This is a genomic window from Streptomyces sp. NPDC001380 (genome assembly GCF_042895785.1).
In the GTDB taxonomy this organism is placed as follows: domain Bacteria; phylum Actinomycetota; class Actinomycetes; order Streptomycetales; family Streptomycetaceae; genus Peterkaempfera.
Genome location: NZ_JBIAWP010000013.1, coordinates 1 through 56,919 on the forward strand (window position 1 = coordinate 1; position 56,919 = coordinate 56,919).

The window sequence follows — 56,919 nt, forward strand, 5'->3', positions numbered from 1 at the left end:
GGGGTGCCCCACACGTCGTTGGACATCCGGAACCGCCAGGGCCGCCACGGGCCGGCGGGCACCGGCTGCTGGGGGGCGGCGGACCCGGCGGCCCGCGGCCCGGGCGCGAAGGGGCCCGGGGCGGACGGACCCTGTGCGGCCGGGTCCGGGGCGGCCGGCGCGGCCGGGAGCCGGCCCGGGGGGCGCACCCACCCGGTGGCCGGGGAGGCGGGGGGAACCGCCACGAGGCCGGTCTCGGCCCTGGGACCGGGCCCTATCGGGACCGAGGCGCCGGCGAGGCGCACCTCGCCGCCGCCCTCGGGGGCGGGGCCGCCGCGGTGCCGCGCGCCGCCGTGCGGTCCGGCCGACCGCGGGTCGGGCAGGTCCGGCGGGGCCGCGCCGTGGCGTGCCGGGGAGGCCGGGGCCGGGAAGGCGCGGTCGGGGTGCGCGGGCGCGGGGGACGGGGGCTCGGTCGGCGCGGGGGGAACGGGGGGCACGGCGGGCGGCTGCGGCCGCGGTGCGTGCGGCTGCGGCAGGGCCCGGGGCGGGGCGGTGGCGCGCCGGGACCGCTTGCGCTCGATCAGCTCGATGGCCGGCTGCGGCAGCCACTCCCCCGCGTCCCCGTCGCCGCCGCCGTCGCCCCGGGCGAAGAGGTGCGGGGCCAGTTCGGCCTGGATCTCCGCCGGGGTGAGCCGCCGCTCCGGCGCCGGGCGCATGCAGGACCGCACCAGCGGCACCAGGTCCTCCGGCAGGCCGGAGAGGTCCGGCTCCTCCCGGAGCAGCATGAAGACGGTCTCCACCGGGTTGGCCCCCCGGTAGGGCGGGTGGCCGGTGGCTGCGTACACCAGCAGCGAGCCGAGGGAGAAGACGTCGCTGGCGCCGGTGACGCTGCGGCTGTCCCGGGCCTGCTCGGGCGACATGTAGGCGGGCGTGCCGACGGCGACGTTGGTCATGGTGAGCCGGGTGTGCGAGACGCCGGCGGCGATGCCGAAGTCGATGACCCGGGGGCCGTCCTCGACGACCAGGACGTTCGACGGCTTGAGGTCGCGGTGGACCAGTCCGGCGGCGTGGATCGACTGCAGCGCCTCCGCGATCCCGGCCGCCAGCCAGCGGACCGCCTCGACCGGCAGCGGGCCGCACTCGCCCACCAGGTCCTCCAGCGACGGCGCCGGGACGTAGGCCGTGGCCAGCCACGGCACGGGGGCGTCGGCGTCGGCGTCGACCACGGCGGCGGTGTAGAACCCGCTGACCGTCTTGGCCGCCGAGATCTCGCGGCTGAAGCGGACCCGGAAGAGCTCGTCCTCGGCGAGTTCGGCGCGCACGGTCTTGATGGCCACCCGCCGCCCCGACGCGGACCGCGCCAGGTACACGAGCCCCATCCCGCCCGCGCCGAGGCGTCCCAGCACCTCGAAGGGCCCGATCCGCCTCGGATCGTGCGCCGTCAGCTGGTCCACTCCTCCGCCACCTCCCCGCTCTGCCGCCCCGCGGCGCGTCGCCGCGAGGGGGGTCGTCCGATTCTCCATGGCCGACCCGCCGAACGGCCAACCAGGTACGGCGGGCCGGTCCGCCGCCACGGGCGGACCGGGCTCCCGCGGTCCCTGCTCAGAGGACTGACGTGCAGGACGCCGCCGCGGTTCGCCCGGTCCGGCGGCGGGGCCGCGCGGCGGGGCCGCCGGACCCGGAAAGCCCGATTGCCCCTAACGGAGCAGTCACAACTCCATTACGGCCGGGAGACCGGATTCGAAGCCGCGGGCGAATGCATACCGGACCGCGGTATCCGACTGCCGCCGAATTGTCCGTCAGCGCCCGGCTGCGAAGTCCTGACCTGGCCGAGAAACGGTCCGTAACGAAACTCCCGGGCCACTCCGGCAGGGCATCCGGTCATTCTCCGCGCCTCCCCGGCGACACTGCGCCACCCCCGGTCGGAGTATTCGTCACATTGCCGAATCGCGCTCTGATCTTGCGCGGGTAAGCTGACGGCATGACAGGACAAGTTCGCACCGTCGACGGCCGCGTCGCCGGGCGACGCGGACAGGCCACTCGGCAGAAGCTGCTCGACTGCCTCCGCGAGATGCTCAGCACGTCGCCGTACCGGGACGTCAAGGTCATCGACGTCGCCCGGATGGCGGGTACCTCCCCCGCAACGTTCTACCAGTACTTCCCCGACGTCGAGGGCGCCGTCCTCGAGATCGCGGAGGAAATGGCCAAGGACAGCCTCGGGCTCAAGGAGCTCGTGGCCGACAAATCCTGGGCGGGAAAAACCGGTCTGACCACCGCCGAGGGGCTGGTTGACGGCTTCCTCGGGTTCTGGCGCAAGAACGACGCCATCCTCCGTGTGGTCACCCTCGGGGCGGCGGAAGGGGACAAGCGGTTCTTCAAGATCCGCATGAAGGTCCTCAACGCCGTGGCCGGCCCGCTCACCGACACCCTCAAGGACATGCAGGCGAAGAACCGGTTCGACAAGTCGGCGAATGCCGGGGCGGTCGCCGGTTCGCTCATCACCCTGCTGGCCGCCGCGGCCGAGCACCAGAAGGCATTCGACTCCTGGGGCGCCAAGGCCAAGGACCTCAAGCCCAACCTGGTGTCGCTGGTCTACCTCGGGGTGACCGGCAAGAAGCCGCCGAAGTAGGGCTGCACCCGCACCACCGCACCGCAGCAGCACCCGCATGACCGCACCGCAGCAGTACCCGCACCGCATCCACCGTGCGCGCACCCTCCCGGTCTCCTGTCCGGACCGGGGGCGGACGGAGGACGCCGGCCGTGCCTCGGGGGAGGTGGGCCGGACGTCCGAAGCGCGCCCGCACCGGGGCGGTCCCGGCACACCGCCGGGACCGCCCCGTGGCGCGGCGGGGCCGCGCACCGGCCCGCACCCGACGCCCCGCCGGGGCCGGCCGAATCGCCGGGGCGGACCGGCAACCCGTCAGGGGCACCGCACGACCTGGCCCGCGTACGCCAGTCCGCCGCCGAAGCCGAAGAGCAGCACCGGCGCGCCGGAGGGCAGCTCGCCCCGCTCGACCAGCTTGCTGAGCGCCAGCGGGATGGAGGCGGCCGAGGTGTTGCCCGAGTCGACCACGTCCCGGGCCACCACGGCGTCGCGCACGCCCAGCCGGGCCGCGATCGCGTCGATGATCCGCAGGTTGGCCTGGTGCGGGACGAAGCCCGCCAGCTCCGAGGGGTCCACCCCGGCCCGCTCGCAGGCCTCGCGGGCGATCGGCGCCAGCTGCGTGGTCGCCCAGCGGAAGACCGTCTGGCCCTGCTGGCTGATGCGGGGCTCCCAGCCGGTGATGGCCACCGCGTCGCCCTTGTCCGGCGCCGAGCCCCACACCACCGGCCCGACGCCGGGCTCCACGCCCTCGGGCACGGCCTCCAGCACGGCGGCGCCCGCCCCGTCCCCGAAGATCACGCAGGTGGTCCGGTCGGTCCAGTCCACCGTGTCGGACATCCGCTCGGCCCCGATCACCAGGGCGCGGCGCGCCGCGCCGGCCCGCAGCGCGTGGTCGGCGGTGGCCAGGGCGTAGGAGAAGCCGGAGCACGCCGTGTTGATGTCGTACGCCGCCGGGGCGGGGATGCCCAGCCGGGCCGCGACCGCGGCGGCGGTGCTGGGACTGCGCTCGACGGCGGTGCAGGTGGCCACGGCGACCAGGTCGATCTCGGCGGGCTGCAGGCCGCTGCCGGCGACGGCCTTCCAGGCGGCCTGCTCGGCGAGGTCGACCAGGGTCTCGTCCTCGGCGACGTGCCGGGTGCGGATGCCCACCCGGCTGCGGATCCACTCGTCGTCGGTGTCGACCATGCGCGCCAGGTCGTCGTTGGTGAGGACCCTGGGCGGCTGGTGGTGGCCGAGTGCCACGATGCGCGATCCGGTCATGCCACCACTCAACCCGTTACCGGCGGGTCACTCTGTGGCGCCCCGGGACAGGATCGGACGGCGGATGCTGTAGCTCCCTGACAAGGGTCGGCCGGGCCTCCGGGGCGTACACCGGGTCAGGCGGCGAGGGAGCCGCGGTCGCCCATCACGATCACCGGGTGGGCCGCCGGGTCCAGGGCCCGCAGCAGCGCCACCATGTCGCCCTCCGCCAGGGAGACGCAGGCGTGGGTCGGACCGCCGTGGTCGACGTGCACCCAGATGCCGCCGCCCCGGGCGGCCCCGAGCGGCTTGGTGCCGTCCAGGGGCGAGGTGCCGGCCTTCCGGTTGTAGTCGATGGCCACGACGTAGTCGAAGGAGCCCTCGAGGTTCTCGCCCTCGAAGCCCTTGCCGCTGATGGTGAAGCTGGGGTCCCGGTGGTACGGGAGCCTGGACCCCGGATCGGCCTTCAGCCCGCCGGCGTCGCTGAGCGGGTAGACGCCGATCGGGCTGCGCAGGTCGTCCAGGTGGTGGTCGTCCGTCCAGCCCTTGAGCGCGTTGTGGGCCCGCCAGGAGGCGCCGGCCTTCCAGCGTCCGTCGGCGGTGCGGGTCCAGAGGGTGGCGGTGGAGTCGGAGGAGTCGCGGCCCTCGCCGGAGACCAGCAGCACCTGCGCGGTGCGGGCGGGGATCCGCGCCCGGAAGCGCGGTCCGACGCCGGGCAGTTCGTCGGCCGTGCCGTCGGAGCGGTCGGAGCGGTCGGCGGCGGGCGAGGAGGTGTGGCCCTCGTCCAGCGGGCCGCTCTGGGCGCGGGCCGCGGTGGTGGCGTCGCCGGCGTGCTCGGGGGAGAGCGAGGCCGCCACGCTCGTGAGCGCGCCCTGCGGGCCGAAGGCCATCCAGCCGCCGGCCGCCGCGAGCAGCAGCGCCGTGGTGCCCGCCGCGGCCGCGGCCGCGCGGCCGCGCGCGGGCCTGCGGCGCTCCCCGCGGTGGCGGGGACGCCGGCCGGGCTCGGGCCGGGACTCGGGCAGATCGGCGGTGCGCTCGGTGCGGGACATGGGTGCGATCCTCCCAAAAGCCCGGGTCGCTCCCGGTACCGGGGTGCGTGTTGCAGTGTGTGAGCCTACGCACAGCAGGCCCCCCTGGTTCAGCGCGCACGTACCCCCGGAACTCCGGTGCAAGCGGGCGGGTGCGGCGTCTCCGGCCCCGGTCGGCCCCTCCCACCAGCACCGACGGGCGGGGCGCGGTAAACCCGGCCGTGGGGCGCGTTCACCCCGTCGGCGGGCGTGCACGCAGGGCTCCACGCCGGTCGGCGGCTCCCGGATCCCCGTCCCGGGCCGACGGGGAGACGGTCCGTCGGATCCGTCACGGGTGCGGCGGCCCGCCCGGACCGGCCGGGGACGGCCGGGGCGGCAGGCGCGCCGCGGTCGCGGGCGGCGGGCACGGGACGGGTTCCGGCCGGGCCGGCGGCGGTCGTCCGGCCGACCGTGACAAGGCCGGCGGGCAGCCGGCACAGGCGGCGGAGGCGGGTCGCGGCGCAGGCAGATCGCGGCGGGCGACGACCGGGTGGCGGGGGCGGGTCGCGGCGCAGGCAGATCGCGGCGGGCGACGACCGGGTGGCGGGGGCGGGTCGCGGCGGAGGCGGGTCGCGGCGCAGGCAGATCGCGGCGGGCGACGACCGGGTGGCGGGGCGCCCTGCGCGCCCGCAGGGGCACGGCGCTCCGCCACCCGACCGCGACGCCCGGGCCCTGTCCGGCGCCGCGTGATCCGCACTCGCCGAGGAGGCTCCTCCCGGTGGCCACCGGGGGCTTCCGCCTCGACGTCCCCTCGCAACGGACCGCTGCACCCAAGGGTGATCAGACAGACACGCGCCGTCAATGCCTTGTCCGAAACTCGGAAGGGTTGCCGTGCATTTCAGCCGTCCTCGGCCCCCGGACCGTCCGGAAACCGACGGTCACCCGGCCGTCGGGCGCTCCGCCCAGCGCTCGCCCATCAACCGTTGACCTGCGGCGTCGGGGTGCAGCCCGTCGGGCATGCGTCCCGCGGCGGCGTCCTCGGCGCCGAACAGTTCCCGCCCGTCCAGATATGCCAGCCGCCCGTCCCCGCGGCGGCGGCGCACCGCGACCACGTCCTCGAGCGCCCCCCTGATGTGACGGAGCGTCATGTCGCCGCTGATGCGCCGTCGCACGCCGTCGGGCGTCTCGTACCAGCTGTCGGGCGTGTCCTCGCGCAGCTCCCCGCCGTACACGGGCGAGACCACCGTGACCGGCACGTCCGGCCGCCGGTCGCGGACGGCGGCGAGGAAGCCGTGCAGGGCCGGGCCCAGCGTGCGGTCGCGCAGCGCCGCCGAGTTGTGGACGTTGATGCCCACCTCGAGGGTGATGCGGTCGGCGGGCAGCGCGGCGACGACGCGGGCCACCAGCGGGTCCAGGAGGCAGGAGCCCCCGTAGCCGAGGTTGGTGAGCCGCAGGCCGAGGCGCCGGGCGGCGACCGCGGGCCAGCTGCCGGTCGCGGCGACGCCGTGGCCCTGGGTGATGCTGCTGCCGTACACGGTCCAGCGGGGACGGCGGTCCGGAGCCGGAGAGCGCAGCGGGCGGCCGTCGACGGCCCGCAGGGCGCGGATCCGCACGCCCGGGAGCACGGGGAGCCAGACCTCGACCTGCTTCTCCCCCGGCGGCAGGCCGGGCAGGTCGACGACGGCGTCGGCGAGGGGCTCGGCGGGGGCGGGCACCTCCCGCAGCGGCTCGCCGTCGACCACCAGCGCGTAGGGCGCGGGCACGGCGGGCGGCGGGGCGCCGGGCAGTGCCACCGGCTGGACGTGGAGCGCCAGGTGGCGCGCGTCGGTGGTGCAGCGCAGCCGCACGCCGCTGGGGCCCATGGCGGCGACGGCGAGCAGCGGGTGGTGGAGCTCCAGGTCCGCGTACGGCAGGCGCCAGGGCTGCACCCAGCCGTCCCCGCGCTCCAGGTCGACGGCGCCGTCGACGGCGGTCGCACCGTCGGCCAGGACGAACCCGCCGGTCGGGGCGTCGGGGCCGGGCGGGGCGGACGCCACGGAGGGCAGGGGGGCGCCGGTCACACCGCCAGGGCCCGCGGCCCGACGGCGGGCGCGGACTGCAGGGGCGGCTGCCGCCGGTCGATCTCGCACCAGACACGCTTCCCCGATCCGTCGGGGGCCCAACCCCACCGGTCGCAGAGGCAGTCGACCAGCTCCAGGCCGCGTCCGCCCACCGCGTCGTCCTCCGCGCGGCGGGGCTGCGGCGGCGCACCGCTGGCGTCGGCGACCTCGACGCGCACGGCGGGGGCCCCGGTCTCGTCGCCGAGCGGGAAGAGCAGCCGCAGCACCGCGGGCGAACCGGTGTGCACGACCGCGTTGGTGACGAGTTCGGAGACGACGAGCACGAGGGTCTCGGCGAGCGCGGCGTCGGGGTCGAGGCCGCTGCCGCGCAGCCGTCCGCGGGCCCAGGCGCGCGCCCGGCCGACCTCCGCCGGATCCGGCTGCACCGCCGTCTGCAACTGAAGCACCTGCACCGCTCACACCACCCGTAGTCGCGGGCCGTCACGCCGTCCTCGGCACGGTTCGCCCAAGAATGATCCGCCGGGACAGGGGCAGCAAGCGCTTCGGGCATATTCCGGCGGCCCGGGTGCAGGACGGTGCATACTGTCCCCCGCCGCTTCCCCGGGGACGGCCCCGGCCGCACGTGGGACGAGCGTAACGAAGCGGGGTGCGCCGCCCGGGCCGCGGCGGCGCGGCGGCGGCGGGAACCACCCTTCCTACATATGTCCAGCCGCGGTCGAACGGCGGCGCGGCGCCGCGGGCGGGGCGGCCGGCGGCCGCCGCGGGCCGCCGCGCGGGACCGGACGCCGGCGGACGCCCCGTCAGGCGGAGAGCGGCACCGCGCCCTGCCCGGCCCGGCCGCCGCCGCTGCCGGGCGGCGCGGCCACCGCGGAGTCCGCGTCCGGGTGGATGTCGAAGAGCCGCCGCACGCCGAGGGCGTTGAAGACCCGCTGGACCCGGCTCTCGCGGCCGTCCTCGTGCCGGCCGGGGATGGCCAGCCGCAGCTCGCCCGCGCAGGAGCGCATCAGGCGGCGGGCGGCGATCAGCACCCCCACCCCGCTGGAGTCGCAGAACTGCACCTCGGAGAGGTCCAGGACGAGCCGGCGGCGCCCCTCGGCGACCGCCTCGTGGACCCGCGTCCGCACGGTGGCCGCGGAGACGAGGTCGATCTCCCCCGCGACCCGCAGCACGGTCCAGCCGTCACGCTCCTCCGAGGTCACTGCCAGCACCACGGGCCCCTGTCCCTTCCGTGCCGGGCGAGAGCGGTCCGGGCGGCTCCCGGGCGGCGCACCGGCCGCCGACGACCCTATGCCGTCTTTGCGCCGGTTGGACAGGGCAGGGGCGCCGCAGCCGCGGTCCTGCGGGGGAACCGCCGCTTTCGTCCCGTCCCGGGGCGCCCGGTCCCCGGCGGCCGGCGCGTCCGGGCCGGGGCCGGACCGGGCCCGGGCGTGCGGGGGCGCGGACGGGGGCGTGCGTCGCCGCGGGCACGCCCGCACCACGGGACCGGACCGTCCTCCCGGGGGCGGGGCCGCCGACCCGCCGCTCTTCGGACAATCCTGCGCACCGCGCCCCCGCCGCCGGATACCTTGGGATCTATCCGAGCGCAGCGGCCGCCCTCCCCCCGGGGCGGACGGGGCGTCAGGACGGTGCGTCGGACCCGCCAGGGGGAGCTCGGCCCGGGTCCGGCGGTGTGCAGGAAGGGTGGTGCGCATGGCGACCCCCACCCCGGGCCGATGGGACCGGCAGATCCAGCAGCGCCTCGCCCGCGGCGAGGAGGCGGCCCTGGGCGAGCTGTACGACCAGTTCTCGCCGCTGGTCCACGGCCTCGCCAACCGGGTGCTCGACAGCCAGGAGGCGGCCGAGCACATCACCCGTGAGGTCTTCGCCCACGTCTGGGAGCACCCCGGCGAGTTCGACCCCGACCGGGGCTCCATGCGCTCCTGGATCGGCACCCTCACCCACCGCCGCGCCGTGGAGCGCCTGCGCCGCCGCACCCGCCCGGCCGCCGGCGGTCCGGCCGGGGCGGGGTCCGCGGGGCTGGAGGAGGAGCTGCTGGCCGCGGCCACGGCCGCCCGGGTCCAGTACGTCGTCACCTCGCTGCCGCCCGCGCTGCGCGAGGCGCTCACCCTCACCTACTTCAACGGGCGGACCTACCAGGAGGCCGCCCGCGAGCTGGGGATAGCGGAGGCCACCGCCAAGCACCGGATGCGGCTCGGCCTCCAGCTGCTCGCGTCCGCCCTCGCCGCGGAGGACGGCCGGTGACCGGCGCGGACGCGGCCGCTCTGCCGCCCGCCGAGCACGAGTCGGTGCGCCTGCTGCTCGGCGCCTGGGCCCTGGACGCCTGCCCGGACGACGAGACGGCCCTGCTGGAGGAGCACCTGCACGGCTGCGGGCCCTGCGCGGCCGAGGCCGCCCGGCTGCGCGACGCCGCGGGCTGGCTCTCCGCCGACGAGCCCCTGGACCCCGCGCCCGACCTGCGCGGCCAGGTGCTGGAGAGCTGCCTGGGGCGGCGGGCGCCCGAGATCCGCGTGCCCGACTGGGCCGTGCCGTACTCGGCCGAGACGGCCAGGCTGGACGCCCTGCTGCGCGACCTCGGCGCCGGGGAGTGGCTGGAGTACGCCGAGCTGCCCTGGCACGGCGGCGTCGAGCGCCTGCGCCCCGCCGGGGTGCTCTGCCACCTCGCGGCGGTGGACGGCTTCGTGGCCCTGGCCCACGGGCTGGCCGACCCCGTGCCGGGCCGCACCGGCGGGCGCGCGCCGGACGGCCCCTGGGCCGCCGTGGCGGACCGCACCGCCCGGATGGCCGGCGCCCACGCGGGCAGCGGGCACGACGAGGTGCGCTCCCTGTGGCGCGAGCAGACCCGCGCCCTGGTCCGGGCGGCCTCGCTGGCCGGCCCCGCGGGCGGGGACCTGGAGGTCGACTACGGGGACGCCCGCCTCCCGGCGCGGGACGCCTTCGTGGACCGCGCCTTCGAGTGCTGGATCCACGCCGACGACGTGGCGCGCGCCGTGGACTACCCCTACGAGCCGCCGTCCGGGCCGCACCTGCGGCGGATGGTCGACCTGGCCGCCCGGATGCTGCCCGCCGCCCTCGGCGGGCTGCGCGGCACCGCCCCGGCGCCGGACGGGCCGACCCGCGTCCTGCGGCTGGTGATCGAGGGGGCGGCCGCCGGGGAGTGGCTGGTCCCGCTCGACACGGCCGGACCGCCGGGGGCGGAGGCGGAGCCGGTGGCCTCGCTCGTGGTGGACGGCCTGGAGTTCTGCTACCTCGCCGCGGCCCACCGCGACCCGGCCCGGATGCCCGTCGGCCAGCACGGCGACGGGGAGGCCGTCCGGGAGGTCCTGCGGGCCGTCCCGCTGCTGTCCCGGCCCTGAGCGCGCCCCGCACCCGGGCCCCCGCGCCGCGGGGCGGGCCCGCGGTCGGGCTCAGGCGAAGACGACGGTCCGGGTGCCGTTCAGCAGGACGCGGTGCTCGCTGTGCCACTTCACGGCGCGCGCCAGGGCCTGGCACTCCACGTCGCGCCCGATCGCGACGAGCTGGTCGGGGGTGACGTCGTGGGTCACCCGCTCGACCTCCTGCTCGATGATCGGGCCCTCGTCGAGGTCGGCGGTGACGTAGTGGGCCGTGGCGCCGATGAGCTTGACGCCGCGGGCGTGCGCCTGGTGGTAGGGCTTGGCGCCCTTGAAGCTCGGCAGGAAGGAGTGGTGGATGTTGATGATCCGTCCGGACAGCGCCTTGCACAGGTCGTCGGAGAGGACCTGCATGTACCGGGCGAGCACCACCAGGTCCACCCGCTCCTCCTCCACCAGCGCCAGCAGCCGGGACTCGGCCTCGGCCTTGGTGTCGCGGGTGACGGGGATGTGGTGGAAGGGGACGCCGTAGGAGTCCGCGAGGCGCTCGAAGTCGGTGTGGTTGGAGACCACGCCCGCGACCTCGACCGGCACCGCGCCGATGCTCGTGCGGAAGAGGAGGTCGTTGAGGCAGTGGCCGAACCTGCTGACCATCAGCAGCACGCGCATCCGCTCGTCGGACGGGTGGATCCCCCAGTCCATGCGGAACGAGGCGCCGACGGCGGCGAAGCTGGCCCGCAGCTTCTCGGCGGTGACCGGCGTCTCGGCGGAGAAGTGCACCCGCATGAAGAAGAGGCCGGTGTCCTGGTCGCCGAACTGCTGGCTGTCGAGGATGTTGCAGCCGGTCATGAAGAGGTAGCTGGAGACGGCGTGCACGATCCCCTGCCGGTCGGGGCAGGACAGGGTGAGGACGTACTGGCGGGGGCGGCCGGCCGCGTCCGCTGCCGCCGCGTCGTTCTGCTCTGCCACGGTCGTCGCCGTCCTCTCCTCGCCGGTGCGGGCCGCGCGGGGCCCTCGCAGACCAAGCGTGGCACAGACCGCGGGCCCGCCCCGGCGCTGCCCGCACTGCGGGACGGGCGGGTCGCGGCGGAGCGGGCGGTCCGGACGCGCGGGCGGGGACGGGCGGGTCAGGCGGCGCGGGTGAGGATGGCCAGCACGCACAGCGAGCGCGGCGGGACGTCCGGGTCGTCGCCGTCGTTGGCGGCGAGGCGGACGTGGGCCTCGCGGGCGGCGCGGACCGCCTCCGGCCACCCGTGGTGGCCCAGGTAGGCGGTGGCGGGGGCGTCGGCGCCCACCTGGTGCAGGATGCGCAGCACCCGGAGCACGGCCACGTCCACCAGGGCGGCCTCGCCGGAGTCGCGGAAGATGGTGCCGACGTACTTCTCCGCGGACCAGCGGTCCAGCCAGGTGTCCTCGACCAGCCGGTACACGGCGTCGGTGACGTCTCCGAAGCCTTCGCGGCCGGCCACCCAGCACTCCTGCTGGAAGGCGGGGTCGGAGAGCATGTGCAGCGCGGAGCGGACGCGGGCCCTCCAGCGCCACCAGGGCATGTCGTTGAGCGGCATGCCGCCCATGGTGGTGGAGCGGGGGCGCGTGCGGAAAGAGTTCGAGGAGACCGGCATAAGAATCCGATCGTACGTTCTTCGCGAGGGGGACATTACGGCGCCCCCGCACGGGCCGCGCCCCCGGAAAGGTCGTACACCCTCACATGCGCCCCACCCGGTGTTCACATCCGGTTGACCGCCCGTTCCCTTGCCGTCCCTCCGGCTGTGTGCTGCTGCGGACACGCTGGGTCGCCGGAACGACGCGTACCGCGGGTCCCCCGCGACCCGCGGTTCTCGCAGGGAGGGACGCGACCCATGAGGCGGCTCGGAAGCACCGGCAGCAGCACCACCACCGGCACCGCCGGCAGGCAGCGGGGCTCCGGGGTCCCGGGGAGAGGGCGCCGGCTGGCCGGGGCGCTCGCCACCGGCGCGCTCGCCCTGCCCGCGGCCCTCGGCGCCGCCGGCTGCGGCGGCCCGGCCGACGCCGCCACCTCCTCCGACATCACCGTCATGACCTGGGCACCGTCCGGCACCAGCGGTGCGGACCGGCCCGGGATGACCGCGCTCGCCGAGGCGATAGGACGCCAGGTGAACGCCTCCGGCGGCGTCGCCGGCCGCAGGCTGCGGGTCCTCACCTGCAACGAGCACGACACCTCCGCCGGCGCGGACGCCTGCACCCAGCAGGCGGTGCGGGAGGGGGCCGTCGCGGTCGTGGGCTCCTACAGCCAGTACGGCGCCGCCATCCTCCCCACGCTGGAGAGCCACGGCATCCCCTACATCGGCGGCTACGGCCTGTCCTCGGCCGAGTTCCAGAGCCCCGACTCCTACCCGGTGAACGGCGGCACCCCCGCCCTGCTCGCCGGCAGCGGGCGGCAGCTGCTCACCGAGGGGTGCCGCAGCGTCTCCGTCGTGCGTCCGGACACCCAGGCCGGCGACGTGATGTTCACCTACCTCTCCCGGGCGCTCACCCCCGCCGGCATCACCCCCGTCGACATCCCTGCGCCCGAGCAGTCCACCGACTACGGCACCGTCGCCGAGCGCGCCGTCGGCGACGACCGGTCGGGGCACTGCGTCACCGTCGCCCTGGCCGCCGTCCCCACGCAGAACTTCCTGGACGCCTACCGGCAGCAGCGGCACCGCCGCACCCGGCTCTCCTCGGTCATCGGCAGCTTCCAGCAGTCGGTGGTCGACGCGACGGGCGGCGCCGGGGGCCCGCTGGGCTCCGCGTACGCGGCCAGCTGGTACCCCGCGGAGTCCTCCCGCGTCTGGGACCCGCTGCGGAGGACGGCCACCGCGTACGGCTCCGGCGACAGCGGGATCGACGCGTCCGACCCGGGCGTGCAGACGACCTGGGTGGCCTACCAGGTGTTCCTGGAGACGGTGCGCCGCCTGGGGCCGCAGGTCGGCGCCCGCGCACTGGGCACGGCCCTGAGCACCCAGGCCCCCGTCGCGACCGGCGGCGCCACCCCGCCGCTGGCCTGGCGGCTGACGGACATGCTGGCGAGCATGGACACCCCGCGGCTGGTCAACACCGCGGTGACCTTCCAGGCGGTGCGCGACGGGCAGTTCACCGACCAGCGGCACGGCTTCGTCGACGTGGGGTGGGTGCTGACCGGCAGCGGGCGGGCGGGCGGGAGCTGACCGCCGCACCGGCCGCCCGGGGACCGGGAGGCCGCCCGCGGCGGTCCCCCGGTCACCCCCGGCGGGCCCCGAGCTCCTGCTCCAGGGTGCGCACCAGGGAGGACAGCCGGCCGCGCTCCGGGTGCACCGACGGCACCCCGGCGGCCTCCAGCGGCCGCGCGCAGACCTCCCCGACGGCCGCGGCCAGCACCCGGCCGTCCCGCAGCGCCGCCACCACCTCGTCGTAGCGGCCCAGCTCCCGGGCCTGCGCGAAGAGCCCCTCCACGGCGGGCTGGCTGGTGAACGCCACCGCGTCCACCCTGCCCGCCGCCACGGCCGCCACCAGCTCCCGCGCCGGCCCCGGGTCGGCGGGCGGCCCCCACCGGTACACCGGCACCGGCAGCACCTCGGCCCCGGCGGCCCGCAGCGCCGCGGAGAACTCCGGCATGGGCGCCCCGTGCTCCTGGAGCGCGACTCTGCGGCCCGCCGGACCGCGGGCCAGCAGCCAGGCGAGCAGGTCGTCGTTGGACTCCTCCGGCGCCGCGTACGCCTCCCGCAGCCCGCAGCCGCGCACCGCGCCGGTGGCCTTCGGGCCCCGGCACGCCACCGCGGAGCGGCCCAGGGCGTCCTTCAGGGCGTCGCCGAGGCCCCAGGAGGCCGCCGCCTCCAGCCAGCCCCGGAAGCCCACGCCGGTGGTGACGGCCGTGTAGTCGGGCGGCGCCGCGACGCACGCCTCGACGGCGGCCCGCAGCTCCCGGTCGTCCTCCAGCGGCAGGGTGGACATGGTCGGCGCCTCCACCACCCGGGCGCCGCGGCGGCGCAGCAGGGCGGCCAGGTCCCCGCGCCGCCGGTCGGCGGTGACGGCGACGGTGCGGCCCGCGAGCGGTCCCGGGCCCGGCTCGGGCGGGGGACCGGACGGCGCCTCGGAGGGCGGCCCGGGCGGAGGCGCGGACGGTGGCCCCGGCGGGGGCGCGGCGTCGGCGGCGGTGCGGGGGGTGCGGGGGTCCGGCATGCGCCCAGGATGCCAAAACCGGCCCGGCACGCCACCGCGCCGCCCGCTCCTCGGGACGCGGCCCGGACCACGGCGGACGCGGCGCACGGCGCAGCGGACGCGGTGCACGGCGGACGGCGGACAGTGGGGGACGGCGGGCAGTGGGGGACGGCGGGCAGTGGGGGACGGCGGGCAGCGGGGAACGGGGGACGGGGAGGACGCGGCGGACGCCGTGCCGCCGTCCGAGGCCCGGCCCGGGCCTTCGGCGGCCCTACCGGCGGCGGCCCCTCGGCACACGGCCGCGGACGGCGGCCCCGGCACCAGCCCTCGGGCGGCGGGGCGGGCGGCCCGCACCGCGGACCGCCCGCACCGCCCGGCGGCCTCAGAGGTCGGTGTAGGCGCGGGTGGGCTGGCCGGTGCGGCGGGCGATCGGGTTCCACAGGGCGGCCGCCTGCTTCTTGGCCGCGGTCGCCACCCCGCTGGCGGTGTTGCCCTCGGCCCGGTGGCCGCCCGCGGCCGGGGTGTGGCGCTTGCGGCAGGACTTGGCCGAGTCCGCCGCCCAGGCGGCGTACTCCCGGTCGGCGCGGGCCGAGGCCTCCCAGGCGGTGCGCAGCCGCTCGACGAGGCGGGGGCCCTGCGGGAGCTTGTCGACCTGGAGCCCCGCCAGGCCGGCGACGAGCTGCTGCCGCTGCCCGGAGGCCTGGATCAGCCGCTGCCGGGCGCCCGCCAGGTCCTCGCAGCGGCCGACGGACTGCACGGCCGCGACGACCGCGCCGCGGCTGCCGCTCGCCGTGCCCAGCAGCCCGGCCAGGGCCTGGGCCTGGGCCTGCATCGCGGGGTCCGCGCCGGCCGGGGGGGCGTTCGTGGAGGTGGGGGCGGCGGCGGGGGCCGACGCCGCCGTGCCGCCGGTGGCCGGGGCCGAGGAGGCAGCGGTGGCCTTCCCGTCGCTGCCGTCGCCGCCGCCGAAGAGCGCGCCGGCGAGGATGCCGACCAGCGCGCAGGCGCCGACCACCACGCCGGCGATCACCTTGGCGGAGGGCCTGCGGCCCCCGCCCCCGGGCCCGCCGTCCGGCTCGTCCTCCAGGTGCTGCTGGAGGTAGCCGCCGGGCGCGCCGCCGTAGGGGGCGGCGGGCTGCTGCGGCGGCAGGGCGAAGCCCGGCTGCGTCGGTGCGGAGTGCTGCGCGAACGCCGGGCCGCCGGCGCCGCCCGGGCCGCCCGGGCCGGCCGCCGGGTAGGGCGGCAGGTACTGCGTGGCCGCCGCCCCCTCGTCCGGTCCGCCGGGGGCGGGGGATCCCGGGTAGGGCGGCAGGTACTGGGTGGCCGCCGCCTGGTCGGGCGCCCCGCCGGGCCCGCCGGGGGCGGGCGACGCCGGGTACGGCGGGAGGTACTGCGTGGCCGCGGCCGGCTCGTCCGGGGCACCGGTCTGCGGGGGCGCGCCCCAGGCGGCCCCCTGCGCGGGCTGCGGCCCGCCGGCCGGCCCGGGGTAGCCGTACCCGTCCCCGCCCTGCGGGTGCGTCGGCTGGTCCGGGTCGGGCCGGAACAGGTCCTCGGGATTGAGTTCTCGGGAGTGCGGGCGGCGCTGGTTCAACGCGATTCCTCAACTGTGCGCGGGGTGCCGGGCTGCAGCAGGCGGCCTGGCCCCCACGGTCCACCTCTTCAGAACGTCGACCCACGCTACCCGTTCACCGCAACGGGTGACTACGCGCACGGGGTTTCGTCCGGTATGACGGAACCCCGTGCGACGGGAGGGCGGCAGGGGGGCGACGGGAGGACGGCCGGCCGGTGGCCGGGCGGCCGCCCCCGGTCACGCGGCCGCAGCCTCCGTCCGCGCGCGCTCCTGGAACTCCCGCACCGCCCGCTGCTCCCGGAACGGCTCCAGCCGCCGCCGGAAGTCCTCCAGGTACTCCTCGCCCCGGCCGGAGCGCAGGCCGGAGAGCAGCTCCACGGCGCGGGCGCCGGTGTCGCAGGCCTCCTCCAGCTCCCGCTGCTGGAGCTGGGCCGTCGCCAGCAGCACCAGGTCGACGGCGCGGCGCCGCACCCGGGCCTCGGGGTGCAGCTCCAGGGCGGTCCGCGCCTGGCGCTCGGCCTGCCGGCCCTGGCCCAGGTCCCGGTGGCAGTGGGCCAGTTCGTCGGCGAGGTAGGCCTCGTCGAAGTGCGCGATCCAGTCCGGGTCCTCCTCCGGGCGGCGGCGCTCCATCGCGTCCACCGCCCGGGCGGCGAGCAGCCGGCAGGCGCGCTCGTCGCCCAGCAGGGCGTGGCCGCGCGCCTCGGCGGCGTGGAAGAGGGCCGTCACGGTGGCGGTGGCCGCGCCCCGCGCGCCCTCCTGGGCCGCCCGCGCCAGCTGGGCGATCTCCCGGGGGTTGCCGAGGCCGGCCGCCAGGTGGCTCATGGAGGAGGCGAGGACGTACCCGCCGTAGGCGCGGTCGCCCGCCGCCTGCGCGAGGCGCAGCGCCTGGATGTAGTAGCGCTGGGCGAGGCCCGGCTGCCCGGTGTCCACGGCCATGTAGCCGGCCAGCTCGGTGAGGCGCGCCACCGCGGAGAACAGCCGCCGCCCGGTCTCCTCCCGGTACGAGCCGCCCAGCAGGCCGGAGACCACGCTGTTGAGGTAGTGCACCACCAGGGGCCGCACGTGGCCGCTGCCGAAGCGGTGGTCGAGGTCGACCAGCATCCCGGTGGCGGCCCGCACGGCGGCCACGTCGGAGTCGCCCACGCGCGGGCCGCCGGCGCGGGCGACCGCGTGGTCGGGCGGGGTGATCAGCCAGTCGCGGCTGGGCTCCACCAGCGCCGCGGAGGCCACCGGGGCACCGGTGAGGAAGTCGCGGCGGCCCACGTCGCTGCGCCACAGCTCGCAGGCCTGGTCGACCGCCCCGGCGAGCACCGGGGCGAACTGCAGCCCGACCCCGCTGGAGAGGTTCTTCCCGTCGGCCATGCCGATCTCGTCGACGCTCACCGGGCGGCCGAGCTTGCGGCCCAGGGCCTCGGCGATCACCGCCGGGGCCTGCCCGCGCGGCTGCTGGCCGCGCAGCCACCGCGCGACGGACGTCTTGTCGTACCTCAGGTCGAGCCCGTGCTCCGCGCCGCAGAGGTTGACCCTGCGGGCGAGGCCGGCGTTGGAGCAGCCGGCCTCCTGGATCAGGGACTGCAGCCGTTCGTTGGGCTGCCGTGCGACGAGCGGTCTGGCGGCCATGGCCTTATCGCCTCCCCAACGCCCCCGGCACACCCGGTGGGCGACCTGTCCTCTCCGGCCCGGCCGGCCCCTGCACCGGCACCGGTCCCGCGCGCCGGCCCCTCCCTTCGCGGAGGGGGCCCGCGCGCCCGGCCGCGGCCCCTCCACCCGCCGTGCCGCCGCCGGACCGGCCGGCGCAGCGCCGACCGTCGACGCGGGCGCGCGGCGTCCTGACCGCGACCTGCGTCACCCCCGGTGTACCCACCGCGGACCGGTCGACTCCCCGCGCGCCCCGGGGGCTGCACCCGTGCGCCCCGCCGCGCGCCGCCCCTGACCTGCGGCGCTCCGCTGCGGGACGGGCCGCGCGGCGCGGGCGGGGCTCACCGGGACGGGTGATGCCGCGTCGGACCCCCTGCCGACAGCGCCTCCTGACACCGTCACAGCCCGGCCCCTCCTCCCGCGCCCCCGGACCGCAGGGCCGCCGGGCCGCCGGATCACCGGCCGCCCGGCCCTCCGGGCGGGGAGGGCCGCCCCCGCAGCGCGGACCGGGCTCCGCACCGTCCGCGGACACCGGCCCGCGCAGGCCGTAACCCCGCGGGCCGCGGGGAGTTGAGCAGCACGTGGAAGAGACCCTGGGAGCGGCCGCGCCGGGGCGCGCCGCCGCCTCCTCCGTACGCGGCCCGGCCGCGGAAGCCGTGGGATACGTCGAGGACCGCCACTGGGACGTCTGTCCGGGCACCTGGCTGGTCGAGGGGGACGGCCGCACCCGCTGCTCGTGCGGCGACCGGACCTGTTCGGCGCCGGGGGCGCACCCCGACGGACCGGACTGGCGGTCCCTGGCCGGATCCTCGCCGGCCGCGGTGCGGCGCTGGTGGGCCGAGCGGCCCCAGGCGTCGGTGATCCTGCCCACCGGGCGGAGCTTCGACGTCCTCGACGTGCCGGAGACCGCCGGGTGCCTCGCGCTGGCGCGGATGGAGCGGACCGGGGTCCGGCTGGGCCCGGTGGTGGCGATGCCGGCCAGCGGGGGCCGCGGCCGGCGGCTGCTCTTCCTGGTGCTGCCCGGGGTGCCGCCGAAGCTGCCCGACCTGCTGCGGCGGCTCGGCTGGGCGCCCGGCCGCCTCGACCTGACGGCCCACGGCGAGGACGGGTGGATCGTCGCCCCGCCGTCGCGGGTGGGGGCGCACGGGTTCGCCCAGTGGGCCCGGCAGCCGTCCGAGGCCAACCGGTGGCTGCCGGAGGCCTCCGAGCTGATCGACCCGCTGGCGTACGCGTGCGGCCGGGAGGCGCCGCCCCCGGCGTACGCGCTCACCGCGCCGTAGCCGCCGGGCGCGCCGTCACGCCGGCCGCACCGCCGTTCCGCCCGCAGCCCCGCCTCCGCCGGAGGCGGGGCTGCGGCCGCTGCCGCCCGGCGCGCCCGCGGCCGGTCCGGCCCCGGAGGGGGCGGGACGCGGGGCGGCGTCAGCCGCGGGGGGCGTCCGCCGGACCGGACCGGCGCCGGGCGCGGCGCTCGGTGTACAGGCGCCCGGCGGCCGAGCCGAGGTGGACGACCACGCCCACCGCGATGAGCCAGGACAGGACGACCATGACGACGCCGATCGGGCCGTACTGCTGCTCGTTGGAGACGATCGCGTCGGAGAAGAACCGCGCGGAGAAGAGCCCCAGGCCCGCCCAGCAGACGGCGGTGGCCAGCGCCGGAGGGATCAGCTCGCGCCACCCGGCGGTGCCCGCGAGGAGCACGTGCATGCTCCACCACCAGAAGAGCGCCGCCAGGACGAGGCCGGCCAGGACCTGCGCCACGGGCCCGCCGCCCGCGCCGAGCGCCCTGCCGCCGGCGGCCTGCGCGGCGCCGTACGCCAGCAGGCCCGCGAGCCAGCAGAGCTGGGCGGCGGCGTTGCGCCGCCACCCCCGGTCCCGGGCGTCGAACACCCTGCGGTACCAGCCCTGGAGGGTGCCGGCGACGGCCATGGCCCCGAGGAGGAGCAGGCCGGCGCTGACCGCGGTGGGCACGACCGGGACCGGGCCCGGCTTGAAGAGGGTCGCCACGGCCTCGGCCGCCCGCCGGTCCAGGCCCAGCCAGCCGGCGAGGACCTCGGCCGCGTCCTGCCCCACCGCGGCGGTGACGACGATGAGGAACGGGAAGAAGCACAGGATCGCGAGCGCGGCCAGTTGGAAGGAGTTGCCGAAGAAGTCGACCGCCGACAGGCGGTCCCAGAGCCTGCCCGGTCCCGCCGCCCGCAGCCGCCGGGCGGCCGCCCTGCCCCTCGCGGTCGGCGGCTCGTGCGGTGTGCCCCCGCGCCCGCGCCCGGGGCGCGGCCCGTCCGGCTTCCTGCGGCCTCTCATGCCCGCCAGTCAACCGCCGGGCGCGCCCCGGGGACGGCCGACCGGGCCCGGCGAATCGCCCTGACGTTCTCTCATACCCGTTCGGCAGCGGGGAAAGCCCCTCGCACGGGGGACAGGGCTCAAGGATTGCCGGGCGCTGCCGAGGGGAGGAATCCTGTCAGGAGGGAGCAGCACCGGACGGAACGGAAGGAGTGGGAGAAGTCGGTCGGAGGTTCGGCGCCGGACGGGGAAGCCGGTGCGGTACCTCGGGGAGGGGCCCCAGGAAGGACGTCCCGGGGAGGACGTCACGAAAGGGGCCTCCGGGGAGGGAGCCGGGGGAGGGTGCCTCGGGGAGAGGTGCAGGAAAGGGAAGAGGAAGGGTCGGGGAGGGACCGCCACCCGGTGCGCTCGGGGTTCCGGGAGGCGGCTGTGGGCGGAGGGACTCGGCGCGCGGGGAGCGCCGGGGCCCTCCGCCCCCGGCGTCGCGCCGGGGGCGGGGAGCCCGCACCGGGCCCGGGCCGCGCGGTGCGCGGTGCCGCCCGTCAGGGACCCGCGACGAAGACGTGGGAGGCGATCTCCCGGTCCAGCTCGGCGGCCTCACCGCCGCTGCCGACCATCACCCCGCCCGCCGCCTGGGTGACGTGCACCACCGCGCCCGGCTGCACCCCGGCCCGGCGGAGCGTCTGCATCAGCTGGGCGTCGGTCTGGATGGGCTCGCCGATCCGGCGTACCACCACGTTCTTGCCGTCCGCCCCCGGCGCCAGCGCGTCCAGGGTGATCAGGCCCGCGTCGAAGCCCTCGTCGGCCGCCGGGGCGTCGCCCAGCTCCTCCAGGCCCGGGATCGGGTTGCCGTACGGCGACTCGGTGGGGTGGCCCAGCATCTCCAGCACCCGCCGCTCCACCGCCTCGCTCATCACGTGCTCCCAGCGGCAGGCCTCGGCGTGCACCTGCTCCCACTCCAGGCCGATGACGTCGACCAGCAGGCACTCGGCCAGCCGGTGCTTGCGCATCACGCGGACCGCGAGCCTGCGGCCCTCCTCCGTGAGCTCGAGGTGGCGGTCGCCCGCCACCCGCAGCAGCCCGTCGCGCTCCATCCGGGCGACGGTCTGGCTGACCGTGGGGCCGCTCTGCTCCAGGCGCTCGGCGATGCGGGCGCGCATCGGGACGACGCCCTCCTCCTCCAGTTCCAGGATGGTCCGGAGGTACATCTCCGTCGTGTCGATCAGTCCACTCACGGCCGCCGGCTCCGTTCCTCGAATTCCTCCCCCAATTCTGGCCCATCGGCGCGGCATGGGTACGCCGCTGTTGACAGCGGGCCCCGCCAGGCCGCACCGTGCTCGCCGGGACGGGCGCGGTCCAGACCACTGCGGTGCCGCCGCGGCGACTGCGGCCGCCCCGGCGCCGGCCGCCGACAGCGGCACCGACGGACCCAGAGCACAGGAGAGCGGACAGCCCATGACCGACCTGGCCGGACAGTACTTCGACGCCGCCCTCACGCTGCTGCGGCGGGTCCGCGACGAGGAGGCCGCCAACGTGGAGCGGGCCGCCGAGGCGCTGGCCGACGCGGTGGCCGGGGGCCGCCGGGTCTTCGCGTTCGGGGCCGGCCACTCCTCGCTGCCGGCGCAGGACGTGGTCTACCGGGCCGGCGGCCTGGTGCCGATGAACCTCCTGTGCGTCCCGGGCGTCACCGGCGTCGACGTGGTGCCCGCCCCGCTGGGCAGCGCCCTGGAGCGGGTGTCGGGACTGGCGACCGCCACCCTGGACGCCGGACCGGCCCGCAGCGGCGACCTGCTCTTCGTCGTCTCCCTCTCCGGCCGGAACACGATGCCGGTGGAGCTGGCCGCCCACGCCCGGGCGCGCGGGCTCACCGTCGTCGGGCTGACCTCGCTGGCGTACCCCGGGGCGGTGTCCTCCCGGCACGCCTCGGGGACGTACCTGAAGGACCACTGCGACATCGTGCTGGACACCAAGGTCGCGGTGGGTGACGGCGAACTGGCCCTGGAGGGCGTGCCGACCGCGTTCGGCCCGGCGTCCACCGTGGTCACCGCGGCCCTGATGCAGGCCGTGGTCGCCTCGGCGGTCGGGCGGCTCGCCGACCGGGGGGCGGAGCCGCCGCTCTTCCGCTCCGGCAACGTCGACGGCGGGACGGCGTGGAACGCGCGCCTGCTGGAGCAGGAGGCCCACCGGGTCTTCTACGCCTTCCCGGCCGGCCTGGACCGCTGAGACCCCGGAGGTCCGGTGCGGCCCGGACGGCACCCGGGCCGACGGCACCCGGGCCGGGCCGGCGGCGCCGACAGGCCCGGCGGGCGGTACCGGCGGGCTCAGCGGGCGGCGCCGCCCGCGCGGCCCGACAGGTCGACCGCCGCGGCCACCCGGGAGCCGATGTCCTCGGCGTAGGCGAGGTCGGCCCGGTCGAAGCGGTGGCGCCCCGGGCCGCGCAGGAAGGTCAGCACGCCGACCGTGCGGCCCCGGCTGCGCAGCGCCGTGCACAGGCCGTGGACGGTGGTGGACGGCCAGCGCCGCTCCACCGCCCAGGCAGCGTCGCCGCCGCCGGTGACGCAGACCGTGCCGCCGCGCTCCAGCGCCCGCAGCGCCGGGTGCAGCTCGCCGTAGCGGACGGGGATGCCCGACGGCTCCGGCCCCGGCTCCTGCGCCGCCGTGCCGACCGGGGAGGCGGCGGCCCGCACCAGGCCGCCGGTGTCGCCGTCGGCCGCCAGGTCGAGGTAGGCGTGGTCGGCGAAGCCCGCGAGGACGAAGTCCAGGTAGCCGACCGCCCCCTCCATCGGGTCCTCGCACTCGGCGGCGGCGATCCCGGCGCGGCGCAGCTGGGTGGCGCGGAAGCGCAGCACCGCCCCGCCCTGCTCGGTCTGCTCCCGCTCGGTGACGTCCTCGAAGAGCCACGCCACGCCGAGCGGCACCGGCTCCTCGCCGAGGGGCGAGCCCAGCCGGACGAACTGGCTGCGCCAGCAGCGGCGGCGGCGCTCCTCGTCGCCGCGCAGGGCGCCCCACAGCTTGACGCCGCCGAGCGGCTCCCCGGTGGCCAGCACGTGCTGGAGCGCCGACTCCAGCTCCTCCACGCCGTCGCGCAGCACCTCGCCCAGGGGGTGGCCGAGCAGGTCGGCGCGCCGGACGCCGAGGGTGCGGGCGGCGGAGGCGCCGACCGCGGCGGGCCGCAGGTCGGCGTCGACCAGGACCACGGAGAGCGGGGCCTCCTCGAAGAGGGCCTCGGACAGCCCGAGCGAGCGCTCCAGGTCGACCTGGGAGCGGGCCTCGGAGAAGGCGAAGTAGAGGCCGTCCGGCGTGCCTCCGCCGTCCTCGGCGGCGACGGGGCTGACCTGGGCGCGGACCAGGACGCGGCGGCCGTCACGGGTGAGCAGGGCGAACTCCTGCACCCGGCGGCGGCCCTCGGCGGCTGCGTCCCGCAGCAGCGCCCCGACCGTGTCGGCATCGGCCTCGCGGACCGCCCACCCGGCCAGGCCCGGCCTGCCGACCGCCTCCGCGGCGGGCCAGCCGAGGAGGCGCTCGGCCTCGCGGTTCCAGTGGGTGACGGTGCCGTCGCCGGCCAGGGCGCAGAGCCCGACCTCCATGGCCTGCATGAGGGCGGAGAGCAGGTCGCGGTCGGCCGGACGGGCGGGGGCGGCCCCGTCGGGGCCTGCCTCCTCCGGGCCGGGCGGCGGCGCGGTTCCGGCCTTGCGGAGCCGCGAGCCGGGGCCCGTCGGTCCGGGTGCCGTCGGTCGCTGTGCGGTCATGGTGCCCACCTCCCCCACACGCACGCCCATTCAACCTGCGGAATCCCGGCCGCACACCCGGTTCCGCGGATTCCCCGGCCGAATCGGCCCGTCCGTGTGCTGTGCGGCCGGCCCCGCGGCCCCCATACTGGCCGCGGTGGAGGGCCGGCGACGGGGGGTTGGGTTCCATGGCGGCGGAGTCGCGTCGGACGGTTCAGGAGTACGAACTGCTCCCGGAGCTCTTCTGGGTGGCGGACGGGGTGTCCCTGCAGGGGCAGCAGAAGACCGTCGTGATGTCGCGCCTGCACCTGGCGCTGCTGACCGCGGCGGCGGTGGCGGGGTCCGCCGACCAGCCGTGGATCGCGGGCGTGTCGGCGGGGCTCTTCTTCCTCGCGATGTGCGCCTCGGGGCTGGCGAACCTGCACAACCCGCAGGGCCTGTGGTACGAGGGCCGGGCGGTGGCGGAGTCGGTGAAGACCCTGGCGTGGAAGTACGCCGTCCGGGCGGACACGTACACGCCGCCGCCGACCGCCGTGGAGGACGCCGAGTCGCTGTACCGGCTGCAGCTGACCGGGGTGCTGCACGCCTTCCGGCGCAGCCGGGCGGTGCCGTCGGGCGTCCGGACGGACGTCACCGAGGGGATGCAGCGGCTGCGCGGCGCCCCACTGGCCGTCCGCCGGGACGTCTACCTGCGCGAACGGGTGCAGCAGCAGCACGACTGGTACGCGTCGCGGGCGCACCGCTGCGAGCGGGCGGCGCGGTTCACCGGCTTCCTGTCGGTGGCGCTGCCGCTGCTGGGCGTCCTGCTGTCGGTGCCGCGGATCGAGGGCGACTTCAGCTACGACATCCTCGGGGCGGTCGCCGCGCTGGCGGCGTCGTCGACGGCGTGGGCGCAGCTGCGGCAGTACCGGCCGCTGGCCGCCGCCTACCGGGTGGCCGCCGACGAGCTGGAGCTGATCCGGGCGCAGCTGGCCGCGATGGACCTGTCGGCGCCGGACGCGGAGGAGCGGTGGGCGCGGCTGGCCCGCGACGCGGAGGAGGCGGTGTCGCGGGAGCACACGACCTGGCAGGCGCGGCGCGAGGTGCGCGGCTGAGCCGGTCCGGGGACGCCCGGCGACGGGCCGGAGCGCGGCCGGGGTGCGGCCGGGCACGGCAGGACGCGGCCGGGCACCGCTGGGCACCGCCGGGCACGGCAGGACGCGGCCGGGCACGGCCGCGGCACGGCCGGGGCGCACGCACGGCAGGCCGGATTCCGCACGGCTGGACGGGGACGGTTCGGGGAAGAACGGCTACGGGCGGCGCGCCCCGGGTGCGCCGCCGCGGGGAGGCTCGGGTGCTGGTACTGGTACGGACCCCCGACGGCAGGGCGCTGGCGGCGGAGAGCCGGGGCGATCCGGAGGGCAGTCCGGTGTTCCTGCTGCACGGCACGCCGGGCAGCAGGATGGGCCCGGCACCGCGCGGCGCCGTCCTCCACCGGCTGGGCGTGCGGCTGGTCGTCTTCGACCGGCCGGGGTACGGCGACTCGGACCGGCTGCCCGGGCGACGGGTGGCCGACGCCGCGGCGGACGTGGCCGCCGTCGCCGACGCGCTGGGGCTGGAGCGCTTCTCGGTCGTGGGCCGCTCGGGCGGGGGCCCCCACGCCCTGGCCTGCGCGGCGCTGCTGCCCGACCGGGTGACCCGGGCGGGGGTGCTGGTGAGCCTGGCGCCGCGGGTGGCGCCGGGCCTCGACTGGTTCGCGGGGATGGCCGAGTCCAACGTCCGGGAGTACAGCGCGGCCGCGGAGAGCGCCGTGCGGCTGGCGAGCAGCCTGGAGCAGCGCTCCCGGCTGATCCGCGCCGACCCGACGGTGCTGGTCGCCGCGCTGCGCACCGAGCTGCCCGAGTCCGACCTGCGGGTCGTCGCGGACGCCGGCATCCGGGCGATGCTGGTGCGCAACTACGCGGAGGCGCTGCGGGAGTCCGCGGACGGCTGGATCGACGACGCGCTGGCCTTCAGCGGCGACTGGGGGTTCGACCCGGGGGCGATCCGGGTGCCGGTGCTGCTCTGGCACGGCCAGGACGACGTCTTCTCGCCGGCGGCGCACACCCGCTGGCTCGCGGAGCGCATCCCGGGCTCGACCGTGGAGATCGAGCCCGGCGCGGCCCACTTCGGCGCCCTGCCGGTCCTGCCGCGGATCCTGGGCTGGGCCACCGGCCAGGGCGCCGCCCGCCCGGAGGCGGCCCGCTGAGGGGCGGCCGGCCGGTCCCCGCGGCGGACCGGCCGGGGTCGGCTACATCGGCTGGGGCTCCAGGTCGCTCCAGGTCCGCTGCCAGGTGCGGACGGCCAGCACCAGCGGGTGGTCCTCGTCCAGGAGGGAGAGGAACTCCTGCAGCGCACGGGAGCGCAGCTCCTGCGCCTCGGCCTGGCGCCCGGCGGCGCGCAGGGTGACGGCGAGGTTGGCGCGGCAGGCCACGGTGCCGGGGTGGGCGGGGCCGTGCAGGGCCTCCAGGCCCGCCAGCGCGGCCCGTTCCAGCTGCTCGGCCTCCTGCAGCCGGCCGGCCTCGGCCCGGAAGCCTCCCAGGTTCGCCATCGCCCGGAGGGTGAACGGGTGCTCGTCGTCGAGCACCGCCCGCAGCCCTTCCAACGCCTCCTCGGCGAGCCGGACGGCGCGGTCCTGGACCCCGGCGCCCCGCAGGTGGACGGCCAGTCCGGCGGAGCAGGCCAGGGTGAAGGGGTGCCGTTCGCCCATGGTCCGCCGGTACCCCTGGAGGGACTCGGCGGCCAGGTCCCGGCCGCGTGCCGCGTCGCCGGCCGCGGCGAGGTCGGCGGCGAGGGTGAGGGCGCAGGCGAGGGCGTCGGGCGTGTCGGCGCCGTACCGCTTCAGGTACAGGTCGTAGGTCTCGCTGCTGAGGCGCAGGGCCTCCTCGGTGCGGCCGACGCGCCGCAGGGAGACGGCGAGGCTGGTGGCGGCCCGCAGCGTCTCGGGGTAGTCCTCCCCCAGGACCTCACGGCACCGGGGGACCGTCTCCTGCAGCAGGTCCAGCGCGCCGCCCCAGTCGCCGGTGTCGCGCAGGTCCCGCGCCAGGTGGGACATGGACATGAACGTGTAGTGGTGGTCCGGGCCCAGCACCTCGCGGCGGCCGTCGAGGGTGTCCCGGTCGATGTCGGTGGCCTCGGCGGACAGGCCGGCCAGCCGCAGGTCGACGGCGAGGTTGCTGGCCGCCGAGAGGGTGCGGTGGTGGCGGTCGCCGAGCAGGTCCTTGAACTGCCGGTGGATGTCCCGGTCGCGCTCCAGGGCGTCGTCGAAGCGGCCCAGCGCCCGCAGGTCGGCCGCGAGACTGCCGGCGGTGGTGAGGGCGTCGGCGTTCTTCGGCGAGAGCACCGCCTGCTGGCGCTCCAGGGTGGCCTGGTCGAGGTCGAGGGCCGCCTGGTAGTCGCCGCGGCTGCGGAGCACGTTGGCGATGTGGAAGCGCAGGCCGAGGGTCTGCACGTCCTCGACGCCGAGCTTCTCGGTCCAGACCTCGTCGAGGCGGGTGCCCAGGGCGAGGGCGGGTTCGTACTCGCCGCGCTTCCACAGGTACCGCACCCGGTCGATCAGCAGCTGGCGGGTGGCCGGCTCGTCGCAGATCTCGGCGCCGGAGGGCCGCAGGTGGGGCCAGATCTCCTCGAAGCGCTCCCAGTTGCGCGGATCGTCGGTCTCGCCGCGCTCGGGGCGGGCGTCGACGAGGATGCGGTGCACCTCGTGCATCGCCTGCTCCTGCTCGGCGGGGGTCATCTTCGACCGGATGACGGCCTGCACCAGGCGGTGGATCTGGATGCCCTTGCCCTGGCCGCCCTTGGCCAGCGCGTAGCGGTTGATGGCCTGGATGGAGCGGCCCAGCAGGTAGCCGGCCTGGGGGTCGTGGTCGTAGGGGACGAGCGCCTCGCGCATCCTGCGGCTGTGGACGAGGTTCAGCGCGATGGGCTCCGGGGCGAAGAAGGCGCAGAGCTGGAGGAGCCGCACCGCCGCGGGGTTCTCGGCCTGCAGGCGGGCGATGGAGACGTTCCAGGTGGCCGCGACCGGCTCGGGGTAGTGGGGGGAGGTGGCGACGCCCAGGGCCTCCTGCGGCTCCTGCCGGAGCTGGGCGACGTAGCTCTCCACCGGGGTTCCGGTCTCGGCCAGCCAGGCGCCCGCGACCTCGACGGCCAGCGGCAGGTCGCCGACGGCGGCCGCCACCTCGTCGGCCTCGTCCTCGGTGAGGGAGGGCGAGCGGCGGCGCAGGTGCTCGACGGACTCCCGACGGTCGAAGACGTCCACCGGCAGCGCCTCCGCGTGGGCGGACCAGGCGTGGTTGCGGGAGGTGACCAGGACGTGGCCGGAGCCGCCGGGGAAGAACCGCTTGACCTCGACGGGGTCGTCGGCGTTGTCGAAGACCAGCAGCCACCGGTCGGTGACCGTGCCGCGCCGCAGCGCCTGCCGGGCGGCCTCGGCGGCCTCCGAGACGTTGTCCCCGATCCGCAGCTTCAGCTCGGCGGCCAGGTCGGCCACGGCCGGGGAGGTCCGGGCCAGCTCGGCCGCCAGGTCGGCGAGGGCGGTGACGACCTGGTCGCCCTGCTCGGCGTTGATCCACCAGACCAGGTCGTAGTCGGCCATGAAGCGGTGCGCGTACTCCTGGACGACCTGGGTCTTGCCGACGCCGCCGAGGCCGTAGACGGTCTGCGGGGTGGGGAGGACGGCGGTCATGCCCGCCCCCAGCTGGTTGCGGAGCCGCTCCAGCACCTGGGCGCGGCCGGTGAAGGCCGGGTTGCGCGGCGGGACGTTCCACACCGCGGGCCTGGTGCCCGGGAAGCGGGGCCCGCCCTCGGCCGCGGGGGCCACCGCGGTCTCGGGGCGGCCGAGGGCGCGCAGCACGGCCGACCGGGCCGGGCCCTCGGCGAGGTGCAGCAGGTCGACGGCCACGGGCAGGCGCAGGCCGGCGGCGTGCCGGACGTCGCCGACGCGCACGGGCACCAGCTGGCGGCGGATGCCGGACGGGTCGCGGCCCACGACCGTGCTCATCAGGTCGCGGGCCTGCGGGTTGCGCAGGTAGGCGGCGGAGAGCAGCACGACGGTGCGGCGGGCCGCCTCGGCGCCGGTCTCGGGCTGCCGTCCGGCCGCGGGCTCGGCGCCGATGTCCCGCACCAGCACCTGGAACCCGGCGGCGGTGAGCACGGACTCGATCCAGTCCGCCCACATGCGGTCCTCGGCGGCGTAGGAGAGGACGAGTTCGCTGGGCCCGGCCGGGCGGCGGCGGGTGTAGAGGTCCACGGTGCGCAGCCGCTCCGCCTCGGGCACCGGCGGCAGCGCCGTCACCCGGCCCTCGGTGACCACCGAGGTGAGGCGCTCGCAGGAGGCGAGCATGGAGGAGGACAGGCCCGGGGTGTCGCCGAAGGTCGCGAGGATCTCCTCGTACGCGTAGAAGGGCCGGTACGGCACCTCGACCGCGCCCCAGTAGGACGCCAGCTCCTCCTCGCGCAGGCCGGCGGGGAGCCCGTCGAAGCGCAGCCGGGCCAGGGCGCGGCCGGCGTCGGCCTTCTCCTTCTCCCCCTCGTCGACGCGCATGGGGACCGGCAGGATGCGGATGCTGCGGTTGCGGTAGCGCTCGTGGATGTGCTGGGCGACGGAGGCGGCGCCGTCGATGGACTGGTCGCTGAGGGTGAAGCAGACGACCAGGACGTCCGGCATCTCCACGGTGCAGATGTCGGCGATGTCGCTGAGGCCGGTGCGGCTGTCGATCAGGATCCAGTCGTAGTGCTGCCGCATGTCCTCGCGCAGCGCCGCGAAGAACCGGCCGCCGGCGAAGCGGTCGTAGAAGTCGTCCCAGTAGAGGCTGCCCAGGGTGGCGGAGTAGTCGCGGTTCTGACGGCCCGCCGAGAGGAAGTCGAGGCTGCCGCCGCCGGGGAACTCCCACTGCAGGGAGAGGGCGTGCCGGCGGGCCCGGGCGTACTGGCGGTGCCAGTCCGGCGCCCGGGGGACGTTGCGCAGCGCCTGCTCCCGGTACTCGGTGATCAGGTCGATCATGCCGGGGCTGGTGCCCAGCAGGGCCGGGTCGAGGAAGGGGTGGAAGAAGCGGTGCAGGCCGGGGGCCTCCAGGTCCCAGTCGACGGTCAGCACGCGCATGCCGTTGGCGGCCAGGATCCAGGCGGTGTTGGCGAGGGTCATGGTGCGCCCGGTGCCGCCCTTGTACGAGTAGAACGTGACCACGCGCCCGTCGCGGCTCTCGGTCATGCTGCTCCTCCGCCAATGTCGGTGTAGTCGTCGTCGGGCCGGTGGCCGGGCTGGGGGTCGGACGGCCCGTCCGGTCTCCCGGGCCCGCGGCCGGGCGGGGGGTCGGGGACGCCGGGGGCGAGGGGCCCCATGAGCCGGGGCAGGCGCACGGGCTCCCCCTCCGGGGGATGGGTCACGGCGTGCCGCAGGTACTGCTGGGAGGCCCGGCGCACCGCGGTGGGCAGGTCGTCGTAGAAGACGTCCAGGTTGGGCAGCAGGGTGCGGGTGAGGCGGTAGGAGGTGGGGCCCTCGTGGAGCTTGCGGTGGAGCGCCTCCTCGGTGGCGGCCTGCAGCTCCTCCTCGCGCCGGGCGGCCCCGGCGTGGTCGCGGTTCCACGGCAGCATGATGCTGATCCAGGGGCGCGGCACGGCGTCGAGGCGCTGCAGCAGGCCGCGGTGGCGCGGGTCGGTGAGCGCCCAGCGGTCGACCAGGAGCAGCTCGGGGCCGGCCGGGGGGCCGGGGGCCAGCATCCGCTCGGCCTCGTCCTCGAAGGCGCCCACCCGCACCCGGTAGTCCAGGCTGCGGGCCAGGTCGGCGACGTGGTCGGCGAGGGCGCGCTTGGAGTGGGGGTGGTAGGGGTTCCAGTCGACGGGCGAGGGGCCGTAGCAGTCGGCGCAGCGGGCGCCGGTGCGGTCCCGGCGGCTGCCCGCGAGGACGACCACGCGGAGCTCCTGCACGCCGTCGGCGGGTTCGAAGGCGCTGGGCACGTCGCGGTAGTCGGCGCGCCGGCCCGGCGGTATCCGGGTCTCGTGGGCGACGGTGACGATCCGCTTGGCGAGGTGGTAGACCACCCGTTCGTAGTCGGAGTGCAGGTAGCCGAGGCGGCTGAGGCCGTACAGCCCCTCGGAGGCGTAGTCGGGGCCGAGGTCGGCCTGGCTGAACTGGAGGCTCTCGGCGGGCCCCGGCAGGGACTCGGGCGGCACCGGGACCCATAACGCCGGCACCATGCCCTCCATGCGGCGCGCCCCCGCCGCCCGGTGGTAGGCGGTCCGCCGGGAGAAGAAGAACCACTCCTTGCCGCACTGCTCGCTGCTGAAGTAGCGGGGCGAGTACAGGGGTACGAAGACCCGGCAGCGCGACAGCGCGTCGGACAGGCTCGCCGGCCAGCCCTCGCCGGGGGTGAGCCGGCGGTCCATGAACCCCGCCGCCGCCCCCCTGGGCAGGTCGGTCATCTGCATGACGTCGGCGCACAGGTCCTCGAAGAAGCGGTCGACCAGGAGGTCGGGGTCCCCGGACCGGCTGTCGCTGGGCGGCGTGTGGGCGTAGCTGAGGAAGAAGTAGGGTTCGGAGCCGCCCCCGGAGGCTCCTCCTGGTCTCTGCACGTGTGCCCCCGCCCCGCAGATGAAGGAGCATCAGTGTAGGAAGCGACGGACCGTCAGCGGAACACCGCGTGCGGACTCCGTCCGCTTTCCGCCGTACGCCCTCCCCTGCCTGCTTTCCGCCGGCCGCTCTCCGCCGGCCGGGGCGGCACCGGCCGGGACGGCGCCCGCCCCGGCCCGCGGTCCGGTGCGGCCGGTCAGCCCCCCGCGCGGCGCTGCACGGCCACGGCGGCGTCCACCGCCTCCCGGACGGGGAGCAGCCGGCAGGGGGCGGACCCGAGGGTCCCGACGGGCACGCGGACCAGCCGCCGCACCTCGCGGTCGAGCGCGGCGAGGTGTCCGTCGTCCAGGGCGGGCGCCGCGAACCGGCGCCACTCCGGGCCGCCGTCCGCGCCCCGCACCACGCAGGCGTACTCCCGGGGCGGGAACCGGCCGGTCCGGTAGTCCGCCAGGTGGTAGACGGTGCACCGCTCGATCGGGCCCACCACCAGGGCCTGCCCGCCGGCCCGGTACAGGGCGCCCAGCGGCGACTCCTCGCCGAGGTGGCTCTCCAGCGGGTGGCGGCGCACGAGGTCCGCGGCGGCCGGGCCGACGGCCGCGAAGGACGTCTGCGGGTGGCGGCTGCGCAGCGCGCCCGGCGTGGTGCGGATCTGCTCGGCCAGGCGGCCCATGGTGGGGGACGCCGGGGTCGCGGCCGGGTCGAAGGGGGGCATGGCGGCGAGGTGGGCGGCCAGCCCGGCCTCGTCCATGCCGCGCACCCGCTCGCGGTGGAGCGGGGAGGTGGTGGAGTTCTCCGGGGTGGCGGTGTAGCCGACCAGCGTCCCGCCGGGGCCGAGGGCGGTGCGCAGCGCCGCCACCACCGCCGCGGCCCCGCCCACCACCGGTCCGACGCTGCGCAGCGACGCCTGCACCAGCAGGACGCCTCCCGGCCGGACGCCGAGCGCCGCCAGGTCCCGGGCGAGTCCGGCCGCGGTGTGCGGCGGAGCCGGCACGGCGGGCTCAGCTCCCGGCCGCGGCACGGGCCTGCCATGCCTCCCGGTGGCGCTGTGCGGCCAGCCGCGCGCCGCGGGCCGCCTCGGGGGCGACCGGCTCCTCCAGCCAGGGGGCGACCGTCGCCCGCATGCCCTCGGCGAACCGCATGCCCAGGGGGGTGAGCGACCCGGAGCCGGCCAGCACCTCCACGGCCTCCGCGGTGTGCCGGCGCCAGCGGGCGAAGTGCACCTCGGCCTCGGCGGCGGCCGCACCCCGCGCCGTGTGCCGCCGCACCCGCCAGAAGTCGGCCACCGCGATGTGGGCGTACGTCCCCTGCAGCAGGCCCTCCAGCGGGCGGGGGTCCTCCCGCCACGGCGCGTAGTGGAGCCGGGTGTCCTCCGGGTCGTGGAGGTCGGCGAGGTCCAGGACGGCGCCGAGCTTCACGTGCTGGAACTCGTGGACCAGCAGCAGTGCCAGCACGTCCGCCCGGCCGGGCCGGGCGATGCCGACCGCGCCGAACGCCTGCCGCACGGCGGCGCTGACGTCCTGTCCGGCGGGCGCCTCCAGCGGGGTGACGGTGGACAGGCCGGCGGACAGGCCCGGCGCGTACCGGGGCAGTTCACGGCCGATCAGCTCCCAGGCCTCGGCGAGTCCCGCGCGCCAGGCCTCGGCCTCGCCGTCCGGCAGCCGCCCGGCCACCGGCCACTGGTGGCCGTCGCGGTACGGGTCGGTGTCCTCCAGCGCCACCGTCCACCCGGGGGCGGCCAGGCGCCGCACGGGGTGCCAGCGGTCGCCCGGCGGGTCGTCGCGGCCGATCCGCAGCACGGCGCCGCCCGCCGCCACGGTGAAGCCGTCCGGGCCGCCGGACACCACGGCCTCGCCGCCGTCGCCGCCCACGAGCACCCTGCCCAGGGTGGGCAGCCGCACCGCGCCGCCGCGCACCGGCACCCGGACCGGCTCGTCACGGCCCGCACGCAGGGCGGCCGCGGCCGCGACCTCCGCCAGGCCGCCCGCGTCGGCCCCGGCCGCGCCCTCCAGGCAGCGCACCGCCCAGGCCCGGGTGTACGGGTGGGCCAGCACCGCGTCCAGCGCGTCCGGCGCGTCGGAGTCGAGGGCGGTGAGCAGCTCCCAGGCGGCCGCGGCGGGGGCGGACCGGTCGGCGGACAGGTCCGCCGACCGCTGCCGGACGGCGGCGAGCAGCTCGCGCACGATGCCCAGCTGGGCCCGCGCCAGGGAGCGGACCGCCTCGGCGCCGCCGAAGCCGGCGGCCAGCTCGTCCAGGTGCGCCTCCGGCAGCACCGGCGGACCGGGCTGCGGGGGCGACGGGACGGGGGCGGCGGCGAGGCGGTCGCGGATTCCGGTGATCAGCTGCATGAGGTCCCCGCAGTAGACGGAGGGGTTGGCGAAGCCGCTGCCGGCACGGTACCGGTGGGCGTACAGGCCGCCGCCGCAGGAGCGGACGACCGGGCAGGCCCGGCACTCCGCGGCCAGCCCGTCGAGGCCCTGCGTCCGGGCCAGCATGCCCGGGTGGCGGGAGGCCTCGTCGAAGGTGTGGGAGAAGACGTCGAGGCCGGTGGCGGGCGCGCCGTCGAAGGCGGTCTTGAGGGAGTCGGCCTGCTCCAGCGTGCCGTCGGTCTCGACCACGACCAGGTCGGAGGGCTCCAGGCCGAGGGACTCGGTGAGGCTGCTGCCGCCGCGCAGGGTGCGCTCCACGGAGTCGAAGACCCGCACGGGGAAGGGCCGCCCCTGCCCGTCCCAGCGGTCGAGGACCGCCAGCAGCCAGTCGGCGTAGGGGGTGCCGCCGCCGGGGCGCGGCGGGGGCTGCTCCCAGGTGGCGTGCGGCAGCAGGTAGTCCACGCGGGGCGGGTCGAGCTCCGCCAGCGCGTCGTGGACGGCGGCGGGGTCGTTGCGGACGTCGACGGTGCAGAGCAGGCCCGCGAAGAGGTGCCGGTACCGGGGGCGGCGGAGCAGCCCGACGGCCCGCAGGACGTGGGGGTGGCTGCTGCGGCCGTCGGCGAAGCGGCGGTGGCGGTCGTTGGCCGTCCGGTCGCCGTCCAGCGAGATCCCGACCTTGACGCCGAACTCCGCGAACAGGTCGAGGAAGCGCTCGTCCAGCAGGACGCCGTTGGTGTGGATGCGCAGGTCGAGGGCGCAGACGCCGTCGAGGGCGCGGTGCAGCTCCTCGGCCGCCCGGCGCAGGCGGGCTGGGCCGGCGAGCAGCGGCTCGCCGCCGTGCAGCACGACATGGACCGCCGCCGTCCCATGTGCGGCGGCGTGCTCCGCGATGCGGTCGGCGGTGCGCACCAGCACCTCGTCGGGGACCGCCCGGGGGCGGCCCCGCCAGCTGGTGTCCGCGTGCTCGTACACGTAGCAGTGGTCGCACGCGAGGTCGCATCGGCTGTGCACCTTCAGCACGAACTGCCGGAGGGGCACGGGGGATCGGTCCATGTCGGCTGGTCGGGCGCCTCCTCAGATCGAGGAGCTGAAGGCGGCCACGGCGACCGGGCGGGCGGCGCCGCCGCCGGGGACGATCCGCTTCAGGGTCTCCGAGTCGGTCCGGTGGGCAAGAGAGGCGAGCGGGATCCGTGGGGACGGCGCGTCCCCACGGGGCGCGAGGGCGGGCGCAGGCGCGGGTGCGACGGAAGTGTTCAACGCGATCCCCTTGGGTAATGGGCACGGAGAGGAGGAGACGCGCCGGTTCGTCGGGCCACCTGTGTACGATCCTTCGGACAGCCATCCCGGCCATGGACCAGGGGTGGCCTTTCGGCGTGCGCGCATTGCAATGCCTGTGCGCGAAGTCTAGGGCCAGGAGCGCGGCGACGCCCGCGATCCGGGGATGTCCCGGGCGCCCCGGGCGGCGCGCCGCCGCCGGGAGTTGACGCACAGGGCGCTGATCGCGGCTTTCCCGCCGTCCGCCCCTCCGCGAACCACCCGTTCGGGCCTTCCACCGGTCGGCCCAACCCCGTGCGCCGCCCGCCCCCGCCGCCGCGGCCCGTCCGGCCGCGGGACCGGTCGGAGGGCTGCCCGGTGCCCGTCAGAGGCCCGTCCGGTGCCCGGCGGAGGCCTGTCCGGTGCCCGCCCGGGGCGCGCACGACGCGGCGGCGCGGACACGGCCGTGCCGGGGACCGGAAAAACACCGTTGCCTCCCGGCGGGGAGCGTGCCTATGGTGGCGGGACACGGGAAGGAGGTGATCCTGAGTTGAGTACTTTCAGGACGTGTGAGGTGGCTGCTTCCTAGCCGCCCCGCCCGGTTGCCGAAGCGCGGCGGCGGGCAATCCACAGCAGACACCCGACCCGCGGGCCCACCGGGATCGTCCCCCGGTGCCCGGTCGAAGGCCGCACGGCGGCCACCGGCCGGGAGCAGCCCGCGGGTTGTCCGCTGTCCGGGGACGTGTCCGGGGACGGCCGGGCCCCTGACGCTCCGGGGCTCCCCTCCGTCCGGTCCTCTCCCGGCAGCGCACGTGCCCGCCGGCGCCCCCGGCCCGGCCCCCGCGCCCCGGGACGCACCCGCGGCGGCCCTCCCCCGCCGGACCCGTCGGCCGTCCCGTCGGTCCGCAGGCGCCCCGGACTCTCCCGGACGTCCCGGACTGTCCTGGGCGCCCCCATGGTGCGGCGGGGCCCGCCGGGCCCCGCCGCACCGCGGCGCTAGGGGCAGAGCCGCTCGACGGTCCAGCCGGTGGGCGCCTCCGGGTCGGCGCGGTAGCGGAGCCGGTCGTGCAGCCGGTTCAGCCGCCCCTGCCAGAACTCGACGGTCTCCGGGTGCAGCCGGAAGCCGCCCCAGAACGGCGGCACCGGCACCCCCTCGCCCTCCGGGTAGCGGGCGGCCAGCTCGGCGTAGCGCTCCTCCAGCTCCTGCCGCGAGGCGACGGTCCGGGACTGCTCGCTGGCCCAGGCGCCCAGCTGGGAGCCGTGCGGGCGGGTGCGGAAGTAGGCGGCGGTCTCGTCGCGGCCGACCCGCTCGACGGAGCCGGTGACGATCACCTGGCGGGCGACGGGGTGCCAGGGGAAGAGCAGCGACGCGTGCGGGTTGGCGTCCAGCTCGGCGGCCTTGCGGGAGCCGTAGTTGGTGAAGAAGACGAACCCGCGGGCGTCGTAGCCCTTGAGCAGGACGGTCCGGGAGCTGGGCCGCCCGGCGGCGTCGGCGGTGGAGAGCACCATCGCGTTGGGCTCGTGGATCCCCGCCGCCCCGGCCTCGGCGAACCAGCGGCCGAACTGCGTGACCGGGTCGTGGGCCAGTTCGTGCTCGGCGAGGCCTGCGGCGCTGTACTGGCGGCGCATGGAGGCCGGGTCCGGCTCGGGGAGGCGTCCCGCCCCGCCGGGTTCGGGCGGGGAGGCCGGCGGCTCGGGGACGGGCGTACGACGGGCTGCGGGGCGGGCGCTGTCCGGGAGATGCACGCCCCCATCATCGCGTACGGCGCCCCTCCGCGGGGTGTCCGCCGCCCGGGCGATGTGCCGTGGGTCACGCCGGGCGGGGCGGCCCCGGGGCGCCTCCGGGGCGGTCGCGCCCCTGGTCGGGGCGGTCCGGGGGCGGCGCGACCAGCGGTGTCCCCGGCGGTCCGGCGGGGAGGCCGGGGCGCGGCGGGCGTCGCGCCCCGGCCTCCCCCCCGCCGCGGCGGAGCACGGCGCGCTGCACGCGGTGCCCGGGAATCTGGCACCGCGTGCCATGCGGGCGTACGCTGCGCATCACCCCGCACAGCACGGACAGCACTGCCACCCCAGCCAGACCGCGAGGCGTACCAAGCCGTCAGGTCGTCCGGACCAACCAGATCAAGAGGAGCCGCCCGATGTCCGATTTCGTACCCGGACTCGAAGGTGTCGTCGCGTTCGAGACCGAGATCGCCGAGCCCGACAAGGAAGGCGGCTCGCTGCGCTACCGCGGCGTGGACATCGAGGACCTGGTCGGACACGTCTCGTTCGGGCACGTCTGGGGCCTGCTGGTGGACGGCAAGTTCAACCCGGGCCTGCCGCCGGCGGAGCCGTTCCCGATCCCGGTCCACTCCGGCGACATCCGGGTCGACGTGCAGTCCGCGCTCGCCATGCTGGCCCCGGTGTGGGGCCTCAAACCGCTCCTGGACATCGACGCCGAGGAGGCCCGCGACGACCTCGCGCGCGCCGCGGTGATGGCGCTGTCGTACGTCGCCCAGTCGGCGCGCGGCCAGGGCCTGCCGATGGTGCCGCAGCGGGAGATCGACAAGGCCGAGACGATCGTCGAGCGGTTCATGATCCGCTGGCGGGGCGAGCCCGACCCCAAGCACGTCAAGGCCGTCGACGCCTACTGGACGTCGGCCGCCGAGCACGGCATGAACGCCTCCACCTTCACCGCCCGCGTCATCGCCTCCACCGGCGCCGACGTCGCCGCCGCGCTCTCCGGCGCGGTGGGCGCCATGTCCGGCCCGCTGCACGGCGGCGCCCCCTCCCGCGTCCTCGGCATGATCGAGGAGATCGAGCGGACCGGCGACGCGGTCGGCTACGTGAAGAACGCCCTGGACAAGGGCGAGCGCCTGATGGGCTTCGGCCACCGCGTGTACCGCGCCGAGGACCCGCGCGCCGCCGTGCTCCGCCGCACGGCCAAGGAGCTGGACGCGCCCCGCTTCGAGGTCGCCGAGGCGCTGGAGAAGGCCGCCCTGGAGGAGCTGCACAACCGCCGCCCCGACCGGGTGCTCGCCACCAACGTCGAGTTCTGGGCCGCGATCATGCTGGACTTCGCCGAGGTCCCGGCGCACATGTTCACCTCGATGTTCACCTGCGCCCGCACCGCGGGCTGGTCGGCGCACATCCTGGAGCAGAAGCGCACCGGCCGCCTCGTGCGCCCCTCCGCCCGCTACGTGGGCCCCGGCCCGCGCAGCCCGCGCGAGGTCGAGGGCTACGGCGACATCGCCCGCTGACCCGCGCCCGCGCCCGTGGCGTCTGACGCCTGACGCCGCCCGTACCGCCTGGCGTGTGCCGCCCGGCGGGCGGCGGCACGGGCCCCGGTGCCGCCGCCCGGCCCCTCCCCGAGGGGCCGGGCGGCGGCGTCCGACACGCGTCTCAGCCGCTGGACGGCGGCTCCGCAGCGGCGGGGGCGGCCGTTACGCTTCGACTGTGGCTCAGATCCGGATTCCCGCTGACATCAAGCCCGCCGACGGCCGCTTCGGCTCCGGCCCGTCCAAGGTACGGCCCGAGGCGCTGGGCGCCCTCGCCGCCACCGGCACCTCCCTGCTGGGCACGTCCCACCGCCAGGCCCCGGTCAGGAACCTGGTCCGGCGGGTGCGCGACGGCGTGAGCAGCCTCTTCTCCCTGCCCGAGGGCTACCAGGTGGTCCTGGGCAACGGCGGCTCCACCGCCTTCTGGGACATCGCCGCCTTCGGGCTGGTGCGGGAGAAGTCCCAGCACCTGCACTTCGGCGAGTTCTCCTCGAAGTTCGCCGCCGCCACCAAGGCCGCGCCGTGGCTGGCCGACCCGAGCGTGGTGAAGTCCGAGCCGGGCACCCACCCGCTGCCCGTGGCCGAGGCCGGCGTGGACGCCTACGCGCTCACCCACAACGAGACCTCCACCGGCGTCGCCATGCCGATCCGCCGGGTCGAGGGCGCCGACGAGGGCGCGCTGGTCCTGGTGGACGCCACCTCCGGCGCCGGCGGCCTGCCCGTCGACATCACCCAGAGCGACGTCTACTACTTCGCCCCGCAGAAGTGCTTCGCCGCCGACGGCGGCCTGTGGATCGGCGTCTTCTCCCCTGCCGCCCTGGAGCGCGCCGCCGAGATCGCCGGCTCCGGCCGGTACATCCCGACCTTCTTCGACCTGCCGACCGCGATCGACAACTCGTCGAAGGACCAGACGTACAACACCCCGGCCCTGGCCACCCTCTTCCTGCTGGCCGACCAGCTGGACTGGATCAACGGGCAGGGCGGCCTGGACTGGGCGGTCGCGCGGACCGCGGACTCCTCCTCGCACCTGTACACGTGGGCCGAGAAGTCCCCGTACGCCAACCCGTTCGTCGCCGAGCCGGCGCAGCGCTCGCAGGTGGTCGGCACGATCGACTTCGCGGAGGGCGTGGACGCGGCCGCCGTCGCCAAGGTGCTGCGCGAGAACGGCATCGTGGACACCGAGCCCTACCGCAAGCTGGGCCGCAACCAGCTGCGCGTGGCCATGTTCCCGGCGGTGGACCCGGCGGACGTCGAGGCGCTGACCGCCTGCATCGACCACGTGGTCGAGAAGCTTTGACCGCGCGGCGCCGCACCGGCGCCCGCGACGCGGCGGCCCCGTCCCGGAACCCTCCGGGACGGGGCCGCCGCCGTTTCCTCCCGCCGACGGCCGGGCGGGGCACCCCCGGGAGGCGGCCGGCCGGGATTTCGCCTCGGCCGGGGGGCCGGGACTTCCGCCGAGGGGGCGGGGCCTCCGCCGAGGGGGCGTGGCCTCAACCGGGAGGCGTGGCCTCAACCGAGGAGGCGGGACCTCAGCCGAGGAGGGAGAGGCCGAGCGCTGCCGCCAGGAGGACGCCGTAGCCGGCCGAGGCCGCCGCCACGGCGCGGGTGCGGCGCGCCGTGTCCCATCCGGCGGCGGCGAGCAGCCGGGCGAGGGCGGGGAGCACGAGGACACCGTGCAGGGCGACCCCGTGGACCGGCTTGAGGAAGCCCACCGCGTGATACGCCTCCTGCTGGTGCCCGGCCCGGACGAGCACCACTCCGCGGGCGATCATGACCGCTCCGGACACGAGGCCGATGAGCAGGGAGGCGAACCCGGCCCGCAGGGCCAGGCGCATGTCCGGCGGGGCGTCCGCCCGGCCCCGGAGGGCCGGGACGGCCAGGGCGCCCAGCACCCCGACGAGCACGGCCCCTCCCACGGCGAGGGTCATCGAGACCGCCGAGTCGAACGGCGTCTCCATGTCGACGTGCGAGGGGACCCGCCGCCACGCCTGCAGCGTGATCCCGCCGACCTCCACGAGGCTGTCCGCCGCGAGGACGCCCAGCAGGACGGTGCGCAGGCGCACACCCAGGCGGAGGGGGGCGGACACCCGGGCGACCGCTGCGAGCGTGAGGCCGAAGGAGAGGCCGAACGTGGCGGGCTTGCGCCAGGAGACCGGCCCCTCCCAGGGGCCGCCGTCGACGGCGAGGACCGCGAGGTGGAACAGGCCGGACGCGGCGAGCACGGCGGCGAGGACGAGGCAGGCGCGCTCGGTGCGGCGCGCCTGCGCCCACGCCCGCCCCACCGCCCCGGAGGCGGCGGGACGCGCGGCGGGCGCGAGGAGCGGGCGGGTCATCACGGCCTCCCGTCGGCGGGGCGCACGGCGCACACCCGGGTCGATTACCAAGCATAAATGATTACAGAGTATGAATCATTTTTGAAGCGGTAGCATTCTGCCGTGAGTGCGGAGGAGGACGGGCCCCGAGGCCCGCAGAGGACCGGTGTGGCGTTCGCCCTGGCCCAGCTCGGGGCCCACGCGACCGGCCTGTTCGCCCGGCGCCTGGAGGAGCTCGGCCTGACCCCCGCACAGGCCGGCCTGCTCCGCCTGCTGGCGGCGGCACCCGGGCGCAGCCAGAAGGAGATCGCCGCCGACCTGGGCATGCCGCCCAGCCGCTTCGTCCCCTTCGCCGACGAGCTCGACCGGCGCGGGCTCATCGAGCGGCGCCGGGACCCCGAGGACCGCCGACGGCACGCCGTGCACCTGACCCCGGACGGCCGGGACCTTCTCGACCGGCTGGCCCGGGCCGGCCGGGAGCACGAGCGGCAGCTCTGCCGGGGCCTGTCCGACGGCGAGCGGGAGCAGCTGCTCGGGCTCCTGGACCGCGTCGTGGCGGAGCAGGGCCTGACGCCGGGCGTGCACCCGGGGTACCGGGCCGGCTGAGCCCGCTCCCCCGGCGCAGGACCGGGACCGGGCGCGGCGGCGGGCACCGGGCGTCGCGGGCACGCCGGGCCCGGCCCGCCCGGCCGCGGCCGGGCGGCGGGCAGGGCGGGCCGCAGCACGGCCGGGACGGGGCCGCGAGCGGCGTGGGCCGTCGGGGTCGGGCCCGTAGGCCGACCGGCGGCTTTCCGCGCGGCGGCGGCCTGAGCGGGGCGTTCCCGGGCGAGACACCCCCTGTCGGCGCGTGGTCCCACCGCGCCGCGGCACCCGAGACAGGAAGCTCCCGCATGGCCCTGACGCGCCCCCTCCCCCGTGCCCTGGCAGCCGCCCTGGCGTGCGCCGCAGCCGCCGCGGCGGCGCTGCCCGCGGCGCCGTCCGCCGCCGCCGGTCCCGCCCCGGCCGCGCCGGTGCGGACGGCCGCGGCCGGCGCCACCGCCGCGGCCCCCGGGGGGCAGGTCTCCGCCCGGGCCCGCGCCGCGGCGGCCGGGAGCTGGATCGTCACGCTGAAGGCCGCGCTGCAGGCCGACTCCGCCCGGGGCACCCAGGCGGCCGGCCGGGCGGGGCGGGACCTGGTGGCCCGGTACGGCGGCACCGTCCGGCACGTCTACGGCGCCGCCCTCAACGGCTTCTCCGCCCGCCTCGACGACGACCAGGCGCGACGCCTCGCCGCCGACCCCGCCGTCCGCTCGGTCCACCGGGACGCCGTGGTGCACGCCACCGCCGACCGCGCCGCGGGGACCGCCACCCAGGCGGCCCCGCCCTCGTGGGGCCTGGACCGGATCGACCAGCAGGCCCTGCCGCTGGACTCCGCCTACCGCTACCCCGACACCGCCGGGGCGGGCGTCACCGTGTACGTGGTCGACACCGGCGTGCGGACCGGCCACCGGGACTTCGGCGGGCGCGCCTCCTCCGGCTACGACTTCGTCGACGGCGACGCCACCGCCCAGGACGGCAACGGCCACGGCACCCACGTCGCCGGGACGGCCGCCGGGACCGCCCACGGCGTCGCGAAGCGGGCCACGGTGGTGGCCGTGCGGGTCCTGGACGACGCGGGCTCGGGCACCGCCTCCGACGTGGTGGCCGGGATCGACTGGGTGACCGCCCACGCCCGCAGGCCCGCCGTGGCCAACCTGAGCCTCGGCGGGGGCGCGAACGCCGACATCGACGCCGCCGTCCGCAACTCGGTCGCCGCGGGCGTCCCGTACACGGTCGCGGCGGGCAACGACGGCGCCGACGCGTCCGGCGGCTCACCGGCCCGGGTCCGCGAGGCCCTGACCGTCGGCGCGACGGCCAGGGACGACACCCGCGCCGACTACTCCGACTACGGTCCGGCGGTCGACCTCTTCGCCCCCGGCTCCGACATCACCTCGGACTGGGCCACCGGCGACACCGCCACCCGGACCGTCTCGGGCACCTCGATGGCGGCGCCCCACGCGGCCGGCGCGGCGGCCCTCTACCTCGCCGGGCACACCGGCGCCTCCCCGGCGGAGGTGGCGGCCGCGCTCACCGGTGCGGCCACCGGCGGGAGGCTCGCCGGGGTGGGGAGCGGCAGCCCGGACCTGCTGCTGCGGGTCACCGGTTGACCCCGCCGGGGCGGGCGGGGCAGGGCCGCCCGCCCCGGCGGCATCCGCACGCCGCACCGGGACGGCCCGGAAGCCCCGCGCCGGGACGCGGCCCGGGGACGTGCCCGCGCGCCGCCCCGGCGGCCCTCAGCCCCGACCTCGGCCCCGCCCCCGGGCGCGGGCGCGCCGGCGCAGTCCGGCCGCGGCCAGCGCGACCGCCCCGGCCCCGGCGAGGACCGCCGCCGTCCGCCCGGTGAGGGTCCCGGCGCCGGCGGGCGCGCCGGACGGGCCGGGCCGCGGCCCGGCGGAGCCCGCCGGCCCGCCGCTCCGGGCGGGCGAGGGGGATCCGGCCGGGCGGGCCGAGTCCGGCAGCGCGGCGCCCGTCAGCGGCTGCCGCCACACGGAGGTGCCGCGGCCCTCGCTGCCGTACAGCAGCGCCCGGCCGTCCGGCGTGAAGGCGACGCCCTCCCCCTGCCGCTGCAGGGGGACGTCGACCGGGCCCAGCGGCTGCGGGGCGCCGTCCCGCCAGCGGTAGGCGTCGGCCGAGAAGTAGCCGCGCAGCACCAGCCGGGTGCCGTCCGGGGAGAAGGCGCCGTCGGTGACCGTCGACGGCACGTCGGCGATGCGGCGGAAGACGTTGACGCCGGACGTCGAGAGCCGACGGGGGCCCGCGTAGAGGCCGCCCCCGGAGCCCTGCTTGGAGGCGATGTACACCCGGCCGGTGCGGGGGTGGACCATCAGCGCCTCGGCGTTGCGCGGGCCGTCGGCGTAGCGGACGGTGTACCGGACGGCCCGGACGGTCGTGTCGTGCAGCGGGCCCGCGGGCTCGGCGAAGCGGTAGATCCACACCTCCGGCCACCGCCCGCCGAGGTTGTCGCCGATGTCGGCGAGGTACAGGGCGGGGCGGCCCCGGTCGTCGCGGCCGAGCGAGACCGCCTCGGCGTCGCGCGGGGCGACGCCGGCGAGGGTGACGGTGGCGAGGGTGCGGCCGGTGCGCCCGTCCACGGCGAAGACGCGGCCGCCGTCGTCGCTGTCGTTGTGGGTCCAGACCACGCCGGGGTGGAGGGCGCTGGCGGCCAGGCCGCTGGACTCGGTGATGCGGGGGTCGCGGAAGGCGAAGAGGTCGCCGGCGCCGTCCGCGGCCGGGGCCGTCCCGGCCGTGCCGGCCCACAGCGCCGCCGCCGCTGACGCCACCGCCGCGGCCCTCGCCCCGGGCCGCGCCGCCCGCCGCTCCCCCGCCCCGCCCCGTCGCTCCATGCGCCAAGCCTGGCACGGCCCCGGCGCGCGCCGCAGCCGGGTACGGGTCAGCGCAGCAGGGCCCCCACCAGCACGGCGAGCAGGAGGAGCAGCAGCGCGGCGGTCACGACGCGGGTTCGGGTCTTGGGATCCACGGGCCCGAGACTACTCCGGGGTCCCGCCCTCCCCGGCCGGCGGGCGGCCGAGGGGCCAGCTGCGCAGGACGGTGTACCGGGCGGGCCCGGCGCCGAGGAGGCTCCGCACGAGCTGCACCTCGACGGCCTCCCACGCCGTGCCCCGGAAGCCGGCCAGCTCCGCCGCGAGGGCCCGCAGGTCGGGCCGGTCCCGGTCCGGGGTGCCGCGCGGGGGGCGGTGGGGGGCGCCGCGCGGGACGCTGCTGCGGGCCAGGGTGAGGTGGGCCCGGTACGGGCGGTCGTCGTCGGCGGCGGGGGCGCCCGCACGTCGGGCGGCGGCCTGCACGGAGGCGGCGAGGCGGCGCAGGGCGGGGGTGTCGCCGCGGACCCCGGCCCACAGGGCGCGGTCGCCGAACCGTCCGCCGCCGGCGAGGCTCAGCCGGTGCGCCTCGTGCCGCCGTGCGGCCCGGGCGAGCCGCTCCTCCAGGTCGGGGAGCGCCTCCTCCGGGACCTCGCCGAGGAAGGCGAGGGTGAGGTGCCAGCTGTCGGGCTCGGTCCAGCGCAGCGGCAGACCGGCGGCGGCGGCGCGCAGCGCCCGCACCTCGGCGTCGAGCTCGGCGAGCGCGGCCCGCGGGGGCGTCACCGCGACGAAGAGCCTCATCCGTCCCTCCTCCCCGGACGTCCCCGGACGTCCCCGGACGTCCCCGGACGTGCTCGGACGTCCCCGGACGTGCTCGGGCGCTCCCGGGCGTGCCCGGCGGCCGTCCCGCCGGGGCGCCGTCCCGCCGCACCCGGGGGGCTGGCGCCGCCCGGCGGCGACCCGATAGGAACAACTGTATGAAGATCCGAACCGGCGGGCCCGACGACGCGCCCGCCCTCCTCGCCCTGCTCGACGACGCCGTCGCCTGGCTCGTCTCCCTCGGCCGCACCGGCCAGTGGGGCACCGAGCCATGGTCGGCCCGCCCCGCCGCCGCGGAGCGCGTCCGCCGCTACGCCCGCGACCACCTCGTCCGCGTCGCGGAGACCGTCGACGGCCGCCCGGCGGGGGTCTGCGTCCTCGCCGAGGAGCCGCCGAAGTACGCCCCGCCCGTGGCCGGGCGGGAGCTGTACGTACGGCTGCTGGTGACCGACCGGGCCCTGTCCGGGAGCGGCGTCGGCCGGGCCCTGGTGGAGGACGCGGCCGCCGAGGCCCGCCGCCGGGGCATCGCCCTGCTGCGGGTGGACTGCTACGACGGCGACGACCACCGCCTGGTGCGACAGTACGAGGCCCTGGGCTTCACCGCGGCCGACGGCTTCACCGTCGAGGCGCCCGGCCGGGAGCCCTGGCCGGGCCGGATCCTGGAGCGGCGTCCCTGACGCGCCCCGCGCCGGCCCGGCCGGCCGCCCTCAGCAGGCGGTGGCCAGCTCCTCACGCGACTCGCGGGCCTCGCCGCCGGCCGCGTCGCCGTCCGGGCGGCGCGGCACCAGGGCGACGATCCGCCCGCGGTGCCCGGCGTGCAGGTCCACCCGGACCCGCAGCCCGGCCGAGCGGGCCAGGACGGCGGCGACGGCGCCGGCCGCGGCGGCCGAGACCAGGCCGCAGGCCAGCAGGCCCACCCGGGGCCCGTACTGCTCGGTGACCCAGCCGACGACCGGGCTGCCGATCGGCGTACCGCCCGCGAAGACCAGCATGAACAGGCCCATCACCCGGCCGCGCATCGCGGGGTCGGTGGCGAGCTGCACGGTGGTGTTGGCCGTGGTGTTGAAGGTCAGGCCGAGCATGCCGACCAGGGTGAGCAGGGCGGCGAAGAGCCAGTAGCCGGGCGCGAAGGCGGTGACCGCCTCCAGCAGGCCGAAGCCCAGCGCCGCACCGACCAGCATCCGCAGCCGGGTGGAGCCGCGGCGCGCCGCCAGCAGCGCGCCCGCCAGCGAACCGACCGCCATGGCCGTGTTGAGCAGGCCGTACTGCCCGGCCCCGACGTGGAAGACGTCGTAGGCGAAGCCGGAGAGCAGCGTCGGGAAGTTGAACCCGAACGTGCCGACGAAGCCCACCAGCACGATCGGCCAGATCAGCTCGGGCCGCTCGCGGACGTACCGCAGGCCCTCCCGCAGCTGCCCCTTCTCACGCGGCCGCGGCGGCGCCGGGTGCAGCTCGCCGGTGCGCATGGCGAGCAGGCCGGCGATGACCGCGGCGAAGGAGAGCGCGTTGAGCGCGAACGCCCAGCCGCTGCCCACGGCGGCGATCAGCAGGCCGGCCGCGGCGGGGCCGACCAGCCGGGCCGTCTGGAAGTTGGCGGCGTTGAGGCTGACCGCGTTGCGCAGCTCGGACGGGCCCACCATCTCGGTCACGAACGCCTGCCGGGTGGGGTTGTCCACCACGGTGACCATGCCCAGCAGGAACGCGAAGGCGTACACGTGGGCGACCTCGACGGCGCCGGCGAGGGTGAGCGCCGCCAGCCCGGCGGCGAGCAGGCCCATCACGGCCTGGGTGGCGACCAGCAGCCGGCGCTTGGGGTAGCGGTCGGCGAGGACGCCGCCGAAGAGGCCGAACAGCAGCATCGGCAGGAACTGCATCGCGGTGGTCACGCCGACCGCGAAGGGGCTGCCGGTCAGGCTCAGCACCAGCCAGTCCTGGGCGATGCGCTGCATCCAGGTGCCGGTGTTGGAGACGGCCTGGCCCAGGAAGAAGTAGCGGTAGTTGCGGATGCGCAGCGAGGAGAACATCCCCCCGGCGGGGCGCTCCGGCGCGGGAGCGGGTGCGGCGGTGGGGGCCGCCGCGGTGCGTATCTCGGGGTCGTCGTCCGCGGGTCCGGCGGCGCGGGCCGCGGGCGCCGCCGGGGCCGCGGCGGGCGCGGCGGCGGGGTCGACGGCGGTCTCGGCGGTGCCGGTGGCGGCTGCCGGGGCCGCGGCGGCGGCCGGCGGTGTCACAAGGCCCTCCCCTGCTCGTGGCGTCGTCGTGGTCGTCGTGTACCTCGTGGTGCTGCGCTCCTTCCCGGCGGTGCCGGTCGCAGTGGTCGTCCTCACGTCCTCGTCCCCTCCTCGTCCCGGTGCCGGGAGGGCGGCGCGGCGGCCCCGGGGTGCTCCCCCGGGGTCACAGGTGCGCCAGCTTCTCCAGCACCGGGGCCGCGTCCCGCAGCGCGGCCCACTCCTCCTCGGTCAGCCCGGACGCCAGCTCCGCGAGCCAGGCGTTGCGGCGCCGCCGGCTCTCGCCGAGGATCGCCTCGGCCTGCTCGGTGCTGCTGACCAGCACCTGGCGCCTGTCCTCCGGGTGCGGCTCGCGCCGCACCAGCGCCTTCTCCTCCAGCATCGCGATGATCCTGGTCATCGACGGCGGCTGGACGTGCTCCCTGCGGGCGAGCTCGCCGGGCGTCGCGCTGCCGCAGCGGGCCAGGGTGCCCAGCACCGACATCTCGGTCGGGCTGAGCGACTCCTCGACCCGCTGGTGGCGCAGGCGGCGGGAGAGGCGCATCACGGACGACCGCAGCATGGAGACCGCTGCGAGGTCGTCCTCGGACATCTCGGGCATGACTTTTAGTCTAGGTCATTACTCTTGCTAAGGAAAGTCGGGGGCCGGATGTTCCCGCGGGGCCGCCCCCGGAGGGCCCGTCCCGGGGCGGCCGGGCGCGGCGGTACGGCGGGGGCGGTGTGGCGCGCCCGCCCGGCGGGCATACCCGCATCGGCCGTCACGGGAGCACGAGAACGGGGGGCCGATGCTGCAGGACTGCCCGGGACAGGGTGCGTGCTGGTCCGGCAAGGCGACGCCGGTCGGCCGGGTGCACCACGAGAGCACGTCCCCCGCGAAGCCCTACCCGCCGCCCGCCCCGGCGGTCCCGCCGGAGCGGGGAGGCCGGCTGCTGCCCTGGCTGCTGCCGGTGCTGCCCCTCCTGGCGGGGCTGTCCTGGTCCACGGCCTCCTGGGCCCTGGTCCTGGCGGCCTCCGTCGCCGCCGCGCAGCGGGTCGCGGACCGGCGCCACGCGGCCGCCCTGGAGCGGCACCGCGGGGCCGAGGCCTTCGCCCTGCGGTACCACGGCGGGGGGCCGCAGGACGGCTCCGACTTCCGCCACTGCGACGGCTGCGCGCTGACGATCGTCCGCGACGCGCTGCCCGACGGGGGGCACCGCTACCGCCGCATCCACCCGCGCGAGTTCGTCCGGTGGGCCCGCCGGGAGGGCGGCAACTACCCGTCCGGCTGAGCGGTGCCCGCCCCGGGCGGGAGGCCCCGGGGCGGGCGCCGGGGCCCGCCCCGGCCGGCCGCCCGCAGCCGCCACGGAGGACCGCGGCCGTACCTGACAGGAGGTGTCAGGTACGGCCGGGAGGCTGGTCGGCGCACGGGGGACCGACCACCGAAAGGCCGTGATCGACATGTCCGGAACCGCAGACCTCGCCATGGTGAACATCGACTGCGCCGACCCGCAGGCCCTCGCCCGCTTCTGGGCGGAGGTGCTGGGCCGGGACGTGGTCCACAGCGAGGAGCAGTACGCCATGGTGGACGGGGCCGGGGGCGCCCCGCTGGGCTTCGGCCGGGTGGAGGGGTACCGGCCGCCGCAGTGGCCGAACCCGGAGGGCACCAAGCAGTTCCACCTGGACCTCTACGTGGACGACCTCGACAAGGCGGAGGCCCGCTGCCTGGAGCTGGGGGCGTCCCGGCCGGACCACCAGCCCGGGACCACGTGGCGGGTGCTGCTCGACCCGGCCGGGCACCCGTTCTGCGTCTGCCGCCGCAGCGCGGAGTAGCGCCGAGCGACGCCGGGTGGCGCCGGGTGGCGCGGCAGGGGCCCGGGCGGCGTACGGATGCGCGGCATTTAGTCCGCTTCGTACCTTTCTGTACGGCACCTTTATGCCGTGCGTCACATCATGGACCCCATCGGCCCCATGCCGAGGGGAGAACCGCATGACGCTCGAACCCAGGGACCGGCACCCCGCACCGCGCGGGGACCGGCCCCACGGCGACCCTCACTACGGCGACCAGCCCTACGGCGACCCGCGCCACGACCGGGAGGCACCGTCCGGACCGGAGGCGGACCGCAGGCCCCCGCGCAGGCACGCGACGGCGGCCGCGGTGACCGCCGCCGTGCTGGCGGCCGGCGGGACGGTCGCCTACGCCGTCGCCACCGACGACGGCTCCTCCGGCTCCGCACCGGCGGCGGCGCCGGCCGCGGCCCCGCTGGACGGCATGCCGTCGGCGGGCCCGGCCGGCCCGGCGCAGGCGGACCCGGGCCAGTCGGCCCCGCCGTCCTCAGGCCCGCAGACCGCCCCGGAGGAGGGGCTCCCCCTGCACGGCGGCGCCGCCGTCCACGGCGAGGCCACCGTGCGGGACCCGGGGACCGGGAGGTGGACCGTGCGGGTCTGGCAGCGCGGGACCGTCGCGTCCTCGTCCGGCGCGTCGTTCACCGTCCGGAGCGCCGACGGCGCCGTCTGGACCTGGCGGACCGGCCCGGACACGGCCACCCGCGACGGCAACGGGGGCCGGGCGCCCGCCCGGGGCTCCGCCGTCCTGGTCTCCGGCACCCGGGGGGCCGACGGCACCGACACCGCCGCCCTGGTGCTCGCACGCCCGGACGGCGGCGGGCAGGACGGCCGGACGCCCCCGCACCGCCACGGCGGGTGGCCGCCGTGGACCGGCGGCGGCCACCGGGGTCCGGGCTCCTGGGCCTGGTCCTGACCGCCGGGGCCTGACCCCCGACGCCGCTCCCGCCCCCGCCGTCGGCGGCGGGAACGCGACGGCGCCCCGCCCGGGAGGGCGGGGCGCCGTCGCGCCGTGCGGGGTCCGGCTCAGGTGAGCTGGAGGGCCGGCATCAGGTAGTAGAAGGCGAAGATCGCCGCCACCGCGTACAGGGCGACCGGGACCTCGCGGCCGCGTCCGGTGGCCAGGCGCAGCACGCAGAAGGCGATGAAGCCGATGCCGATGCCGTTCGTGATCGAGTAGGTGAACGGCATGATCACCACCGTGAGGAAGGCCGGGACGGCGATGGTGAAGTCGGCCCAGTCGATGTCGCCGATGCTGTTGGCGAGGATCAGGAAGCCGACCGCGACCAGGGCGGGGGTGGCCGCCTGGGCCGGGACCATGGTGGCCAGCGGGGTGAGGAAGAGCGCCACGGCGAACAGGGCGCCGGTGACGACGCTGGCGAAGCCGGTCCGGGCGCCCTCGCCGACGCCGGCGGTGGACTCCACGAAGCAGGTGTTGGCCGAGCAGGAGGTCGCGCCGCCGGCGGCGGTGGCGATGCCGTCGATCATCAGCACCTTGTTGATGCCGGGCAGGTCGCCCTTCCCGTCCAGCAGCTTCGCCTCGTCGCTGACGCCGAGGATGGTGCCCATCGCGTCGAAGAAGCAGGACAGCAGGACGGTGAAGACGAAGAGGACGCCGGTGAGGACCCCGACCTCCTTGAACCCGCCGAACAGGCTCACCTTGCCCACCAGGCCGAAGTCGGGCAGCGCCACCGGGTTGCCGGGCCACTTGGGGACGGTGAGGCCCCAGTTCAGCGGCGCGATGTGGGCGACGGAGTCGACGACGACGGCGAGCACGGTCATGGCGGCGATGCTGAGGAGGATCGCGCCGGGGACCCGGCGGACCAGCAGCACCAGGGTCAGCAGCGTGCCGAGGACGAAGACCAGGACCGGCCAGCCGTTGAGGTGGCCGTCGCCGCCCAGCTGCACCGGGACGGTGGTGTGGGCGGCGTCCGGGATGCGGGTGACGAAGCCCGAGTCGACGAAGCCGATCAGGGCGATGAAGAGGCCGATGCCGATGGCGATGGCCTTGCGCAGGCCGGTGGGCACGGCGGCCATGACCCGCTCCCGCAGGCCGGTGGCGACCAGCAGCATGATGGCGATGCCGGCGAGGACGACCATGCCCATCGCGTCGGGCCAGCTCATCCGGGGGGCGAGCTGCAGGGCGACCACGGTGTTGACGCCGAGGCCGGCGGCGAGCGCGATCGGCACGTTCCCGATGACGCCCATGAGGAGCGTGGTGAGGGCGGCGGTCAGCACCGTCGCGGTGGCCAGCTGGCCCGCGGAGAGGTGGTGGCCGTACTTGTCCACGCCGGAGGAGAGGATGATCGGGTTCAGCACGATGATGTAGGCCATCGTGAAGAAGGTGGCGACACCGCCGCGGATCTCGCGGGCGAGGGACGAGCCGCGCTCCGTGATCCGGAAGTAGCGGTCGAGGGCGTTGCTCGGCTGCGGAGCGGATTCGGGCGACTTGGCCGTCGACGTGGCCAGCGTGGGCATGCGGGCGTCCTCGTGGGGGGAGAGGGGAGCGACACTGCCGGCCCGGGGCGACGGTGGCCCGGCGGCGACCCGGCCGGGGGTGCGCGTCAAGACGACACGCCGGGGACGACCGGGCACTTCAGTATGCGGTCACCGGTCGGTCGTACGCCATCTTCGCGCGTAGAAGGAACAGGGGCGGTCCGGCCCGCCTCCGCCGCCGGAGGCCCCGGCCCGTACGCTTGGTGCCGCCGCCGTCGCTCCCGACGGCCGCACCCGTACCGCCACCACCCGCCAGCCGCACCGGAGAGGGCGACCCATGGACAGGACCGCACTGCGCCCCGCACCCGAGCCGCTGGAGGCGAACGACGTGGCGATCGTCACGGGCGGCACCGTGCTCTGGTTCGCCGGCTTCCTGGCGCTGCTGCCCTTCCGGGACCGGCTCTCCGACGCCGGGCACGGCAGCTGGCCGTGGATCTGCCTCGCCGGTGCCGGGCTCGGCCTCATCGGCATCTGGTACTGCCGCGCCCGCCGCACCGCCATCCGCCGCTCCCGCGCCGGAGAGGCCGCGGGGACCGCAGGGACCACGGGGGCCGCGGAGACCGCGGAGGGCTGACCCCTCGCGCACGGCGGCCGCCCGGCCCCGGCCGCGCCACCGCTGCTGCTGCGGCGCGGCCGGGGCCCCGGCGTCGGGCCGGTCGGCCCCGCCCGGTCAGCCGCGCCCGGAGACGCAGAGGCAGAAGGGGTGCCCGGCCGGGTCGGTGTAGACCCGCCACCCGGTGCCGTCGGGCCGGACGCGGTCCTCGACGAAGGACGCGCCGAGGGCGAGGGCGTGCTTCTCCGCCGCCTCCAGGTCGGGCACGCCGAAGTCGAGGTGGGCCTGCTGCGGGTGCACCGGGTCGGGCCAGCGCGGCGCCCGGTGCTCGGCGACCTTCTGGAAGGCGAGGCGGACGCCGCCGTCGACGGCGACCTCCGTCCACTCCGGGTCCTCGGTGTCGGCCTCCGCCCCGAGCAGGGCGGCGTAGAACTCGGCCAGGGCGACGGCGTCCTCGCAGTCCAGGGCGAAGGCCTGCAGGTTCACGGACGGGCTCACGGTGGGCTCCCTCGTCGGTGTTACCGCTTGCGGGTTCATGCTGGTAACGGTTACTGCATGATGGCGGAGCACAAGTAACCTCGCAAGGGTGACCGAGCCCGGCGACCGCGCCCCCGCCCCCGGACCGCTGCGGGACCTGCAGGCGCTGGCCAACACCGTCGACCTCGAGTCCGGCGAGGACGCGCTGCGCACCCCCGCCGGGCTGGAGGCCTGGGCACGGGAGCACGGCCTGCCCGACCTGCGGTGCGGCGAGGCCGACCGGGCCGCCGTCGTCGCACTGCGCGAGGCGCTGCGCGCCGTCTGCGAGGCCCACGCCGGGACGGACCTGCCGGACGCGGCCGCCGCCGTCCTGGAGCGCCTGCTGGCCCGGGGCCCGCTGGTGCTGGCGGTCGACACCGCGGGCGGCGCCCGGCTGCGCCCCGCCGACGGCCTGGCCGGCGCGGACGCGGTGGTGGCGCATCTCGCGGCGGGCGTCGCGGCGGCGGTCGCGGACGGGAGCTGGCCGCGGCTCAAGGCGTGCGCGATGGACAGCTGCCGCTGGGTCTACTACGACCGCAGCCCGGCCGGCCGCAGCCGCTGGTGCAGCATGGCCGTCTGCGGCAGCCGCGCCAAGATGCGGGCGTACCGGCGACGGGGCGCGGGGGGCGCGGGCGCGGGCCACTCGTCCGGGTGATCGAGCGGCCTTCACCTGCGCGAGGAGGGATTCGTTCCTAGCGTGAGGTGTCGCTTGTGCCTCAGCGACGCCCGCGCCCACACTGGTGGAGGAGGTGCTGCCGATGACCGCGCTCGCCCACGAGGGGGATCGGGACGCGCACGACATGCCGGGGCTGGACGAGGTCCTGTGGTGGGCATGGCAGGCCATGGAGCTCCCCGAGGGCTATCGGGCCGAGATCGTCGAAGGGTTCATCGAGGTGTCCCCGACCGGCCGCCGTCGCCACTCCGTCCTCGCGAACCGGCTCCGCAGAGCCCTCGACGTGCATCTGGCGGGCAGCGGCCACGCCGCCTTCCAGGACGTGAACGTCCTCCACGGCCACAAGGTGTTCATCCCCGACGTGCTCGTCGCACCGGAGGACCTGGAGGAGATTCCCGGTCCCGACGGCCTGGGCGTCGATGCCTGCGGCGTCGCCCTGGTCGCCGAGGTCGTCTCCCCCGGCCACGACGACCGCACCCGCGACCTGGTCCGCAAGCGGCGGGCGTACGCGCGCGCCGGCATCCCGGTGTACGTCATCGTCGACGACCACGACGGTCGCGGTTCGGTGACGGTGCTCAGCAGCCCGGTTCCCGGGGAAGCCGTCTACACCACCGAGATCCGGGTGGCCTACGGCACGGACGCAGCCGTCCCGGAGGGGCCGGCCAAGGGCTTCGTGATCACGGAGGCGGTCACCGGCCCCTGACCGGCCAGGGCCCCGATCAGCCCTCGAAGTCGCGGGCGGCGGAGAGCTCGTAGGCGCGGTCCGGCTCGGTGAGGGCCACCAGGACCTCGAAGCGGCGGTGGAACTGCCCGACCGACCAGGCCAGACCCGCGGCCAGGCCCTCGGGGGTGGCGGCGTGCAGGGCCCCCGGCACGGGCGGCACGGCGAACTCGTCGTCCTCGTCCTCCGCGTCCGGGTCGTGCGGCGCCTCGGGCGCCTCGGCGCCGGTGTCCCAGCGCCAGTCCACGGCGGCCTCGCCGCCGTCCGGTCCGACGACCAGCAGCTCCTCGTGCTCCTCGTACACCGCCGGGCAGCCCGGCAGCAGCTCGCGGACGAACGCGGGCACCCGGTGGACGGTCCCCTCGCTCAGCACCCGGCCGCCCGCGACCTCGCTGGCCAGCGAGACGTGCAGCCGCTCGGCGAGCGCGGACGCCAGCGCCGGGGCGACGGGCAGCACCGGGAAGTCGTCGAGCAGCTGCACCAGGTCGGGGGCGTCGGCGACGACCGCGTCGGCCGGGTCGACGATGAGGGTGTAGGCGGGGCGGCGGCCGGTCGCCGGGTCCAGCGGCGGCAGGGCCCGCACCGCCTCCGGCGGCTCGACCCGGTCCGCGGGCACCCGGGCCAGCGCCGTGTGGATGCCGTGCAGCTGACGGTGGCTCACCCCGGCCTGCGGGTCGGCGAGGCGGTCCGCCAGCTCGTCGGGGCCCCCGGGCTCGGCGAGCAGCGCCGCGAGCGTGGTGCGCACCCCGAGGGCGTGCAGGAACCGCTCGTCCAGGCCGGTGCGGGCCTCGTCGTACAGGCCGCGCAGCAGCGGGTCGGCCCCGGCGGCGCGCAGCCCGGCGGGGCGGCGGCCGTCCAGCACGGGGTGGTCGCGCAGCCACCACGCCGCGTAGGGCGGCACGTCCGCGGTGGTGCCGTCGGGCAGCAGCACCCGCACCGGGTCGACGACGGCGGCGCGGTACGGCGGGCGGGCCAGCATGGCCAGCGCCTCCGCCCAGGCGCCGTCGTCGACGAGGTCGAGGTCGCGGACGGCGAGGAGTTCGACGGCGACGGGCGGGACGGCCGCCCCCGGCCCGGCGTCCGGCCCGCCGCGGCCGTCGCGGTCGTCCAGGTGCAGGACCTCCAGGGCGTCCTCGCACCACTCGGCGAGGCCGTCGGGGGCCTCGTCGAGGAGGCCGGTGGGCTCGCCGCCGGCGGCGCGGTCGGCCGGGGCGGTGGGGTCGAGGCGCTCCAGGTCGTCGGGGTCGAGGACGGCGTCCTCGGCGCGGGCCAGCACGAACCGGCCGGCGACGCCGGCGGCCTCCAGCACGGCCGGTCCCCACTGCTCCAGCAGGTCGTCGTCGACGAAGGCGGCGTCGTCCTCGCGGACCACGGCGGCCAGCGGGCTGCCGGGCAGCACCAGCTCGCCCGCGGCGGCGGGCTCGCCCCGGTCGTCGACGAGGCAGAGCCGGGCCAGCCACGGGTGGTCGCCCGGCTCGGCGCCGGCGGCCCTCACCAGTCCGAGGACGGCGTCGGCGACGTCCTCGGCCTCGTCGGGGTCGTCGTCGGCGAGCCGGACGGAGCGGGCGACGGCGGCCCGCACCTCGGGCGTGTCCAGCAGCGCGGCCGGGGTGGCGACGCCGGCGCCGAGGCGCTCCAGCAGCGGGTGGGCGGCGTCGGGGTGGACCAGCCGCAGGTCGAGCAGGGCCAGGACGGCGCCGAGGTCGCCGTCCTCGCCCAGCCAGCCGTCGGGGGCGTCCGCCCAGTCCTCCGTGGCGCCGGGCAGCAGCACCCGGCGCGGTCCGGTGACGGTCCGTCCGTCGGCGAGCGGCACGGGGAGCGCGCCGAGGGCCTCGGGGTCGGCGGCGGCCAGCGCCCCGTACAGGTTGCGCCACCAGGCGGGTTCGCGGTCGAGGCCGCCGAGCTGGTCGACGACCTCGGCGAGCGGGACGCGGCGGACGTCCAGCACCCGCAGCTCGGGCCGCCGCTCCAGGCCGGCGGGCAGCAGGCCGGGCATGACGGCGGCGACGGCCTCGACCACGGAGGCGTCGGCGCCCTCCAGCAGCACGGCCTCGCGGGGGCGCAGCGCGCGGGGGCCGCCGGGGCGGCCCTGCTCCGGGCCGTCCTCGGCGAGGGCGTACTCCTCGGGCTCCGGCTGGTCGGCCTTCTCCGGCGAGGGCACCTCGGGGAGGAACGGCGTGTCGGGGAGCCGGCCGAGGACGGCCCGGCGCAGGGCGCCGTCGAGCGCCCCCTGGCCCAGCGCCCCCGGGACGAGGCCGAGGGAGGAGACGTCGGCGCCGCGGTCGCGCAGCAGCGCCGCGTACGCGTCGGCGGCGCGCTCGGTGAGGAAGTCGGTGAGCGGGCCGGGGGCGACGTGGCGGCGGGTGGAGTCCAGCGGGTAGGTGGCGATGAGCAGTGCGGGGAAGCCCAGCGGCTCGTCGGTGGGCGTGGGCCCGTGGACGACCGGCGCGGTGCGGGGCCGCAGCGGGCGTCCCTCGGCGTCGACGGGGACGGCCCAGGTCACGGCCCAGTACGGGCGGCGGCGCTCCTCCACCGGGCGGTCGGCGAGGAGGGCGTCGTCGAGGCGGCCGCCGGCGCCCGCGACCTGCCAGCGGCTCTCGCCCGCGGCGGCGGTGTCGGTGACGGTGACGGTGGCGGGGCCGCCCGCGTCGCCGTCCTCGGTGCGGCGGGTCAGGGTGCGCAGGGCGGTCCCGTCGGCGCCGTCGGTCTCGACGGTGATCTCGGCGAGCCCGGTGAGGGTCAGCAGGAGGGCGTCGTCGATGTCGGCGAGGAGACGGCGGGTCAGGTCCTCGGCGGCGGCGTCGCGCAGCGGCAGCACCACGACGGTGTCGTACCCGGTGGGCGGGGTGCCCTCGGCGGGCAGCGGCAGGCGCAGCAGGGGGACGTGCCCGTCGCGGCGGCGCAGCTCCTCGGCAAGGCCGCCCCCGGAGGCGTCGGCGGCGGCCCCGGCCAGGTCGCGGGCCTCCGGGAGGGACCAGCGCACGCCGCCCGGGGTGCCCAGCACGGCGGGCTCGTCGCAGACGGCGAGGACGGCGGCGAAGCCGACGCCGAAGCGGCCGACGGCGGTGCGGCCGTCCTCGCGCTTGGAGGAGGCGCGCAGGGTGGAGAGCGACTCGACGCCCGCCGCGTCCAGGGTGGCGCCGGTGTTGGCGGCGCAGAGCACGCCGTCCCGCAGGGTCAGGCGGAGCCGGCCGGGGACGCCCGCGCGGACGGCGGCGTCGGCGGCGTTCTGGGCGAGCTCGACGACGAGGCGGTCGCGGTAGCCGCCGAGGGCCAGCTCCTCCTCGGCGTTGGCGTCCTCCCGGAACCGGGCCGGGGAGGCGGCCCAGGCGTCGAGGACCC

General features: G+C 77.5%; 47 protein-coding genes (1 of these 47 only partly in view). 19 read left to right on the top strand and 28 right to left on the bottom strand.

Annotation, left to right across the window (positions count from 1 at the left end; all coding sequences use genetic code 11):
- The coding region (locus ACFY07_RS17285) for a serine/threonine-protein kinase (protein ID WP_390869423.1) at positions 1-1,433 on the bottom strand (1,433 nt) is incomplete at its 3' end.
- A gap of 527 nt (positions 1,434-1,960) precedes the next feature.
- Here ACFY07_RS17285 and ACFY07_RS17290 point away from each other — a divergent pair.
- The gene (locus ACFY07_RS17290; protein WP_230648959.1) at positions 1,961-2,608 is read left to right on the top strand and encodes a TetR family transcriptional regulator; all 648 of its coding nucleotides are present in this window, start codon (positions 1,961-1,963) and stop codon (positions 2,606-2,608) included.
- A gap of 291 nt (positions 2,609-2,899) precedes the next feature.
- Here ACFY07_RS17290 and ACFY07_RS17295 read toward each other — a convergent pair whose 3' ends face one another.
- The 5 genes from ACFY07_RS17295 to ACFY07_RS17315 form a co-directional block, all read right to left on the bottom strand.
- Positions 2,900-3,844 (bottom strand): beta-ketoacyl-ACP synthase III, encoded by a 945-nt coding sequence (locus ACFY07_RS17295; RefSeq protein ID WP_230648961.1) that lies wholly within the window; start codon positions 3,842-3,844, stop codon positions 2,900-2,902.
- 116 nt (positions 3,845-3,960) lie between these two features.
- Positions 3,961-4,872 carry a hypothetical protein gene (locus tag ACFY07_RS17300; RefSeq protein WP_390869424.1) on the bottom strand — a complete coding sequence of 304 codons (912 nt, stop codon included), beginning with the start codon at positions 4,870-4,872 and terminating at the stop codon, positions 3,961-3,963.
- An 896-nt stretch (positions 4,873-5,768) separates the two neighbouring features.
- The gene (locus ACFY07_RS17305) at positions 5,769-6,890 is read right to left on the bottom strand and encodes a GDSL-type esterase/lipase family protein (protein WP_390869425.1); all 1,122 of its coding nucleotides are present in this window, start codon (positions 6,888-6,890) and stop codon (positions 5,769-5,771) included.
- Positions 6,887-7,342, bottom strand: coding sequence for an ATP-binding protein (locus ACFY07_RS17310; RefSeq protein WP_390869426.1), 456 nt, complete (start codon positions 7,340-7,342; stop codon positions 6,887-6,889). Before ACFY07_RS17310 ends, ACFY07_RS17305 begins: the two co-directional genes overlap by 4 nt.
- Before the next feature lie 348 nt (positions 7,343-7,690).
- Positions 7,691-8,101, bottom strand: coding sequence for an STAS domain-containing protein (locus tag ACFY07_RS17315; protein ID WP_390869427.1), 411 nt, complete (start codon positions 8,099-8,101; stop codon positions 7,691-7,693).
- 478 nt (positions 8,102-8,579) lie between these two features.
- Between ACFY07_RS17315 and ACFY07_RS17320 the strand changes: the two genes are divergently transcribed.
- Positions 8,580-9,131, top strand: a complete 552-nt coding sequence (locus ACFY07_RS17320) for a sigma-70 family RNA polymerase sigma factor (protein WP_390869428.1) — start codon at positions 8,580-8,582, stop codon at positions 9,129-9,131.
- Entirely contained in the window at positions 9,128-10,243 is a 1,116-nt protein-coding gene (locus ACFY07_RS17325; protein ID WP_390869429.1) for a zf-HC2 domain-containing protein, read from the top strand. Before ACFY07_RS17320 ends, ACFY07_RS17325 begins: the two co-directional genes overlap by 4 nt.
- A 51-nt stretch (positions 10,244-10,294) precedes the next feature.
- On the opposite strand, the gene purU is transcribed toward ACFY07_RS17325, so the two are convergent.
- Positions 10,295-11,188, bottom strand: a complete 894-nt coding sequence (purU, locus tag ACFY07_RS17330) for a formyltetrahydrofolate deformylase (protein WP_390869430.1) — start codon at positions 11,186-11,188, stop codon at positions 10,295-10,297.
- A 158-nt stretch (positions 11,189-11,346) separates the two neighbouring features.
- Positions 11,347-11,793: a hypothetical protein gene (locus ACFY07_RS17335; protein WP_390869621.1), complete on the bottom strand. Its 447-nt coding sequence runs from the start codon at positions 11,791-11,793 to the stop codon at positions 11,347-11,349.
- 285 nt (positions 11,794-12,078) lie between these two features.
- Between ACFY07_RS17335 and ACFY07_RS17340 the strand changes: the two genes are divergently transcribed.
- Positions 12,079-13,404, top strand: a complete 1,326-nt coding sequence (locus ACFY07_RS17340) for an ABC transporter substrate-binding protein (protein ID WP_390869431.1) — start codon at positions 12,079-12,081, stop codon at positions 13,402-13,404.
- 52 nt (positions 13,405-13,456) lie between these two features.
- On the opposite strand, the gene ACFY07_RS17345 is transcribed toward ACFY07_RS17340, so the two are convergent.
- From ACFY07_RS17345 to ACFY07_RS17355, 3 genes are all read right to left on the bottom strand, one after another.
- The gene (locus tag ACFY07_RS17345) at positions 13,457-14,395 is read right to left on the bottom strand and encodes a uroporphyrinogen-III synthase (RefSeq protein WP_390869432.1); all 939 of its coding nucleotides are present in this window, start codon (positions 14,393-14,395) and stop codon (positions 13,457-13,459) included.
- Between the two features lie 361 nt (positions 14,396-14,756).
- Entirely contained in the window at positions 14,757-15,962 is a 1,206-nt protein-coding gene (locus ACFY07_RS17350) for a hypothetical protein (protein ID WP_390869433.1), read from the bottom strand.
- Positions 15,963-16,178: 216 nt separating this feature from the next.
- Positions 16,179-17,561 (bottom strand): transcriptional regulator, encoded by a 1,383-nt coding sequence (locus tag ACFY07_RS17355; RefSeq protein WP_390869434.1) that lies wholly within the window; start codon positions 17,559-17,561, stop codon positions 16,179-16,181.
- A gap of 599 nt (positions 17,562-18,160) precedes the next feature.
- On the opposite strand from ACFY07_RS17355, the gene ACFY07_RS17360 reads away from it, so the two are divergent.
- Positions 18,161-18,859: a bifunctional DNA primase/polymerase gene (locus tag ACFY07_RS17360; protein ID WP_390869435.1), complete on the top strand. Its 699-nt coding sequence runs from the start codon at positions 18,161-18,163 to the stop codon at positions 18,857-18,859.
- A 139-nt stretch (positions 18,860-18,998) separates the two neighbouring features.
- Here ACFY07_RS17360 and ACFY07_RS17365 read toward each other — a convergent pair whose 3' ends face one another.
- Both ACFY07_RS17365 and ACFY07_RS17370 read right to left on the bottom strand, forming a co-directional pair.
- Positions 18,999-19,880 (bottom strand): ribonuclease BN, encoded by an 882-nt coding sequence (locus ACFY07_RS17365; protein WP_390869436.1) that lies wholly within the window; start codon positions 19,878-19,880, stop codon positions 18,999-19,001.
- A 521-nt stretch (positions 19,881-20,401) separates the two neighbouring features.
- Positions 20,402-21,094, bottom strand: a complete 693-nt coding sequence (locus ACFY07_RS17370) for a metal-dependent transcriptional regulator (protein ID WP_230648985.1) — start codon at positions 21,092-21,094, stop codon at positions 20,402-20,404.
- 220 nt (positions 21,095-21,314) lie between these two features.
- Here ACFY07_RS17370 and ACFY07_RS17375 point away from each other — a divergent pair, with 220 nt between their 5' ends.
- Positions 21,315-22,082 carry a sugar isomerase domain-containing protein gene (locus ACFY07_RS17375; protein WP_390869437.1) on the top strand — a complete coding sequence of 256 codons (768 nt, stop codon included), beginning with the start codon at positions 21,315-21,317 and terminating at the stop codon, positions 22,080-22,082.
- 98 nt (positions 22,083-22,180) lie between these two features.
- On the opposite strand, the gene ACFY07_RS17380 is transcribed toward ACFY07_RS17375, so the two are convergent.
- Positions 22,181-23,608 carry a PAS domain-containing protein gene (locus ACFY07_RS17380; protein WP_390869438.1) on the bottom strand — a complete coding sequence of 476 codons (1,428 nt, stop codon included), beginning with the start codon at positions 23,606-23,608 and terminating at the stop codon, positions 22,181-22,183.
- Positions 23,609-23,775: 167 nt separating this feature from the next.
- On the opposite strand from ACFY07_RS17380, the gene ACFY07_RS17385 reads away from it, so the two are divergent.
- Together ACFY07_RS17385 and ACFY07_RS17390 are read left to right on the top strand one after the other, a co-directional pair.
- The gene (locus ACFY07_RS17385; RefSeq protein ID WP_390869439.1) at positions 23,776-24,681 is read left to right on the top strand and encodes a DUF4231 domain-containing protein; all 906 of its coding nucleotides are present in this window, start codon (positions 23,776-23,778) and stop codon (positions 24,679-24,681) included.
- A 239-nt stretch (positions 24,682-24,920) separates the two neighbouring features.
- Positions 24,921-25,814: an alpha/beta fold hydrolase gene (locus ACFY07_RS17390; protein WP_230648993.1), complete on the top strand. Its 894-nt coding sequence runs from the start codon at positions 24,921-24,923 to the stop codon at positions 25,812-25,814.
- Positions 25,815-25,856: 42 nt separating this feature from the next.
- Here the strand turns inward: ACFY07_RS17390 and fxsT are convergent, their stop codons facing one another.
- The 6 genes from fxsT to pdxH all read right to left on the bottom strand — a co-directional run bounded on the left by fxsT (position 25,857) and on the right by pdxH (position 36,421).
- A complete protein-coding gene (fxsT, locus tag ACFY07_RS17395; RefSeq protein WP_390869440.1) occupies positions 25,857-29,813 on the bottom strand; it encodes an FxSxx-COOH system tetratricopeptide repeat protein in 3,957 nt (1,318 codons plus the stop codon).
- Complete coding sequence (locus tag ACFY07_RS17400) at positions 29,810-31,174, bottom strand: TIR-like protein FxsC (RefSeq protein WP_390869441.1); 1,365 nt, start codon at positions 31,172-31,174, stop codon at positions 29,810-29,812. Before ACFY07_RS17400 ends, fxsT begins: the two co-directional genes overlap by 4 nt.
- Before the next feature lie 194 nt (positions 31,175-31,368).
- Positions 31,369-32,163, bottom strand: a complete 795-nt coding sequence (locus ACFY07_RS17405) for an aminoglycoside N(3)-acetyltransferase (RefSeq protein WP_390869442.1) — start codon at positions 32,161-32,163, stop codon at positions 31,369-31,371.
- A gap of 7 nt (positions 32,164-32,170) precedes the next feature.
- Complete coding sequence (locus ACFY07_RS17410) at positions 32,171-34,591, bottom strand: FxsB family cyclophane-forming radical SAM/SPASM peptide maturase (protein WP_390869443.1); 2,421 nt, start codon at positions 34,589-34,591, stop codon at positions 32,171-32,173.
- 21 nt (positions 34,592-34,612) lie between these two features.
- Positions 34,613-34,795, bottom strand: a complete 183-nt coding sequence (locus ACFY07_RS17415) for a hypothetical protein (protein ID WP_390869444.1) — start codon at positions 34,793-34,795, stop codon at positions 34,613-34,615.
- A 993-nt stretch (positions 34,796-35,788) separates the two neighbouring features.
- Positions 35,789-36,421, bottom strand: coding sequence for a pyridoxamine 5'-phosphate oxidase (pdxH, locus tag ACFY07_RS17420; protein WP_390869622.1), 633 nt, complete (start codon positions 36,419-36,421; stop codon positions 35,789-35,791).
- Between the two features lie 506 nt (positions 36,422-36,927).
- On the opposite strand from pdxH, the gene ACFY07_RS17425 reads away from it, so the two are divergent.
- Both ACFY07_RS17425 and serC read left to right on the top strand, forming a co-directional pair.
- Entirely contained in the window at positions 36,928-38,028 is a 1,101-nt protein-coding gene (locus tag ACFY07_RS17425; protein WP_230649005.1) for a citrate synthase 2, read from the top strand.
- Between the two features lie 196 nt (positions 38,029-38,224).
- Complete coding sequence (serC, locus tag ACFY07_RS17430) at positions 38,225-39,343, top strand: phosphoserine transaminase (protein WP_390869445.1); 1,119 nt, start codon at positions 38,225-38,227, stop codon at positions 39,341-39,343.
- A gap of 232 nt (positions 39,344-39,575) precedes the next feature.
- Here serC and ACFY07_RS17435 read toward each other — a convergent pair whose 3' ends face one another.
- On the bottom strand, positions 39,576-40,379 hold the full coding sequence (locus tag ACFY07_RS17435; protein ID WP_390869446.1) for a hypothetical protein: 804 nt from the start codon (positions 40,377-40,379) through the stop codon (positions 39,576-39,578).
- 102 nt (positions 40,380-40,481) lie between these two features.
- Between ACFY07_RS17435 and ACFY07_RS17440 the strand changes: the two genes are divergently transcribed.
- Complete coding sequence (locus ACFY07_RS17440) at positions 40,482-40,964, top strand: MarR family winged helix-turn-helix transcriptional regulator (RefSeq protein ID WP_390869448.1); 483 nt, start codon at positions 40,482-40,484, stop codon at positions 40,962-40,964.
- A 284-nt stretch (positions 40,965-41,248) separates the two neighbouring features.
- Positions 41,249-42,544, top strand: a complete 1,296-nt coding sequence (locus ACFY07_RS17445; RefSeq protein ID WP_390869450.1) for a S8 family peptidase — start codon at positions 41,249-41,251, stop codon at positions 42,542-42,544.
- Positions 42,545-42,670: 126 nt separating this feature from the next.
- On the opposite strand, the gene ACFY07_RS17450 is transcribed toward ACFY07_RS17445, so the two are convergent.
- Positions 42,671-43,780 carry a hypothetical protein gene (locus ACFY07_RS17450; RefSeq protein ID WP_390869451.1) on the bottom strand — a complete coding sequence of 370 codons (1,110 nt, stop codon included), beginning with the start codon at positions 43,778-43,780 and terminating at the stop codon, positions 42,671-42,673.
- A gap of 144 nt (positions 43,781-43,924) precedes the next feature.
- The gene (gene thpR / locus ACFY07_RS17455; protein ID WP_390869452.1) at positions 43,925-44,554 is read right to left on the bottom strand and encodes an RNA 2',3'-cyclic phosphodiesterase; all 630 of its coding nucleotides are present in this window, start codon (positions 44,552-44,554) and stop codon (positions 43,925-43,927) included.
- Positions 44,555-44,730: 176 nt separating this feature from the next.
- On the opposite strand from thpR, the gene ACFY07_RS17460 reads away from it, so the two are divergent.
- Positions 44,731-45,249: a GNAT family N-acetyltransferase gene (locus tag ACFY07_RS17460; protein WP_390869453.1), complete on the top strand. Its 519-nt coding sequence runs from the start codon at positions 44,731-44,733 to the stop codon at positions 45,247-45,249.
- Positions 45,250-45,279: 30 nt separating this feature from the next.
- On the opposite strand, the gene ACFY07_RS17465 is transcribed toward ACFY07_RS17460, so the two are convergent.
- Both ACFY07_RS17465 and ACFY07_RS17470 read right to left on the bottom strand, forming a co-directional pair.
- Entirely contained in the window at positions 45,280-46,596 is a 1,317-nt protein-coding gene (locus ACFY07_RS17465; protein WP_390869624.1) for an MFS transporter, read from the bottom strand.
- A 367-nt stretch (positions 46,597-46,963) separates the two neighbouring features.
- Positions 46,964-47,398 (bottom strand): MarR family winged helix-turn-helix transcriptional regulator, encoded by a 435-nt coding sequence (locus ACFY07_RS17470; RefSeq protein WP_230649021.1) that lies wholly within the window; start codon positions 47,396-47,398, stop codon positions 46,964-46,966.
- Positions 47,399-47,582: 184 nt separating this feature from the next.
- On the opposite strand from ACFY07_RS17470, the gene ACFY07_RS17475 reads away from it, so the two are divergent.
- The 3 genes from ACFY07_RS17475 to ACFY07_RS17485 all read left to right on the top strand — a co-directional run bounded on the left by ACFY07_RS17475 (position 47,583) and on the right by ACFY07_RS17485 (position 49,534).
- Entirely contained in the window at positions 47,583-48,065 is a 483-nt protein-coding gene (locus ACFY07_RS17475) for a hypothetical protein (protein WP_390869454.1), read from the top strand.
- 169 nt (positions 48,066-48,234) lie between these two features.
- Positions 48,235-48,606 (top strand): VOC family protein, encoded by a 372-nt coding sequence (locus ACFY07_RS17480; RefSeq protein WP_230649025.1) that lies wholly within the window; start codon positions 48,235-48,237, stop codon positions 48,604-48,606.
- A gap of 157 nt (positions 48,607-48,763) precedes the next feature.
- Complete coding sequence (locus tag ACFY07_RS17485) at positions 48,764-49,534, top strand: hypothetical protein (protein WP_390869455.1); 771 nt, start codon at positions 48,764-48,766, stop codon at positions 49,532-49,534.
- Between the two features lie 110 nt (positions 49,535-49,644).
- Here the strand turns inward: ACFY07_RS17485 and ACFY07_RS17490 are convergent, their stop codons facing one another.
- Positions 49,645-51,096, bottom strand: coding sequence for an NCS2 family permease (locus ACFY07_RS17490; protein WP_390869456.1), 1,452 nt, complete (start codon positions 51,094-51,096; stop codon positions 49,645-49,647).
- 295 nt (positions 51,097-51,391) lie between these two features.
- Between ACFY07_RS17490 and ACFY07_RS17495 the strand changes: the two genes are divergently transcribed.
- Complete coding sequence (locus ACFY07_RS17495; protein ID WP_390869457.1) at positions 51,392-51,688, top strand: DUF2530 domain-containing protein; 297 nt, start codon at positions 51,392-51,394, stop codon at positions 51,686-51,688.
- 96 nt (positions 51,689-51,784) lie between these two features.
- Here the strand turns inward: ACFY07_RS17495 and ACFY07_RS17500 are convergent, their stop codons facing one another.
- Complete coding sequence (locus ACFY07_RS17500) at positions 51,785-52,204, bottom strand: VOC family protein (RefSeq protein ID WP_390869458.1); 420 nt, start codon at positions 52,202-52,204, stop codon at positions 51,785-51,787.
- A gap of 49 nt (positions 52,205-52,253) precedes the next feature.
- Between ACFY07_RS17500 and ACFY07_RS17505 the strand changes: the two genes are divergently transcribed.
- A complete protein-coding gene (locus tag ACFY07_RS17505) occupies positions 52,254-52,838 on the top strand; it encodes a CGNR zinc finger domain-containing protein (RefSeq protein WP_390869459.1) in 585 nt (194 codons plus the stop codon).
- Positions 52,839-52,941: 103 nt separating this feature from the next.
- Positions 52,942-53,559 (top strand): Uma2 family endonuclease, encoded by a 618-nt coding sequence (locus tag ACFY07_RS17510; protein WP_390869460.1) that lies wholly within the window; start codon positions 52,942-52,944, stop codon positions 53,557-53,559.
- 16 nt (positions 53,560-53,575) lie between these two features.
- Here the strand turns inward: ACFY07_RS17510 and ACFY07_RS17515 are convergent, their stop codons facing one another.
- Positions 53,576-56,919, bottom strand: the 3' portion of a protein-coding gene (locus tag ACFY07_RS17515) for a sacsin N-terminal ATP-binding-like domain-containing protein (RefSeq protein ID WP_390869461.1). It continues 61 nt past the right edge of the window; the window shows 3,344 of its 3,405 coding nt (coding positions 62-3,405); the start codon falls outside the window, past its right edge; its stop codon occupies positions 53,576-53,578.

Bases quoted from the DNA above. Each gene is read 5' to 3' on its own strand.
- ACFY07_RS17290 (WP_230648959.1), top strand. From the start codon at position 1,961: ATGACAGGACAAGTTCGCACCGTCGACGGCCGCGTCGCCGGGCGACGC.
- ACFY07_RS17295 (WP_230648961.1), bottom strand. From the start codon at position 3,844: ATGACCGGATCGCGCATCGTGGCACTCGGCCACCACCAGCCGCCCAGG.
- ACFY07_RS17300 (WP_390869424.1), bottom strand. From the start codon at position 4,872: ATGTCCCGCACCGAGCGCACCGCCGATCTGCCCGAGTCCCGGCCCGAG.
- ACFY07_RS17320 (WP_390869428.1), top strand. From the start codon at position 8,580: ATGGCGACCCCCACCCCGGGCCGATGGGACCGGCAGATCCAGCAGCGC.
- ACFY07_RS17335 (WP_390869621.1), bottom strand. From the start codon at position 11,793: ATGGGCGGCATGCCGCTCAACGACATGCCCTGGTGGCGCTGGAGGGCC.
- ACFY07_RS17340 (WP_390869431.1), top strand. From the start codon at position 12,079: ATGAGGCGGCTCGGAAGCACCGGCAGCAGCACCACCACCGGCACCGCC.
- ACFY07_RS17345 (WP_390869432.1), bottom strand. From the start codon at position 14,395: ATGCCGGACCCCCGCACCCCCCGCACCGCCGCCGACGCCGCGCCCCCG.
- ACFY07_RS17355 (WP_390869434.1), bottom strand. From the start codon at position 17,561: ATGGCCGCCAGACCGCTCGTCGCACGGCAGCCCAACGAACGGCTGCAG.
- ACFY07_RS17365 (WP_390869436.1), bottom strand. From the start codon at position 19,880: ATGAGAGGCCGCAGGAAGCCGGACGGGCCGCGCCCCGGGCGCGGGCGC.
- ACFY07_RS17375 (WP_390869437.1), top strand. From the start codon at position 21,315: ATGACCGACCTGGCCGGACAGTACTTCGACGCCGCCCTCACGCTGCTG.
- ACFY07_RS17380 (WP_390869438.1), bottom strand. From the start codon at position 23,608: ATGACCGCACAGCGACCGACGGCACCCGGACCGACGGGCCCCGGCTCG.
- ACFY07_RS17385 (WP_390869439.1), top strand. From the start codon at position 23,776: ATGGCGGCGGAGTCGCGTCGGACGGTTCAGGAGTACGAACTGCTCCCG.
- fxsT (WP_390869440.1), bottom strand. From the start codon at position 29,813: ATGACCGAGAGCCGCGACGGGCGCGTGGTCACGTTCTACTCGTACAAG.
- ACFY07_RS17410 (WP_390869443.1), bottom strand. From the start codon at position 34,591: ATGGACCGATCCCCCGTGCCCCTCCGGCAGTTCGTGCTGAAGGTGCAC.
- pdxH (WP_390869622.1), bottom strand. From the start codon at position 36,421: ATGCGCCGCCAGTACAGCGCCGCAGGCCTCGCCGAGCACGAACTGGCC.
- ACFY07_RS17425 (WP_230649005.1), top strand. From the start codon at position 36,928: ATGTCCGATTTCGTACCCGGACTCGAAGGTGTCGTCGCGTTCGAGACC.
- ACFY07_RS17435 (WP_390869446.1), bottom strand. From the start codon at position 40,379: ATGACCCGCCCGCTCCTCGCGCCCGCCGCGCGTCCCGCCGCCTCCGGG.
- ACFY07_RS17445 (WP_390869450.1), top strand. From the start codon at position 41,249: ATGGCCCTGACGCGCCCCCTCCCCCGTGCCCTGGCAGCCGCCCTGGCG.
- ACFY07_RS17450 (WP_390869451.1), bottom strand. From the start codon at position 43,780: ATGGAGCGACGGGGCGGGGCGGGGGAGCGGCGGGCGGCGCGGCCCGGG.
- thpR (WP_390869452.1), bottom strand. From the start codon at position 44,554: ATGAGGCTCTTCGTCGCGGTGACGCCCCCGCGGGCCGCGCTCGCCGAG.
- ACFY07_RS17460 (WP_390869453.1), top strand. From the start codon at position 44,731: ATGAAGATCCGAACCGGCGGGCCCGACGACGCGCCCGCCCTCCTCGCC.
- ACFY07_RS17465 (WP_390869624.1), bottom strand. From the start codon at position 46,596: ATGTTCTCCTCGCTGCGCATCCGCAACTACCGCTACTTCTTCCTGGGC.
- ACFY07_RS17470 (WP_230649021.1), bottom strand. From the start codon at position 47,398: ATGCCCGAGATGTCCGAGGACGACCTCGCAGCGGTCTCCATGCTGCGG.
- ACFY07_RS17475 (WP_390869454.1), top strand. From the start codon at position 47,583: ATGCTGCAGGACTGCCCGGGACAGGGTGCGTGCTGGTCCGGCAAGGCG.
- ACFY07_RS17480 (WP_230649025.1), top strand. From the start codon at position 48,235: ATGTCCGGAACCGCAGACCTCGCCATGGTGAACATCGACTGCGCCGAC.
- ACFY07_RS17485 (WP_390869455.1), top strand. From the start codon at position 48,764: ATGACGCTCGAACCCAGGGACCGGCACCCCGCACCGCGCGGGGACCGG.
- ACFY07_RS17490 (WP_390869456.1), bottom strand. From the start codon at position 51,096: ATGCCCACGCTGGCCACGTCGACGGCCAAGTCGCCCGAATCCGCTCCG.
- ACFY07_RS17495 (WP_390869457.1), top strand. From the start codon at position 51,392: ATGGACAGGACCGCACTGCGCCCCGCACCCGAGCCGCTGGAGGCGAAC.
- ACFY07_RS17500 (WP_390869458.1), bottom strand. From the start codon at position 52,204: ATGAACCCGCAAGCGGTAACACCGACGAGGGAGCCCACCGTGAGCCCG.
- ACFY07_RS17510 (WP_390869460.1), top strand. From the start codon at position 52,942: ATGACCGCGCTCGCCCACGAGGGGGATCGGGACGCGCACGACATGCCG.